The following is a 48,474-nucleotide window of genomic DNA, read 5'->3' on the forward strand; positions in this document are numbered from 1 at the left end:
ATCCTCCTTTTTCTCGTTACAATAATATATATTGTAACGATGTTTTATGCAAGGAAAATCGTATTATTTAACACATTATTATAGGGTTACTGTATTTTCATCGTTACACAATTCCGGGAACTCAGGTTTCAAGGTACGCTGTAAATTTTTACGATTACGATCCATGCTTTTTCCTGACCTTTCGATGGCTGTTGTCTGTTGTCACTGGCCAGACAATAGGTTGTCGTCCCCTCCACCACATCCTGACTGCAAAAATCACTTGACGAAACGATTGTTTAGGTGCAAATCTTTTGATAGGTTTTGAGAGTATAAAAAGATGCTGCATAAGGCCTAGCTGAGCTGAAGTTTCTGCGATGATGGAGTGAAATACTTCTGGAAACTTTTCCGGTACAGCTGGTCATTGTCTGTTTACCTCTGTCTTGATGTTTTGCGAGTTGGTCGTGTTCAACGCTTGTGCTGTCGTGTTGAGCAATTTCGGATTGAAGTGAGGCAATCGTTCGTTGGTTCGTGAGCACCGGACGTCATTAAAAACCGATCGGTGCAACAAAAAAACAAGGAGGGATCGGAGATGGCAAAAGCAGATACAAACATTGTTGTAGACCATGGCAAAAGTCAGTGGTCAGATCTTTGGACCAAGGAGGATTACCTGGCTATCTGGCTTGGATTCCTTGTTATTGCTGTTTGTCTCGTGGCCTATTTAGGATTTGCACCAAAGGCGGATTTTGCCCAGAAAATTAATGCGGCAAAACAGATTCAGGCGTCGGAGACGGAAAGAGCACCTTTCAAGACAATTGCCTGGTATAAGGCTGATCAGGCGAAGGAATTGAAGGCTTCGGGTGTTACCGCCTTTGGTAAATTCATGTCCCACTGGACCAAGCACCCCGGTAATTGGAGTACCAATCCGGTCGATGCTTTTGTCCAGTCAGAATCCCGGGCAAAGGCCATGAACGATAAGGCAATGCCTGCCTATGAGGAGGCCAAGGCCAAGGCATCGGCAGCCCTTGTTGTTGCCACCCAGGCCGAAGATGCAGCAGCGGGCAGCTCCTTTCAGGACCAGGCTCTTAATGATGAGGCGATAGCAAAAATATCTGATTGGCGGGCGGCTGAAAAAAAAGTTGCCTCGGCAAAGAAAAAGGTAGGCAATAAAGCGTACAATTATATTCCAACTCTGATTGTGCTGTGCTTTTTTATGATCGTCTTTTTCGGTTGCGGCGTTTTTATGATGGGGGAGAGTTTTACAGGGTTTGCCAAGGGGTTTGTGGTCGTTTTTCTGGTTTCAGTCCTCGCCTACCTGCTTGGTGGACAGGCGATATCCAAACAGTATGGTTTTGGTGCCGAGGCCTGGGGTGTTCTGCTGGGTATGATTATTGCCAATTCAATCGGTACTCCGAAGTTTGCCCTTCCCGCCTGTAAGGTTGAATTCTTCATTAAAACAGGTCTTGTCCTGCTTGGAGCGGAAGTACTGTTCAGCAAAATTATGTCGATTGGTATTCCCGGTATCTTTGTTGCCTGGGTTGTTACTCCGGTCGTTCTCATTACGACCTATATCCTGGGGCAGAAGGTTATAAAGATGCCTTCCAAGACACTCAACATAGTAATCTCTGCTGATATGTCTGTTTGTGGTACATCCGCTGCAATTGCAACTGCTGCAGCGTGCCGGGCAAAAAAGGAAGAGCTGACCCTCTCTATTGGTTTATCACTGGTTTTCACCGCAATCATGATGATTGCCATGCCAGCCTTTATTAAAGCCGTTGGTATGCCCGAAATTCTTGGCGGCGCCTGGATGGGCGGCACCATTGACGCCACAGGGGCCGTTGCTGCAGCGGGTGCTTTTCTTGGGGATAAAGCTCTTTATGTCGCGGCAACCATAAAAATGATTCAGAACGTCATGATTGGTGTAACCGCCTTCTGTGTAGCCTTGTACTGGTGTATGAAAGTGGAACAGGACGGCACAGAGAAAAGAACCGTGGGCGTTGGTGAAATCTGGCACCGTTTTCCAAAATTCGTTATTGGCTTTCTTGCGGCATCTATTCTGTTTTCATTTCTTGACAGTAGTATGGGGCAGGACATGAGCAGTGCCCTGATTGATCAGGGTGCGGTTCGTGGTGGTACACGGCTGTTGCGCGGCTGGTTTTTTGCCTTGTCGTTTGCTGCAATCGGTCTTTCCACCAACTTCCGGGAGCTCGCTCAATACTTCAAAGGCGGTAAGCCGCTGATCCTCTATGTCTGTGGTCAGTCCCTCAATCTGGCACTCACCCTGACTATGGCCTATATCATGTTTTACCTGGTGTTCCCTGAGATCACCGCGAAAATATAATTCTACAAGGAGCCGACCCGGGGATGGTTTTTCTCCCCGGGAGGTGAGTGAAATTATGGAAGCGCTCGTCGAAAAAAGTCTATTGTACCGATTAAGTGGTTTTACTGTTCTCCTTGGTGGTGCCTTGCTGTTTGTCTACGCTTTTCTACCTTTTCTCACCAACTCATTTCCCATCCTGAGTCAGATGTCTTCATATCTTGATGACAACGGAATTGATCCCAGTCGTTACTATTATACAGATGTGGAACAGGTAAAAGAGGCTGAGCTGTATCTTGAGACAGTTCTTAATGCCAAAGATACAAGGTCATATCGTCCGTCACCCTGAGTGGAAATGAAAGTGGGACTTTGCCTGCGATATAATCAGGCGGAATTACAACTTTGACAAGTGGTAGAGTGACTATGAGCAACCTCTCCATGGATGAGAAAAAAAGACAGATTGTCGACAACGAAGAAATAATGGCCAGGCAGCTTGCCCGAACGGTAATTGAAAAACCAGTTCCCTCTGTCTGGATGATACTGATCCCTGTGTTTTTTGTGTATTACGCGTATAAGATCAAACAATACTCCAATGGACTGCAAGAATTCACAGACAATTATCTCGTCTCCAGGCGTCGTGCTCTGGATACAGCTTTTGACGCTCTACAAAACAGAAAATCGCCGGATCTCGATCAGCTGGTGGCGTTGGCCGATACTCTCCCAGCAACGGCAATACCCTTATACCGTGATTGGATGTCTCTTTTGGTTGACCACTACTGTTCATTGTTACAGGCCTCTGGAAAAAGCCATGCAGAACGTTTACGAGCCTATTACCAGAATAAATCGAGTTATTTATTGTTTTGCAATCAGTTGAATAAAAAAGAAAAAGCCTTCAATGTTGCCTTAATGCCGACAATAGAGGGAGATATGCAGGACATTACCTATATTCTGGAAAAGATGGAGCAGGGTGTCGTAAATCTTCGCCGCAGGGAAGTGGATGAGGTTTTTTCTTGAATAACGGCCTGGCCTGCATTTTCTGGTGGGGTGTCCCTGGCAGATAACGACGCTTCATCTGCAATAGATGATGTTGTGAATGCCTGGGCGAATATCGCAGTATCAAGAAAAGCATAGCAGTGTGCAACGGATGCAGCCGGAGTGAATTATATATATCAGTTTTTCTCTTTCTTGACGACGATTTCATCGACGGTAATGTCCAGATCCTCAATGATGATACCCGTATAACGCTGGATTGTGTCACAGATATACCTGCTCAGTTTGTCGAGTCCGCCGGTCAGGGTTTTACCATAGCTCACAATAATACGCAGAGAGATAGAGTATCCAGATCGTAAAACCTTAATCCTGATCTTTTTCACCTGAATTTCATCGTCGTATTCATCAATACAGTGCAGGATCATCTGGGTAAGGGCTGCCTCGGTGATGGTAACCCTGCCACCGGATGTGACCTCCTGATGAAAATCCGGCTGGACGATGGATTTTTCAAAAAACTTGGATTTTTTTTCGCCGTCTTTGCGTTTATCACCGCTAAAAAAAATACGGATCGAATCAGAGAGGATCTGCGCGTAGTCCCTTTTTACTTCAATGGCGGGAACAGGGATAACATGTTTGCCTTCTTCAAAACGGGATTTAATGGCAGCCTCGATATCCTCCTTGCTGGCGATTTCTTCAATTTGGATAATCTGGCTGATAGGTGGCAAATCCAATTGGCTGGCCAGTTTTTCAACCATTTTACTGGATGTCCCCAGCAGAAGGATCTTTTTTACTTTTCGCTCACGCAAAACTTTGGTGACTTTTTCCAGCTGTTTCGGGTCAAGAAAGAGCGCAGTTTTAATAGCGCTTACATAGAGTTTTTCCTGTTTTGCGGACCTTCCCGCTAGAATGGTATCGCCGAAAATAAGCAGGCCGTCGTCAATAATGTATGGGATACCGAGCTTTTCCGCGAGAAGTTTGGCTCGGAAACTTTTTCCTGTACCGCTTTTCCCGACAAGGGCGTAGACGGTAATACCCTTTAGCCTCCCTTTGACTCTACCCAGAAAATTGTAAATTTCTTTTCCTGTCAGGTAAACCCATTGATTCTCGTTACTGTTTTTTGTCGCCGTCATTATTGCTCGTACTAAAAAATTATAACCAACTGTAAATAATCAGAGAAATATTTACTCGAAGAGGAGCTTTTCTTGTCAGAAAACCATATTTTTATACTATTTTTCAAGATGAAAGTAATCTCAGCCACTTCTTAACCTACCTGTAATTTCGACTATGTTCCAGTGAAATTATGAGTCTTGCCAAAAGGTCTGGCTATGAACCTGTATATTGCTCAATTAAAAGGTTTCAGGTGGGCGGCTGAACATAGTTTGGTCTCATTGCTTGTACGTTTGAAGCGATGACTCGGCTGCGAGAAAATTATGGGAACAGACCGATCCATATAAAAATGTGTACAAAAAACATTTGAAATTGCATCTGTAGTATACAGATTTGCTGTTTGTCGCATTACCACCCGAGAATTGCCCTGGCGGATTACAATAATGCTGGATAAACCCGATACACCTGTTTATGCTGTGAGTGCAAAGAGATGGTGTGATTGGGCATGAGGCCCTGCGAATGCGCGATTATCCGTTGTGCAGGGTCTACGTATGACCTTTATCAATGGATGTAACTCACTCACAGGAATACCTAAAGAGACAGGATTTGTCTTTCCAGGCATAATTTACAAGAGAAAAGGAGTTGGAGTAATGACGGGTGGTATCTTCGCTGTTCTTGATGATATAGCAGTGTTGCTCGATGATGTAGCAGTAATGAGCAAAGTGGCCGCAAAAAAAACAGCAGGTATATTAGGCGATGACCTGGCGGTCAATGCAGAAAAGGCGACAGGTTTTCAGGCATCGAGGGAATTACCTGTGCTCTGGGCTATCACCAAAGGTTCTTTTGTCAATAAACTCATAATCTTGCCCCTGGCCTTTTTATTGAGTGCTTATGCCTCGTGGCTGGTTATCCCTATCCTGCTTCTTGGTGGGGCATATCTGAGCTATGAGGGGGTGGAAAAGATCTACCACATGGCATCACATAAATCTCATGGTAAACCTGCGGTAAAAAAGGTGCATAGTCAGGCAGAACTGCTGAAAATAGAGGCGACAAAAATAAAATCTGCAATACGAACGGATTTTATTCTCTCCATTGAAATTGTGATGATCGCCTTGGGTACGGTAATGACTCAGAAGTTTATGGTGCAGGTTGTTGTTGTGAGTTTTATTGCGGTTTTGGCCACGATTGGAGTCTACGGCGTCGTGGCATTGCTTGTTCGTATGGATGATATGGGATTGTATATGACCAGGCGTGCGGGGCAAGGTGTAGGGGTCTGGGCGAAGATGCTCGACGGGGCAGGGCGACTGCTGATTGCATCACTTCCCTGGGTTATTCGTATCTTAGGGGTTATTGGTACCATTGCCATGTTGATGGTTGGAGGCGGTATGTTTACCCATAATATTGAGGTCGTCCACCACGCACTTTCGTTTCTGCCATCTTTGCTTGCCACTCTGCTCTGTGGTTTGGTCGTAGGCAGTGTGCTTGTTGGGTCACAGCTCATTTTTCAGCGATTCCGTCATAAGGAGTAAAGTGTATGATCTCTCTTGAAGAGGCGCACCGCCTTATTGGTTCCTTACCGGCCCTGACGCCTGTTGCTACACCACTGGCAATGGCGCTTGGGCATGTCTGTTCCGAGGATGTTTACGCCGTATCGAACTGCCCCAGTGTGGCTTCCTCGCTCAAGGATGGTTTTGCGGTGTTTGCCAGTGACATTGATCATGCTTCACCATCAGCGCCGGTTGTCCTGTCTGTTATTGGTTCACTGGTTGCAGGCGATGAGAGCGGGCCCGTTGAAGTGACTTCCGGAAAGGCGGTACGAATCATGACCGGTGCTCCGATTCCGCCTGGCGCGACTTCAGTTGTCGCGGCTGAGTTTACAAGAGAAGGTCAGAATGATGTGGCAGTTACAGCAGATGCAGGCGTTGGTAGAAACATCCTTTCCAAGGGAAGTGACATAACAAAAGGACAACGTATCCTTAAAAAAGGAACCATCATAAGTCCTGGCCATCTCGGTTTGCTGGCCTCTGCTGGTGTTGGGGAGCTTCTGTGCCACCCCTTTCCAAGAGTGGCTATCGCAGCGACAGGGAGTGAACTGGTCTGGCCGGGTGATGTTATCGGTCCCGGCAAAGTTGCTGCAAGCAATATGGTGACAGCTGGCGCTGAGCTTCTACGGCTTGGAATAGACGCCTCATCCTGTATTCTTCGTGATAACCTTGATCGGTTAGAAGAGCGGTTTGGAGAGCTGGTTAAAGAGGCTGATCTTCTTATCACCTGTGGAGGAGTTCTTGATGGCGATAAGGACCTTACCATGAAGGCAATGGAGAGGCTTGGTATGGAAAAGATTTTTCACAGGGTCCGGATAGGTCCAGGTAAAGGTGCCTGTCTGGGACGCCTTGGTAATACCATCGTCTTTAATCTTCCAGGCGGTCCGCCATCCAATCACGTTGCTCTGGTACTTCTGGCCCTTCCGGGCTGTCGCCGTCTTATGGGTATCGAGAACTGTTTTCCGCAAAAGCGGAAGGTTGCTGTGGGGAAAAGTTTGAAAGGCCAGAAAAATTGGACACAGTTGACGTATTGCAGGGTGCGCTATGAGGGCGACCAGCTGATCGCCTCCCTGTTGCCTGAGTCCGGTCGTCTTGAACGTATTGGTGAAGCCAACGCTCTTGCGGAACTACCTGAGGGTTGCGAGATGATTGAAGCCGGAAGCTACGCCAGTACCTGGATTCTTGCCCCGGAGCAGGTGCTGTAAAAATTGAGATAGGTCTTTTGACTATACGGAAGCATAGGAGTTGTAATCCATCGAATCATTATTATTTTATGTGTATATGCCTAAAACAAAAGGTGGAACCCACAGTGCACCATGTAGGTGTGCTGAAATTAAAGATATGAGGATAGCGATGGTACAAAAAGATGGAACGGGGTGTAATAGACCTGATTGTGGGAATACCCAGGTGGAACAGCAGAAAAATGGAGCGAATACTTCTCCAACTCGTCCAGGCCGAGGGTTAGGTCAGGGTGGAGGTGTCGGTCGACGTGATGGTAGTGGCGGCGGCAAGGGACGAGGTGGTGGAGGTTGTGGCGGTCGGCGTAATTCAAAATAACATATACTTGAATAAGTCACCCCTTTGGAGCAGGATGTCAGCTTCCTCAGGGGTGAGTGAAAATTGCGATAGCCTTACGTTACACTATCTCCAGATCCATTCCGTTTTCAGATCCAGTTTTTTCTCTTCTTCGTAAAAAGCAACTTCGTTTCCATCAAATTCGCCAAACGGTACGTACCACAGAACAACAGAGACGGTAAGCTCGTCGGCGGTTAACTCTCTTCTTGTTTCCTTGCCACTTTTAGCGTCTTCAAAGGGGTACGTAATTTCAAAAGTTTCATGAACACGACCCAGTGGAGGAATACTCGTTTCTCTTAACAGGCCACTCTTTTCGTAGGGGCCTCGACCCATTTCTTTGCCCCGCCCAAAACGTCCAGGGTATGGCATGTAGATTTTTTGTTCTTTGTAGATCTCTTTGTCGTCGTTTGTTTTCGCGGTCACTTCCAGGACCAGCCGGTTTGGGGTAGGTCAGCCGTCCGGGATGCCGTGTCCCGTTTTGTTGTAGATTTCGACGTCAATAATGCCAATTGGTAAAACGCCATCTGCCTTGTCTTTTCTCCAGAATATTGATCTGCCGTGCACCGTAACATCGACGGCCATTTCAGCCATGGTTTCATCCCGGTAGGATTGCATATTATGGCCAAGTTCAGACTTGTGCATATGGCATTCCTGACAAGATTCGTTGCCACCGTGGGCCACGTAGGCAAAAAGATAACTGCCGTAGGCGGTTGCGCACTGCGAGGGGTGGTCGAGTTCAAAGCTTGGCCCCTGGCCATGGCATTGACCACAAAAAATGGATTCACCAAGTGCGGGTGCAACGGCCATTTTATTTATTTCTTCATCTTCATGGTCGCCAACCTGTGAACCATAGACTGTGTCAGGCTGGGGATAACCGTCTGCGTATTTATGGATAATGGCCATTTTGTTGTGACAGACCATACAGCCAATATTCAGGCTGGCAATGGTTGCCTGTAGTTTGTCAACCTTGTCGTGATCGCCATCTTTGTAGGCTTTCTGCCAGCCGCGTATTGTGGCAACAATTTCCCGGGCAACATCATCGGTTGCTTCGTCGAGTTGTGGAAGATGGCACTTCATGCACATCATAAGACTCTCGACCGTAATGTCGGAATCTTTTTTGACACCCGAATAGGGAAACAGTTTTAAGCCTTTTTCTATGGCTGTAATGATAGTCGGGGCGGTTCGTGGAGTGCCAAGGATGGATTTGGCATGAAGCGATTCAGACCATTCATCGTGGGCGTCTTCGTGACATTCCATGCAGCGGCTGGAGTCATAACGGGCTGCCAGTTCTGCAATGGTTTTCGCCTTTGGCAACGGTTCAGGCTTGGGGCCTCCCTCACCTGAGGCGTTGTAGGAGAGTAGCGTGCCGACGGCAATACACGCTAAAGCAATTGTTAAAGTTTTTTTCATGTTTCCTCCTGCTTGTTGGGGTTAAATAAATACGGTGTAAATTCCTCTGCGAGCATTACACCAAATGTGAATTTTCCAACTTCCGCTTAAAGAAAAAGAAATATAATTTAAAAACAAGAGCTTGTATTGTGGCTGATGCAAATTCCCCTTTATAAAAGGTTGTTCATGTCTGGATAAAAAGGTGTACCTTTATTGATATTGTATTGGTCAGGCAAAGTCAAATATTATCCCGATGGGAGGTACCCATAATTGATAAGATTTTGTTGTGTCTGAACTTTTTATCCAATGCGTTAACGTCACCCTATCCGCCAGGATAGTTTCTCACCAGAGGTATAAGAAAAGGGTTTTCATGGAAAAAAGTGTAAACAGCTTATAGCCGCGATACCGGCTTTCTTCCGATGTGTTGTGTCAGGCAAAACTGCTGAAAGAGTGTAAAAGGTGATGGGGTTTTTGGTAAGATCGTCAATAAAAAAGGCAGCACTCAGAGTTGAGTGCTGCCTGAAAGATCGAAAGAGCTATCTTTAATGTTGTTTGTTTCTGATAATTCCAGCAAGTCCGGCCAGACCTGCACCAAATAATAGTAGGGTTGCAGGTTCAGGGGCTTGTGGCGATTTTGAGTTCGTGACCTTCGAACCCTGAGTTAGCAGAAGCGGTGAACCATTGCTATTGTTCTTGGTACTATCTGTTTGATATATGAGTGCAAGCTCTGCGCCAAGAGAACCGCTATTGTTATTTGCAATAGAGTTAACCTGTACAGATGCTGTAAGAGCTAAGCTGATCACCAGTGTGGCTAATGCCGTGGTTGCGTATTTGTTCATAACTCCTCTCCCCAGAAGCATTATTGTTTGTGTCAGTATTAATCAAGCAAGATGCGTACCAGTGAGAGATGATATCAGAAATAGCTGTAATTGTAGTACGTAAGGCATTGTCGTTCTCCTCTTGTCGATAATTATTCATGAGAAGAGGAAAGATTTTCCGTCTATGCGGAAAGATAATTGGTTGGCTGGGGCGAGGTGGATGAGGTTGGAGGCCACGTTTTTAAAAGTGTTTGATGTTGTATAATGACCAAATTACAGTGTGATAGGTGCATTTTCTTTTTTTTGTGGCGCAAAGCTGGGTCTTGAGTCTTTCATGAATCCGGATAGTTGTAAGGTGTTTACGATAACTGTATGGGGAAAGGTGTACTGGGCTTGGTTGGGTTCGGGTGACAGTCAGGGCGGGATAAATAAATATGATATCAGCACAGTTACTGTCTTGAATACGAATAGTTTTGGCAGTAGAACAGCATGGGAGAGCTTTATTCATTTGGGTGGAGCTGATTAATCGATGGGGTTGATGCTCGCCTCCTAAGGGCTGTTATTCCTTCCTGATGAAGGGACCTTGCGGTGGAGTATGAGTAACTTGAGAGAGATTGATGTGATCTGGAAAGTAAAAAGGGCATGCCATGGCAGATGATTTTGATTTTTGGAACGATCACTCCACAGAATATTTAGGGATGGCCTATCTGTGGGAGAGAAGGCAAAGGCCTGATAATCATGACGGTGTTGGGACGAAAACAGGAGATTGCGGGGATACCATTACCATGTATCTTCAAGTAAAAGATGATCGGGTGGAGCGGCTCTGTTTTGAACTTGATGGTTGTATAAATACCAACGCCTGTTGTAATGTCGTCGCTGAAATGGTTGAAAATAAGCCTGTTGCAGCAGGCTGGGAGATTACCCCGGAACAGGTAATAGAATATCTGGGGACCCTGCCAAAAGATCACTACCACTGCGCTGAGCTCGCAGTCGGAACGTACTACCTTACCCTTGCCGATTACATGAAAAAGGTATCCTGATCGGCAACTGTTTTACAAACGTTTACTACTAATGAACCGGGCCATCTGGTGGTGCAGGTGTCATTTCCAGGATCCTGCCATTACCCTGTGACATGGATATCACATGGAGTGTAAAATGATAGTCCATGTCTTCTGGTGGCCCGGTGTAACTCACCAGAAATAGGTCCGCCATGGTGAGGATGATATCTTTGAATGGACCTTGGACGATCATGTTTTCCACAGTGTGCTCACCGAGCTGATGTATTGTAAATCTGATCATGATAAACCTCTAAAAAAGTTCGTGAATCGCGGTTTGCAATGATTTACGGCATGATGTCAATTCCACGGGATGCCGCTATTTCGGCAAGCTCTTTGAGGTGAGCCCTCTGGGTTGCCGCAACGATCGACTCCATTACGGAGGTTATCGTTTTAGAGGTGAGTTTAAATTCAACACCACAGCTGTATTCAATGCCGCTTCTTTTGCGGACCCTGGAAAGGTGCCTGACTGTGCCGACGAGACGGGCTCGGAGCTCGTCTTCTATGTAGAGTTTTAAAAAAAGCTCATCGTCGACCTTGAGTTGTTTCTGAATATTTTTTTCGATGGCAAGTGCCATTCCCTTGCGACTGATATCAATAGGCGTAGTGGTGAGGCCGTCAGGGTGTTTTTCTCCCTCAATTTCAACAATAAATTCCTGTCTTTCAGAAACTTTCGCCCGAAATTCTCTGGCATTGGGTTGTATCCGGAGGATTGATGGGTAGGCCAGCTGCAGGATGGGAAGATCGTTGACCTTCACAACATCTTGAAATCGGGTACCCAGTTCCACGCCAAAGTCTTTAGTGAACATTCGCAGTACAATAGTTGCCGACTGACGCAGGCGCAGGCTGCCGAGCCCAGGCTCAAGAGGCAGTGCCAGTATATGGTCAAAGTCAAGAAGATAGTCTCCAGGCATGTATTCTTGTGGCGCCTGTTTTTTTGGGTCTTCGGTTATTGGAGGGGAAGCAGTTGTTTGGTTCTGCGGGATATTGTCCTGAAGTCTTGAAAAATAGAGGTCAGGGGATTGATCAAGCTCAACCTCAAGGATTTTTTCATCGAGAAGAGCTGTTAATAAAAACGGGAGGATATCTTCTTCTTGAGTGAGGATTTTAGCCTTTTCAATGTTTTCGGCGAGATCGTTTTTGGAATACGTGCTGGCTGGGAAGTAGTGGTGCAACAGTTTCTCGATATCGTCGTTCATCGTCGGTTTTCCGTATTATGATCAAATATACTGCAAAAAAAAGCACGCTTTAAACACCGTTACACTGGGAAGACTATCTCAACAGGGTCAAAAATGAAAGCACGCTTTTTTTTAATGATGTTTTTGCCAGACTGTATTGTGTATGATAATAAGCAGGGTTCCTTGAATCATTACTATTTCGCCTGGGTTCCAGGTTGCGCAGGAAAATTATCCGCAGAGTAAACCAAGACTCCAATGTCTTGTCTTTGCCTGCAGCAATTTTTCCTCCAGCGTATGGATCGTAAGAGAAATATTAAGAAAGTCAATGCACCTGTTAGAAGAAAAAATGAGATAAATCATAAAAATATCGGATAATGAAACAACTGACGACTCCCAGAATGGACCAGTGTATCGGCTGCCAGTCCTGCTCGATTGCCTGCGCCCGTCTGGTACATAAAAAGCTCTCCTGGAACACTGCTGGTATTCGGATTCATTCCTCGGGAGGTCTTTCCACAGGTTTTGTCGCAAACAGATGCCTTGCGTGTGACCCGCCTCCATGTGCTGAGGTCTGTCCGACCGGGGCTTTTAGCCACCGGCCTGGCGGTGGGGTTATTGTGAAAAAGAAGTTATGTATCCAGTGTTCTGCCTGTGTTGCCGCCTGTCCGGTAGACGCAATTTATCAGGACCGTCATGGTGAAGTCTATGTCTGCATACACTGTGGTCAGTGTGTTGCCTTTTGCCCGCAAAACTGCCTGGAAATGGTGGAGAGCGATACTGTCGATGAGGTGTCGGCATGATAGGTGACACATTTAGAATTCTGCTGATCGACGCTTCCAGGGCTAAAGGTAAAATTATTGAGCTGGAGGGACGTAATGAAGTCGCGGGAGGCAGTGGCCTTGCGGCCCTGCTGTATCAAAAATATGGTCAGGCGAGTCTTGCCTGGAACGATGCACTCCAGCCGGTCATCTTTGCTATTGGCCCATTGACTGGCTACTTTCCTCTCATGAGTAAGATGGTATGTTCTTTTAAATCCAATTACCACGGAGAGTATACGGAGAGTCATGCAGGTGGGCGGGCCGCACTTTCTCTGCGATTTTCCAGGCTTGATGCCCTTGTTATTGTGGGCAAGTGCAAGTCCTTAAGTTGTCTTAGCATCGGCGCAAACCATATAGAATTTAAAGAATCTACCTTTTTAAAGGGAGTGGACGCTGAAAGTTCAGGAAAACTGATTCGGCGGATGTTTAAATCCGGAAGCGGACATCGCTCCATTATGCGTATTGGACCCTCGGGTGAGGTAGGTTCCGCCATGGCCTGTATCAATGTGGATACCTACAGGCACTTTGGCCGGATGGGTGGTGGAGCTGCCCTTGGTGCCAAGAATATTAAAGGTATTGTCATTCATGGAGACGCCGCTTTTGCGTTGCCTGCTGGCAAGGATTACAACTTACTGTACAAGGATGTCTATCAGTTGGTGACCTCCACTGATATGATGAAAAAATATCATAGTCTCGGTACTCCTGCAAATTTACAGACGCTCAACGATATCTCATCCCTGCCCTGGAATAACCTGCAGAAAACCAGTGATCCGGGTATCAGCGCGGTAACGGGCAAGCGTTTTGCCGATGACACCCTTTTGCGTAACAGTGCATGTTCCGGTTGTCCGGTTGGCTGCATTCATATCGGTTTTATTCGGGAACAGATGGGCCAGGAGAACAGGTACCACTGTCATCAGGTTGCCTATGACTATGAACCTATATTCGCTGCAGGTACCATGCTTGGAGTGCAAAATCCTTTTGCTATTCTTCGCATTCTCGATGTTATGGAGCGGGTTGGACTCGATGCCATGTCGGGCGGCGTGGCGCTTGCCTGGGCGACTGAGGCGATGGCGCAAGGGCTGCTGACGGAAAAGGAGACCATGGTTCCCTTACAGTTTGGCGATGCGGATGGATATCAGCAGGCGACAAGGTTCCTTGGCCGAGGGGCAAATGACTTTTATCGCCTCCTTGGGCTGGGAACGTTGAAAGCGGCCGAGGTTTACGGAGGCAGTGAGTTTGCCTGTGTACTTGGTCAGGAAATGGCTGGCTATGCAACCGGTGAACTGTATTTTGCTGCGCAGACCCTTGGATTCCGCCATTCACATCTGGATACCGGGGCGTACGGGTATGACCAGAAAAATAGTGAAAAAGACGTTGAAAAGGCGGTTAAATTCTTAATTGATGATGAGCCTGGCCGGGCTTTTCTGACCTCTATGGTTGCCTGCCTTTTCGCCCGTTCTGTCTATACAGATGCTATGCTTGCAGAGTGTCTCGGCGCTGTTGGCTACTCAACTCTTGCCGGGGATATCCCGGAAGCCTCCGAGCGTATCAGACGGTTGCGCTGGAAGGTTCGGGTTGAAACCGGATTTGAGCCCGCTCATTTTTCCATTCCAAAGCGTTTTTATCAGGTTAAAACATGGAAGGGGCCTGTGGATAAGGAGTATCTCGATGCCCTGAAGAGCTCCTACGGCCAGAGGATCATGGAGCTTGTGCAGGAGCCTTGATAGCGTTCGACGGCTTGGATGGTTGGGATTGACAAAAAAATACGCTGACAGCTTACTCGCTGTCAGCGTATTTCTTTCAAAAATGGAACTCTGCCTTTTTAGTGCCTTAGAAATTCATTCGAAGTCTTCGCTGAGCTCTTGTTTTTTATGAATGAATTGCGTGAAGGTAATTATCCCTTTTTTCGGGGTTAGAGCAGGTCAGCGATGGCGGCCTTTTCGCTGAGGAGCTCGTCTTCAGTGACTTTCATCATTTTACGCTGAAATTCACTGATTTCAAGACCGGTGATCTCTTTCCATGCACCGTTTTCACAAATGATAGGTCGTGAATAAATAAGCTCTTCATCGATGCCATAGCTGTTACCCATGGTTGGAACCCCCATGCTCACCCAGCCACCATTTGAGCCTAGCGCCCAGCTTCTCATGTGGTCAATGGCAGCAGATGCGGCAGATGCCGCACTGGACGCCCCACGTGCCTTGATGATTGCGGCACCGCGTTGCTGGACCGTCGGGATAAAATTGTTGACATACCAGTCGTTGTCCACTTTTTCCTTAACAGGAGCTCCGTCAACGGTTGCGTAGCTGATGTCAGGGAACTGGGTGGCGGAGTGATTACCCCAGACAACCATTTTCTCCACTTTGGTTGAGTGACTTCCCGTCTTCTCGGCAATTTGTGAAAGAGAGCGGTTATGGTCAAGACGCATCATGGCGGTGAAACATTTAGGATCGAGATCGGGAGCATTTTTCATGGCAATCAGGCAGTTGGTGTTTGCGGGATTGCCGACCACCAGAATTTTGACGTTACGGCTGGCGTGGTCGTTTAAGGCCTTGCCCTGTACCGTAAAGATTGCACCATTTGCCTTGAGGAGGTCAGAACGTTCCATGCCGGGACCACGTGGTCTTGAACCGACTAAAAGGCCAAAATCAGCATCTTTGAAGGCAACATTTGGGTCATCCGTTGCAATAACACCTGCGACCAGCGGAAAGGCACAGTCATTGAGTTCCATGACCACACCTTGAAGGGCGTTCATGGCAGGAGGGATTTCTAAGAGTTGAAGGATGACAGGCTGGTCTTTTCCTAGCATGTCCCCTGCTGCGACCCGGAAAATAAGGGAATAACTGATTTGACCGGCAGCACCGGTAATTGCGACACGTACTGGGGTTTTCATTTTTTTCTCCTTGAAGAGTTCCTCGGATATGTACACAAAAACGTTTCGTTAACCAGCAAACAGCGTCAAGATAACATAATGTTATCGAGTTATCTAGTCTAAGGACACTCTTCTGGTATTTTTTCTTAAAAAAAATAGTGTTCGGAGAAAAATATCTTATAAATGCTTGTTATTTAATGTTTTCCGTATCCTCCGCCTCCTGGGGTTTTGATAGTTACCATGTCATTGGTTGATAAAAAAACCTCGTCGTTTCCGCGAAGAATTTGTCTTGTGCCGTCTGTTCGAGTAACGATGTTCTTTCCTCTTTTTCCAGGTAATCCTCCCTGTAGGCCGTACGGTTCTGTTTCTCTGTGGGATGATAGTATGGTTGCGGTCATGGGTTCGAGAAAGCGGATTTCGCGGACGACTCCATCGCCACCGCAATATTTTCCCTGTCCTCCCGAGCCATGACGAATGGCAAAGGATTCCACCCGTACAGGGAAACGGTGCTCAACTACTTCAGGGTCGGTCATCCGTGTGTTGGTCATATGGCTATGGACAGCACTTGTTCCGGGATGGTCAGGTCCTGCCCCGGTGCCGCCGCAGATGGTCTCGTAGTTCTGGTGAGCGGCATTTCCGTAGACGAAGTTGTTCATGGTTCCCTGGGATGAGGCAAGTACACCGAGGGCTGCAAAAAGTGCATCGGTGATTCCCTGGGAGACCTCAGTGTTTCCGGAGATCACCGCTGCGGGGTAACGGGGATTAATCATGGATTGCTCTGGAATAATGAGTTTCAGTGGTTTCATGCAACCTTCGTTGAGAGGGATATTGTCTGCAATCAGTGTTCTAAAAACATAGAGCACGGCGGCCTTGCATACCCCTGCCGGTGCGTTGTAGTTGCCTGGACTTTGTCCGGAGGTCCCGGTGAAGTCGATGGTGGCTTCTCTTTTTACTTTGTCGACTGCTATCCGTACGGCGATTTGCCTGCCTTCATCCATGGGGTAGATAAAGCTGCAATCCTGAAGCACGTCGACCACTCTTCTCACTGATTCTTCTGCGTTGTCCTGGACATGTTTCATGTAGGCATGAACAACGTCGATACCAAAATTTGCCACCATTTTTCTCAGTTCGCCAAGACCGGTTGTATTGGCTGCAATCTGTGCGGTGAGGTCAGCTATGTTTTGATCGATGTTTCTGCAGGGATAACGGCCGGACCCGAGTAGTTCACGGGTCTCTTTCTCGCGAAAATAACCTCTATCCACCAGGAGAAAGTTATCGATAAGAACCCCTTCTTCTTCAATATGTCTGCTGTCAGGAGGCGATGATCCCGGTGTGCGGCCACCGATATCGGCGTGGTGGCCGCGGGATCCGAGGTAGAAAAGTATCTCTTTGTTATCTTCAGCGAAAACTGGCGTTATAACGGTGACATCAGGCAGGTGTGTTCCCCCGTTGTAGGGTGCGTTTAGCATATAGACGTTGCCCGGCTGCATGGTCCTGTGGTTTTCCCTGATAACTGTTTTTATGGATTCTCCCATGGAGCCGAGGTGGACAGGGACGTGGGGAGCATTCGCCACCAGATTACCATCCTGATCAAAGAGTGCGCAGGAAAAATCCAGGCGCTCTTTGATGTTAACGGAGTACGAGGTGTTGGCAAGGGTTGCTCCCATCTGTTCGGCAATAGACATGAACAGGTTGTTGAAAACCTCAAGCATCACCGGATCGGCGGACGTCCCGACCGCATATTGCTTTGGCCGGTTAATGTAGCGTCTTAAGATAAGGTTGGCTGCGCTGTCGGTTTCTGCTTTCCAGCCAGGTTCGACGATGACGGTACCGGTCTTTTCTGCGATAATTGCAGGCCCAGTGATCTGTTGCCCGGGCTTGAGTTTTCCTCTGAGATAGAGCGGGGCCGACTGGTGTTGGTCTTCTGTAAACACCTTGGCGGTGTCATCGGCCTGGAGTGGAGGAGCCTGCTCATAAGCTGTAGAAGTCAGTTCTTCGACCACAGATTCACTGCTGCCGACACCCTCAACAGAAAGGGCTTCGACAATTAAACGTCTTTCTTTGGCGATAAAGCCAAAGCGCTGTTGGTGAGCCTTTTCAAAATCCTCCTGCATGATAGCAATGGGGCCGATGTTTACGAGTAGGCTGCTGTCTGTTCCCTCATAGCGTATGTGCCCTTTCTGGATGATTTGGATTTGTGATTTGTCTACCTGTTGCGCGGAAATTTCCTCTTTTACGGCGGTGATAAAGGGTTGACTGCATTTTTTAATATGCTCAAGAGTCGCATTGGTGAGTTCCATCTCAAGCTGCATCTCACGCATGGCCCGAATGTCGGCAAGGCCCATTCCATAGGCGGACAGGATGCCTGCGAAGGGGTGGAGGAATACTTTTTTCATGCCCAGCGCGTCAGCTACAAGACAGGCGTGCTGGCCCCCTGCACCACCAAAACAGTTCAGGGTGTATTCCGTTACATCGTATCCCCGTTGGACCGAGATCTTTTTTATGGCGTTGGCCATGTTTTCAACGGCAATACGCAGGAACCCGGCAGCGATTTGTTCAGGAGCTTGTGGAGGCTGGCTGGTACTTTCTGCTATGAGATGGCTGAGCTCTGTGAATTTTGTCTGGACTATTTCTCTGTTGAGGGGTTCGTCCGCCCCAGGGCCAAAAACTTCCGGGAAATATTTTGGTTGAATCTTGCCAAGCATGACGTTGCAGTCTGTGACAGTAAGCTCGCCTCCTCGTCTGTAACAGGCAGGGCCTGGATTTGCTCCGGCGGATTCGGGGCCTACGCGAAAACGTGACCCGTCAAAATTGAGAATGGATCCTCCACCTGCAGCCACAGTATGGATATGCATCATAGGGGCGCGCATGCGGATACCGGCGACCATGGTTTCAAAACTTCTTTCGTATTCGCCATTGTAATGGGCGACATCGGTTGAGGTGCCGCCCATATCAAAGCCGATGAGTTTTGTATCCCCGGCCATCGTTGCCGTTTTCACCATACCCACAACACCGCCTGCAGGTCCAGAGAGAATGGCGTCTTTGCCCTGAAAGAGATTTGCGTCGGTCAGGCCTCCGTTAGATTGCATGAACATCAGTTTGGGGCCGGATTCACTGGTGCAGCTGAGCTGATTGGCAACGAGGTCGACATAGCGCCTGAGGATGGGAGAGAGGTAGGCATCGACCACCGTTGTATCTCCGCGGGAAACAAGCTTCATGAGTGGGCTTACCCCGTGGCTGGTTGAGATCTGGGTGTAGCCTATTTCTTTTGCGATTTCTGATATCTGTCGTTCATGGAGGGTGAATTTGTAGCCGTGCATCAGGACGATGGCAATGGCCCGGATGCCATGGTTAAAACTCTGCTGCAGTTTTTCTCTGGCATCTTTGAGGTCGATTTCTGTGATAACCTCACCGTCTGTACTGACCCGTTCGGTTATTTCAACCACCTCCTCATAGAGCATTTCGGGCAGCACTATATGCCTTGCAAAAAGATCCGGCCGACTTTGGTAACCAATACGCAGGGCATCTGCAAAGCCGCGGGTGATGGCGAGCAGGGTTCTGTCACCTTTACGTTCTAGGAGGGCGTTCGTGGCTACAGTGGTTCCCATCTTCACAGAATCGATGCAGTTTTCAGGGATAGGTTCATCGGAGGAGAGTCCGAGCAGGTTCCTGATTCCCTGGACCGCAGCATCATCGTATTTCTCTGGATTCTCAGAAAGGAGTTTGTGGCTGACGAGCTTCCCCTCTGGTGTTTTGGCGACCAGATCGGTGAAGGTGCCGCCCCGATCAATCCAAATTTGCCACTGTGTCATTAACGTGTCCCCCGATATGTATTTTTTAATATGTCGATATTTCGTTGAGTTGAGACAGATTGTTTAACAAAAATGTATTGCATTTTGAAAAAATGTCGATAAAATGATGTTAAATTGAAATAATGGCAAGGATGTACAAAAAAGTCAACATCTTGTTTACATTCCTGTTTTTCTGTAGAAATAATATAATGGTAAAAACATAAGGTGTTGGCAGAAGAAGCGGGTCATAACTCAACCATAACAAAAGGGGTGTACGCATGAAGATAGGAAGAGTCTTGTTATCAACGCTGGCTGGTGTAACTGTGGGCCTGGGGATAAACTGTATTGCTATGGCTGCAACCTGGGATATGCCAACGCCGTATCCGGATAAAACCTTTCATACCGAAAATATTGCTGCCTTTGCAAACGAAGTTGCTGAGGCCACAGGCGGAGAATTAAAGATAAACATCCATTCCGCCGGTTCTCTTTTTAAACATCCTGAAATTAAAAACGCAGTCCGTGGCGGACAGGTGCCCATTGGGGAATTTTTTCTGTCATTGCTCTCCAATGAAAACCCGGTGTTTGGGGCAGACTCCCAGCCGTTTCTGGCAACAAATTATGATGAAGCCAAAAGTCTCTGGGAAGCCCAGCGTCCCATCGTGACCACGCTTCTCGATAAAGAGGGGCTCATGCCGCTATTTTCTGTTCCGTGGCCTCCCCAGGGCTTGTATACCAAAAAAGAAATCAAAACGGTGGCTGATCTCAAAGGCATAAAGTTTAGAGCCTACAATGCCACACTTGAGTTGTTTGCAAATAAAATCGGTGCCGCACCAACCCAGGTAGAAGTACCTGATATTCCGCAGGCATTTACTACAGGTCGGGTTGAGGCCATGGTCACCTCTCCGTCGACGGGGGCCAATTCAAAGGCCTGGGATTTTGTGACCCATTACACCGATATACAGGCCTGGTTGCCAAAAAATATCGTCGTGGTCAGTAAAAAGGCTTTTAGAAAACTGGATAAGAAGACCCAGGATGTCGTGTTAGAAGCAGCAAAGGCGGCTGAGGTCAGAGGCTGGGAGATGAGCAAGAAAGAAACCGCTGAAAAGACGGCTATTCTGAAAGAAAATGGCATCGTTGTTGTGACGCCGAGTGCTGAATTGATGGCAGGACTCAAGGAGATTGGCGCGGAAATGACTGTCGACTGGAAAGCGTCGGCCGGTGCTGAGGGTGCGGAGTTGTTAAAGGTTTATCAGGGCAAATAATTATTTGGCTTGGTTCTTCGGGTATAGATGAAGAAGGTGGTACGTACTGCTGCCTTCTTTTTTCTTTAAGATATTCTCGTTGGGTTTACAGGGAGACGGAATGCGATACTGGCTGGATGCCTTGTATAAGTCGAGCTGCTGGATGGCTGCTGCCTCAATTGGTGCCATATGTCTGCTGGTAGTTTCTCAGGTTGTGCTGAATATAATCGATCGCCTCAGCACGCTTCTGCATGGAAGTGCAATAGGGTTGACAATCCCGTCCTATTCTGATTTTACAGGATTTTTGCTTGCAGCCGCCTCTTTTATGTCCCTTGCCTATACCCTGCGGCAAGGGGCGCACATCCGTGTTGTTCTTGTCCTGAGCCAGTTGCCGAAAAAATTGCGCCACTTCACTGAAATCTGCTGTGTAGCATTTGCTTTTAGTGTTTCACTCTATTTCAGCTGGTATACGGCAAAGCTTACCCTTGAATCCTATAGCTATAATGATCTGTCGCCTGGAATGATTGCTGTACCCATCTGGATTCCCCAGTCGTTCATGCTGCTTGGTCTGATTATTCTCTCCATCGCTCTTTTAGATGAACTGGTTACGGTTCTCCGTGGTGGGGTGCCAAGCTATGAAGATAGGGGAGAAAGGCTGCTCGACAAAGATGAGACGACTGTGGGTCTTGACGTTACGGGGGAGTTATAGGTTATGTCTGAGATATTTCTTACGCTGATACTTCTTCTGTTGCTCTTTTTTCTCCTTGCAGGCGGGGTCTGGGTTGCATTTTCCCTCATGGCGGTTGGCATGGCCGCTTTGGCCTTATTTTCAGATGCGCCCCTTGGCGAGGTTATGGCCACCACGGTATGGGGGGCAAGTAACGGCTGGGCTCTTGCTGCGCTGCCGCTTTTTATCTGGATGGGTGAGATACTTTTTCGCTCCAGGCTCTCTGAGGATATGTTTACAGGTTTATCCCCATGGCTTACCCATCTGCCAGGTAGACTCCTTCATGTAAATATTCTTGGTTGTGGAATCTTTGCGGCAGTTTCAGGTTCATCCGCCGCAACGGCTGCAACCATCGGGAAGATGTCTATACCTGAACTTGCAAGACGGGGCTATCCGCAATCGATGATGCTTGGGACCCTCGCGGGCTCAGCCACCCTCGGCCTGCTCATCCCTCCCTCGATTATTCTCATCGTCTATGGTGTTGCGACAGAACAGTCCATTGCCAGGTTGTTTATTGCAGGCGTACTGCCTGGATGTATGCTGGTTACCCTGTTTATTGGCTATGTGGTCGTCTGGTCGCTGTTTCACAAAGATGCCATTCCTGCAGGGGAAGAACATTTCACCCTGGCAGAAAAACTCAACCGATCAAAAAGCCTTATTCCCGTATTACTGCTCATCTTAGGAGTGATCGGGTCTATTTATTCAGGTATTGCCTCGCCGACTGATGCTGCTGCCGTAGGTGTAGTGCTTGCCCTGGTTCTTTCCTGGTATACAGGTTCTCTAAGCAAAGAGAATTTTCTCGATAGTCTGATGGGGGCAACCAAAACCTCATCAATGATCGCCTTTATTCTTGCTGGAGCGGCCTTTTTGACGGTGGCCATGGGCTTTACAGGTATTCCGAAAATGCTTGCAAGCTGGATCGGAGCGATGCATTTATCACCTTATGCCCTGCTTGGAGCGTTGACCCTGTTTTTTATTGTGATGGGTTGTTTTCTCGATGGAATCTCGGTTGTGGTCCTGACAACCTCTGTCATTATGCCTATGATCGAACAGGCGGGAATTGACCCTCTCTGGTTTGGTATCTTTGTGGTGATCGTGGTGGAAATGGCGCAGATTACGCCACCTGTGGGATTTAATCTTTTTGTTATTCAAGGGTTAACTGGGGTGGATATACTCAAAGTTGCCCTGGCCGCACTGCCATTTTTTCTCCTGTTACTGCTGGGGCTTGGCCTGATTGTCTTTATCCCTCAGATTGTAACCCTGTTGCCAAATATGATGGGGAGTTAATAATTGACTGAATGTCAATAAATCTACGCAACGTTCTTTACTTTTGTTGAGATGTTCTACGGGGCCGACTTGCCTGGAGTCTTTCTGCTATGGTTGCTTTTTCCTTTAGAAACAGATTGTTAAAGGGACGTTGCGGCGCGTGACGCCTGATCGTAGAGCCCAGACATTAAGCGCAGGAGAGCTGCAGCATGACTCATTTCCGAACCTTCCTGAATGAGTTTTCTGTACGCTGAAGTGAGGCATTTCTCTCGTATCTCTCTATACTTGCCGCACGCATCCTGGCCTTTTTGAGTGGCGGTATAATAGATTTCTTTGCCACGTTTTTCTCTTGCTACAAGCCCCCCCTTTACCAGCTTTTTCAGGGCATAATTGACCGTGTGCTGGTCTTCTACGTGGAGGACAAAGCAGATGTCGACGAGACGTTTCTGTCTTTTGCGATGGTTGACATTATGCAGTACCAGAACGTCAAGGGCGCTGAAGTCCGGGTATCCTGCAGCGTGCATACAGCGGACCATCCAGCGGGTAAACCCGTGGTGGGCGACGATCATCCCGTATTCGAATTCACTGAGGGGCCATGAGTCAGGTGAAGTCAGATGTTCCGAGGAAACTATGGGGGCAAAGGAGAGATCTCTTGGTGTATCCTGTTCGTCACTCATAATATCTATCCTCTGTCCATACTGTATTCTGGTTTTAGGCGCGCTATGATGTCAACAGATTCGGAGACACCCACAACAATCAGCCCCTTTGGCGGTCACTTTTATTATCTTCTTTCATGAGTTTGTAGGAGATGGAGTCGATGAGTGCCTGCCAACTCGCTTCAATAATGTTCACCGAGACACCTACGGTACCCCAGTTGCATACATCGTCTTTACTTTCAATAAGGACCCGGACCCTTGCGTGGGTGCCATGTTCTCCAGTTAAGACCCGTACTTTATAATCGGTAAGCTCCATCTCTTCCAGGCAGGGATAATAGCCGACTAAGGCTTTGCGGATGGCGGCGTCAAGGGCATTAACAGGTCCGTCGCCCATGGCAGCAGTGTGAACTTCATTGCCGCCGATGAAAAGGCGGATGGTTGCCTCGGTCAGAGGCGGCTTATCCATTCTGTATTTATGGTTCATCACTCGAAAGCTTTCAAACCTGAAATAGTTCCGCTGTAGGCCCATGGCCCTGCGCATCAGCAGTTCAAAGCTTGCCTCTGCACCTTCGTATTGATAGCCCTGGTTCTCCAGTTCTTTTAATTCAGCAATAATGGTCGAAAGAACAGGGTCATTTGCTTCAAGTTTGAGATTCCACTTTTTTGCTTTATGAAGGATGTTGGATCGTCCGCTCTGGTCTGAGATCAGTATCCTTCTGAAATTCCCTACCTTGTCTGGAGTGATATGTTCATAGGTGAGGGGATTTTTTTTAACCGCACTCACATGGATTCCACCTTTGTGGGCAAAGGCGGATTCCCCCACGTAGGGCTGATACCGATTATGCGGCAGGTTGGCGAGTTCGTTGATCAGGCGCGATGTGGAGTGGAGGCGGTCTATATGTTTGCGGACCTCACAGTCTACCCCGAGTTTAAAAACGAGAGCTGGAATAATGGAAGTGAGGTTGGCATTACCACAGCGCTCGCCAAAGCCGTTCACCGTGCCCTGAACCTGACTTACTTTTGAGTTGGATACGGCGATCAGTGAGTTTGCTACCGCTGTCTCAGAGTCATTATGGGCGTGTATCCCAATCTTAGTATCTTTTCCCTGGGCATTGAGATAGGAGTGGACCTTATCTATGATGGGCGGAAGTTCATGGGGTAAGGTACCGCCATTGGTATCGCAGAGTATAAGAGTTTCGGCGCCACCATCTACCGCGGCAGCCAGTGTTTGCAGGGCGAAATCTTCATTGGCCTTAAAACCGTCAAAAAAGTGCTCAGCATCGTAGAACAGGTGGTCGACTTTTGGACGGAGGAAGGCAAGAGTGTCCTGGATAATCTGTAAATTATCCTCAAGTTTAATGTCAAGTGCGTCTTCTACGTGGATATCCCAGCTCTTGCCAAAAATGGTTATTACAGGGGTATCTGCTGCAATCAGGGCGAGAAGGTTTGGGTCTTTTTCCGGCTTGTTGCGAAAATGTCTTGTTGAACCAAAGGCGGCAAGTTGAGCATGTCTGAGGGTGAGGCTGCGCACCTTGGTAAAATATTCTGCTGAAATGGGGTTTGAGCCGGGCCAGCCACCTTCAATGTAGTCAATTCCAAGTTTGTCGAGAGCCACTGTAATGCGGATCTTGTCGTCAACCGAGAGATTGAAGTTCTCAGCCTGAGTACCGTCGCGGAGTGTTGTATCGTATAGTTCAACAGTATGGGTCATCTTCTTCCTTTAAAGCTGGAATAAAATATCAGTGTAAAAATGAAAGCGGGGAATTTCTCTTCATCTCCTGTTGTCATTTTCTTGTATGCATCTCTACCGGATCAATAACATTTTTTAGATGTAATTATCAGGGTATCAGGCCTTTTTCCGTAGATAAAGTGAACTCTTCGGCAAACAGAAGAATAAGCTGCGGAAGGTAAAATACCCTTACTACATTATGAACAGAAATTTCTGATAATAAAAGAGTTGAAAAGAAAAAGCAAAACCTTAAATGAGCGCAAGAGAGGGCATCTCTAATACAATTGTTCCCCCTGAACTGAATTTTTTGAGCAGCAATTTTCTCGATTCACTGAAAAATTATTGGCAGTCGGTCTTGTGTTCTTTGTGTATAAAGAAGTCTCAGCGGAGGTTACGCTCTTCACCCTTTTGGGCTCGGCTTTTCGGGAGGGGCCTGCACTGTTCAAGCCTGTCAGGGTTTGCTGTACTTGAGGCAGCTTCTGGAGGGTCGCAGGGAGTGTGAAAGTGACTGAGAAAAGTTTCCTCTGTAATGCCTCTTTTGATCCTGATTATGAGTATGGCATTTATGGGTGCCAATATTTGTCTTATGCCTCATAATGATAATAACCTGTTGATAGGTAAGTTGGTAATACCAAAATTTAGATCGGCCGAAGTCTGTCCCAAGAATAAACTTGCTCCCGTTTTGAATCTTTGATAATTAATGGGCTTCATGGGTTTTTCTTCGGGGAAATGTAAGTTTTATTAAAAATGTAAATTGCACGCCAAATGGTAATACCAATACGGAGGATGGTGTTTGTCTCATTATTCATTTTGTAAAATGGATATTACGTTTTGCCATTTTTCCTACCTGCACAACCCATTGCGCTGAATGAGTGGGAAAGATAAAAACCAACAAAAATAGCTGTATTGTCGTAGAGTAAAAGTTGTTTTGTGGTATAATTGCAGGGGTGGAATCAATTGTTTGATCGAATTGAGTTGCATTTACGTGGTCTTTTGCTAACCTATGCAAAGTGACCTTTTTTATAAGGGAGAAGATGTGTGCAATTAACGGGGAATTGCACAATGTACGATGGTCGGACCTTTTTTATTTGAGGCTAAGATCGGAACCATTGTCAACTTTAGCGTGTTAGGTAATGATGAATTTTAAACCAATTAGGCCAAAACGTATTTCGGATCAAGTATTTGAACAGATTCGCGAGTTGATTTATAAGGGGGAGTTTAAACCTGGCCAGCAAATTTTGCCGGAACGTGAACTTGCCCTTTCAATGGCTGTGAGCCGAACTTCTGTAAGAAACGCCATCAATAAACTCGTCATCATGGGGTTGCTTGAGCACCGCCAAGGGCAGGGAACTTTTGTGAGCTCTCCTGAACGCCGAGAAGGCAATCCCCTGGCAGCGGTTATGGCGACCGATGAGGCTACGCTGGATGACCTCCTTGAAGTTCGCATGGGGCTTGAATGTAACGCAGCAATGCTTGCCGCACAGAGGGCTACGGAAACCGACATTATTGCCATCAGAAAGAGTCTTCGTGAGATGGAAGAGGACTTGGAAAACACTGATAAAATTGGAACAGAACCAGATGCTGCATTCCATATGGCGGTCACATTTTCCACCAAGAATCCTGTTCTGATTCATCTCATGCGAAACTTCTATGATTTTCTCTTTGTGGGAATTAAAAAGAACCTGACCCATATGTATTTGGACCGAGATGCACTCGAAGATGTTATCGTGCATCACAAAGAGATCTTTGCCGCAATAGAAAGCAGAGCCCCGCAGGAAGCCTTTGCCGCCATGCGGAATCATATCCGTTATGTGCAGGAATACTTCAAAAATAGAAATAGCTGAATTTGGATGTACGTCATCCTGAAAGACCTGTTTTTCTCTAGTACAGCTGAGTTTTATGGCAGCCACTGTCTCTTCTTTTTTGTAAAAAAGTAAGCTGTCTCAAGGCCCTTCTCTTTGCCGGTTGCTGTTTTTTTACCTGGAATACAAAAGCCCCGTTTGTGTCTCGTCACAAATGGGGCTTTTTTTTATGGTATGGGAAGTTGTTGGTTTCTTTGCTGAGCCCAAATTTCTCATGAGCCTTTTGATTACAAACCCAAGGACATGTAGAAATTGTCTATCACAGAAAACAATGTGTTTTTCGTTTCAAATCAACAGCTCACCCTTTAGGTTACTAGATTTTTCCGCAGGTGCAGCGCTACAAGCCGTTTGCGGTAATGCACGACAGCGAAATGGCTTGTGTATCGGTCAGCGAAAAACTGTATTGATGAGGGATCCGGGTGACCCGGAAAATTTAATTTTTCCTGATCAATCATTGGCTAAAACCATAGAATGTGGGGAAGAAAATAATGGAGGCCAGGACCAGTATCTGGATTGCGATAAAGGGTATGACCCCACGATAAAGATCCACAGTGCTCACCTCAGGTGGACAGACCCCCTTGAGATAAAAGAGAGAGAAACCAAAAGGTGGGGTGAGAAAAGACGTTTGCAGGTTCATGGCAATCAGGATGGCGAACCAGAGCGGGTTGAGGCCGATTGCCTCTGCTATCGGAAGCAGAATTGGCACAACAATGTACGAGATCTCGATAAAGTCGATGAAAAAACCGAGCACCAGAATAGCCAGCATCGAGAGGAAGAGGAATGTCCATTTCTGGCCTGGAAGATTGGTGAGGGTTTCTTCAACAATATAATCTGCACCACTGTAGACAAAGACCATTGAAAAGGCGGTGGCTCCAATGAGGATTGCAAAAACCATGGCGGTTATTTTCACTGTCTCCAACGCCGCTTCATCAACAATTCTCCAGCTCAGTTTTCTGTACATACCGGCAAGTACGACAGCCCCGACACTTCCTACAGAGGCAGACTCTGTCGGGGTTGCGATTCCGGCAAAGATTGAACCAAGAACTAAAACGATCAGGGTCAGAGGTGGGATGATGGCAAAAACGGCACGTTTAATGTTCCCGGCACGGGTTCCTTCGTGGGGAGGGAGAGGAGGAGCAACCTCTTTGTTGAGGAAGGCCCAGATGAGTATATAGATGATATATAAGGCAACGAGAATAAGGCCGGGAGCAAATGCGGCCTGAAAAAGATCCCCTACTGGTTGCTGGAAAACATCCCCAAGAATGATAAGGACGATGGAGGGGGGAATGATCTGGCCCAGGGTACCTGCTGCACAGATTGTACCTGTAGCAAGTTTCTTGGAATAGCCGTATTTGAGCATAACAGGGAGGGAAATAACGCCCATGGCGACAACTGAGGCTCCAACAACGCCGGTGGATGCGGCAAGTAGGGCTCCTACCAGGACGGTACTTACCGCAACACCACCACGGACCTTACCGAAAAGAGTTCCCATGGCCTCAAGCAATCGTTCTGCGAGTTCTGATTTTTGCAGGATGATTCCCATGAAGATAAAAAGTGGAATCGCCATCAGGATGGTGTTGTTCATGATCGAATAGATGCGAAAAGGCATCATGGAAAACATCTGAAAAAACTCTTCCGCTACGGGCACAAAGGCAAGGTTGGGTGCAAGTTCGATAATTGCAGCGAAAATCCCAAAAAATATTGAAACAGATCCGAAGGTAAAAGCGACAGGATAGCCAATGGTCAGCATAGCCAGCGCTGCAAAAAACATGACAATACCAATCATTTGCCCACCTCATTGTCTATTGTGAGCTGGGATCTGTTCTCACGTCTTAATATATTGATGTTTTTAACGGTGTAACCAACTGAGCTGAAAATGAGTACCAGAAAGGCAACGGGGATCATGGCCTTGATCAACCACCTGAAGGGAAGACCACCCGGATCTTCGGATATTTCCCCGATCTGGTATGCGTCTGTAACGAAACCAAATGATCCAAATAAGATGAGAAGAGCAAGGGGAAGGAGAAAGAGCAGGGTGCCGATGATATTAATAATTGCTTTTCGTTTTTCGGAGTATCTGTCGTAGAGAAAATCGACCCGAACATGACCCTCGTCTAAAAGAGCAACAGAGACACCAAAGAGAATGAGGATAGAAAAAAGATGCCACTCCATCTCCTGCATCCCTACAGAACTGTTATGAAAAGTGTAGCGCATGATTACGTCAAAAAAAACATTGAGCGTCATCAAAAGAAGCACCACAGTGAGAATTTTGCCTAAAATGCGGTTTACCCGCATGAAAAACTGTTCAACTTTGATTAACATACCTCTGCTCCTGCCGCATTTCCCAGTGTTTGTGCTTGCCAAGTGGTAAACCTCAGTGAAAAACATCCGGACAAATAATGAATAAAAAGACACCGCCCCACCACAGTATGAGTGGAAGGGCGGTGATTGTTACATGCATATTAATGGGTCTCTTTACTCGGACACCATTTCTGAGGTCTGTAAATAATATTGGGTGGACATTTTGGTCCATTCACGAGCTTTGGCCATGTAGGCTTTTTGAGACTCGTATACTTCTTTGAAGTCGGCATTTTCAGCAGCGTAGCCTTCCATTACTTCGTCGGTGGCCTTCTTCATCGCCTGCAGTACTTCTTTAGGGAAGATTTTTACTTTAATATTAGGAAATTCTTCTTTGATCTGCGCCCATGCCTCTGCACTCATATTGAAGTTATCAAAGTACATGTCAGCAGAAACGGCTTGCATGGCGGTTTTGAGAACTGTCTGATATTCAACGGGAAGTTTGTCGAACTCTTTCTTATTGATTAAAAACTGCATATCTGAAGCTGGCTCATGCCACCCCGCATAATAGTACGGTGCAACCTTATGAAAGCCCATTTTGATGTCCATACCTGGGCCTACCCACTCAAGGGCATCGATGGTACCGCGGTCAAGGGCGGTATAGAGTTCGCCAGGTGCAATATTGGTCACGTTGACTCCAAGCTTTGCGAAAACCTCACCCGCAAGCCCTGGGATTCGCATTTTAAGACCTTTCAAATCTTCCAGGGAATTGATTTCTTTGCGAAACCAGCCACCCATCTGAACACCGGTGTTACCACCGGGAAAGGAGTAGATGTTGAATTTGTCAAAGGTCTTCTGTTGCAGAGCCATGCCGTCGCCATAATAAAGCCATGATCCCTGCTCGGCGGCGGTCATGCCAAATGGTATGGTTGTAAAAAATACGGAGGTGATATCCTTGCCTTTCCAGTAGTAGGCTGCGGAGTGGCCCATTTCGTACTGGCCTCCGTTTACCATATCAAGGATACCAAGAGCTGCCTTGTGTTTTTCTGCACCTTCAACCCGGATAGTGAAATTACCGCCGGTCATTTCTTCAACCATTTTGGCAAGCTTAGGCGCTGGCGAGGCCAGTGGGGTAAGAGTACTTGACCAGGTCATTGCAAGTTTCCAGCGGACTTTTTTTTGGGCGGCCATTGCGGGTGTGGCTATCATAGTCATAGCTGCAAACACCAAGGCTATTTTCCCGACACGTTTCATATTCTCCTCCAAGACTAAGATAAATGTGTTCCCTGTAGTGGGGTGGGTTACCTTCTGTTGTGATAATTTAACCACACAGCAGGTAAAATGGGTACTGAGACAGAATATATGTAATACGTTGATAAAATTTAGGCAATACTATAAAGGTACGGCTTTCTGCAGGGTTGGAAAATATGTAAGACCCGTCTCTTTGCTTAACTTTATATAATTTTTTTCCCAAAAAGCGAGGCGAGAAGATTTACGGCCATCTGGGCTGTCCGGTTCTGGATATCAAGAATTGGATTAATTTCCATGATATCAACGGAGTGAAGCTTGCCCGTGTCTGCAAGAATTTCCATAACCAATTGTCCTTCCCGGTAGGTAAGACCACCTTGAGATGGTGTTCCTACGCCTGGAGCATCCAGGGGATCCATGACGTCGACGTCAAAACTGATATGAATTTTTTTCAGATGATGGAGGATCTTGAGTGCTTCTGTCAGGACAGCCCTGATTCCAAGCTCGTCGACATCACGCATGGTAAAGACGATGCAGCCTGATTTTTTGATGAGAACCTTTTCTTCCGCATCAAGATCTCGAAGACCTATCATGACAGTGTGGGCGGCCTTCACCTTTGGTCCGGGCCTCCCCACGTTGACAAGCTCTGCAGGACCGTGTCCGAGCAGGGTCGCAAGTGCCATGCCGTGGACGTTCTGACTGTGTGATGTCTCGGGGGTATTGAAATCTCCGTGGGCATCAATCCAGATCAGACCCACATCACAATCATGGGTGACTCCCCCAACGGTACCAATGGATGCGGAATGATCACCACCGAGGAAAATGGGAATTTCACCCGCTTCAATGGCATGGCGTCCGAGTTCGTAGGCACTTTCACAGGCTTTTTGTATAAGGGGCAGTCGTTTTTCAATGGAGGCGTCCGGCAGGGCATAGTGGCCTGGAATGGTGATATCTCCACTGTCGAGGCATTTGTATCCCAGGGCCTCGAGATTTTTGGAAAGGTTCGCGTAACGGACGGCACTGGGGCCCATATCGACGCCCCGGTGGTTCTGCCCAAGATCCATGGGCACACCGATAATGCGGATTTGTTTTTTCATCAGCGACCTAATTTTTGAGGTGGTTCCAGAGGTTGACGATAAAGTCCTGGACGTTGGTCAGAATAGCCTGGGCCTGGGCCGAGCCCCTGTTTGCCAGTTTGTCTGCGCTAAACTCGGACATGTCTACAACATAAAAGTAGACCGGACGAACCGTGCCGTCTTCCAGCACTTTGTAGCCGGGAGTCATGTTGCCAAAGGCAATGGAGTGCAGCTGGGTGGCCATAGTGATCACCGTGGTTGCCTTCCTCGCATGGCTGCGCATAAGGTCTTGGGAAGTATAGACATTTCCAACGGTTTCAGGAAGAGGTCCATCGTCCCGGATCGAGCCGGCGAGGACATAAGGCACGTTGTTTTTCTCGCAGGCGTACATGATCCCGTTATCGATTCCGAGGGTCTTGATGGCTTTTTTTATCGATCCGGCCTTTCTGACCTGATTGAGGATGTCCAGATGGTTGTAATGGCCCATGGGCTGGAGGGTCTGGGTGTAAATATTCTGTCCAAGCCCTGTGTTGTAAATGGCGGCTTCAATATCATGGGTGGCCAGAGCATTGCCGGCCATCAGGCCATGGCAGTAGCCATTTTCGATGAGTCCCTGCATGGCCGCCCTTGAGTCCTTGTCGAAGGCAACCGCAGGACCGAGGACCCAGACTATGTGACCGTGATCGCGATCGTGTTTCAGAATCTCATAAAGGGCGTCGTAGGAGTAGGAAAAAGGGGTTTCCCGGGTGCCTCTGGAGCGAAAGGAAAATTTATCTTCATTGGCCCTTGTCTGCATAAAACCGGTGTTGTGAACAAGTATACCCTCTTCGCCATTTTCCGTTCTGCCGGTCACGACCAGGTCGCCAGCCCTGAGATTTCTTGCCTCAACCACATCCACAGTGCAGTCTTTGACGACAAAGACGGCATCCATACGGCTCTCCGGGGCAAGGGCCCAGAGGTTGTCTTTTACTTTGATGTATTCTGGGTGGTTGGATGTGGCGTGATAGTTATCCGGGGCAATTCCGTCTGCCGGGGCTGGTTCCAGGGTCGCAAGGGGACTCTTTTTTAAGTGATCCTGTTCAAAATCTGGCGGGGTGAAGACGGCAATCAGGCTCATGAGTGACCTCGAGGTTTAAATTTGGTGGACTGTATACAATTGACAACAATTATATGGAGTACTGAAGAAATTGCAACGGTTGTTCGCCGTCGATCAATTCAAGGGGTGACACACTTGTACAATACAATGGTTATCCAGCTCCGGAGTACCAAATTTCCCTGAAATACCAGAGGGTACAGGTGGGGGCTTGACCGCTCCTCTGAATGAAGATAAAATGTAAATTATCGATATTTATAGTGGTTTCCTTATCTGGTGTTTGGAGGGGTATGAACAAATCTGCGTATTTGACGACAGGGCTTGCAATTAAGGCATTATCCCGTCTATCAAAGGCTGACATTCTTGTCCATGGTAAAGAAAACATCCCGCCTGGCCCCATCATTTTTGTGATGAATCACTTCACCCGCATCGAAACCATTTTACTGCCCAATTATATTTCTGATCTGACCGGAAAACCGGGATATTCCCTTGCAGCTGCCTCTCTTTTCAAAGGTGGGTTAGGGAAGTTTTTTGATCTTGTCGGTGTCATATCAACTGCAGACCCAAAACGTGATGCACTGATTGTCCAGAGTCTTCTTGGCCAGCAGGCCAACTGGATCATATTTCCCGAAGGAAGTATGGTCAAAACCAAGAAAATAGTTGAGGGTGGCAAATATATGATTGCCCATCCCGATGGAGCACACGAACCCCATACCGGTGCAGCAGTCCTTGCCTTGAAGGCGGAACTGTTTCGCAGGCAACTGATGAAAGCGCGGGCCGAGTCGCCGGAAAAGGTTGGCGGGATGCTGGATATCCTTGGGGTGAAAACCTTTCATGAAGTAGCCGGTGAGCCCACCACAATCGTACCGGTAAACCTCACCTATTATCCTATCCGTGCGGCTGAAAATATTGCACTGTCCATCGCTTCAAAACTCGTGAAAGATATGCCCGAACGGGTAATTGAAGAGATTATGACGGAAGGGACCATGTTACTTTCCGGAGTAGATCTGGATATACGCTTCGGCCCCCCCATTCATATCTCTGAATATCTTCATGACTCCTGGATAAACACTGAATTCAACGGGTTGACCGTCTCACCTGAATTGAAAAAGGATATGAAAGCGACCGCATATAGTGTGATGCAGCGCTACATGGATGCTATCTACAGTCTGACCACCGTAAACCACGAGCACCTTTTTGCCTCATTTTTGCGGTTCTATCCATTTAAACGGATTCTGGAGAGAGAATTTAAGCGCAGGGTCTTTTACGCTGCATCGCTGATAAGCGATGGTGAAAAGGGTCTTGAAACAATAGCTTTGCATAAATCACTGAAGAAGAATCAAGCCCATCTGCTCACCGATGATCGATACAAGAAGTATAAGAACTTTTTAAAGCTGGCGATCGAAAAGGGTGTGGTGAAAAGGGATGGTGATTATCTGATCAGAGATCGTGCGAAGATTTCGGCACCTTTAAGTCTGCATCGAGGGCGGATAAATAATCCTGTTGAAGTTATAGCCAATGAGGCGGAGCCGTTGAAGGCCCTGCAGTCTTTTATGAAATCAATCGCCTGGCAGCCAAATACACTGATGAGCCATCTGGTTGCAAGGTACATGTTGAGAAGAGATAAGGCGAGGTACGAGTCTGATTGTAAGAAATATGGCAGTCTCGAGGCTGAAGGGAAAAAGAAATTGGGGCGACCGTTTCTTTTGAGGGGATACCGGAACACCGGGGTCGTACTGGTGCACAGCTATCTCTCCCAACCCAGAGAGGTCATGGCCTTAGCCAGGGCTCTGCGCAACAAAGGATTCTGGGTTTATGGACAGCGGTTGCCCGGGCACGGGACTTCGGCGGAAGATCTGGCCGGCAGGAAATATAAGGAATGGATAGAAGCTGTTGAGAACGGATATGTGCTTATGAGTTCATACTGCCGTGAGGTGGTTGTCGGGGGGGTTGGTCTCGGGGGCAGTCTCTGTCTTGATCTTGCGGCCAGGGTGAAGGGGATAAAAGGGGTTTTTGCCGTATCTCCGGCTTTTTCCCTGAAAAATTATTCGACTGAGTTTATGCCCGGCCGGGATGTGTTAAACAGAATTTTAAACAAGCTCAAAAGAGGGGAAGCACAGGAAAAATATCTGGCATTCGCCCAGGTAAATGGGCATATCAATTATGTTGCAAATCCGGTTGAGGGTATTCGGGAACTCGGAGAATTTCTGGAATCGATTGAAAAAAGTTATACAAATATCAGTCAACCTGTTCTTATTATCCAGGCGGATGGCAATCCGGTGGTATCGCCCAAAGGCTCCGGCAAGGTTTTTGGCCGGATCGGTTCTTCGCAAAAGGAGTTTTCCCTGCTGAGCTCCGACCAGCATATACTTGTAAATGGCAAAGGCTCGACAAGGGTTTTGGAGAAAATAATTTTGTTTGTCCAGGGGCTGTGATAGTACAATGTCACGCCTGTTTGGCTGTCCGGATAGAAGAATATACAACGAATCATGGAGAGGGCAGGTGGCAATTGATACAGGGGAGATGATTTGGCAGGAATACTACGATGCGTTTTCCTATTTTAAAAAAGAGGAAGTTCGTCCGCCCTGCCATCCGAAAAAGTTGCTGCACAGGCAGAGCAGTGACAAGGCTATTGTTCTGGTTCATGGTTTAACCGATTCCCCCTATGCAATGCTTGCCATTGCCAGGTATTTTTATGAAAAGCTTGGCTATGATGTGTATCTTCCCCTGCTCCAGTGTCATGGTTTAAAAGATCCTAATGGAATGCGGGGTGTCAGTCTTGCCGCCTGGAAAGAGAATGTACGTTTTGCAATAGATATCGCATCCAGTGCTGGTGCACGTACTTCCATTGGCGGGCTTTCAACGGGTGGGACGCTGTCGTTTTATTTTGCAAATCTTGATACCAGGGTGAACGGGGATCTCTATCTCTTTTCTGCGGCCTTTGGGCTCTATGGCTGGAAAGGTAATATCTTGACTCCATTCATTGAAGGTTTTTTGAAACTGCCCTTGATTCCCTATTGTACAAACAGCTTTTCTCTGATTTCGGATAATCCATATAGATACAGTCGTGTTCCCCTTATTGCTGCCCGGGAACTGGTGTTTTTAATAGATGAAAATAAAATGTTACTTCGGAAGATGAGGCAAAAGCCTGTGGATATGAAAATATTTTCTGCCTGGTCTGAGGCCGACAGGGTGGTGCGGGTGGATCTTCTGGCAGGCTTTGGCACTATTGTTTCTGCAGGTTATTTTGTATCTTATGTGCTACCCTTAGCGGCACAAGTCCCCCACGCCGGAGTTGTTCTGGAGAATGCGGTGTATGGTCTTGACTATATGCCGGGAGATCCTCCGGTTGAAACGGCTAATCCGCATTTTCATCTCATGATGGAATCCCTGGCCCGCTTTGAGGGGCAGAAAAGCTCCGGTTGGTCCTAATGAGTCAAACAGTATCCAAGATAGTTTAGATTGTTATGGTAATATTTTTTAGATTTTTCATTTTCTTTTTGGTTGGTTGCTGGCCCTATGCTTGTTTTTCCCTGGAACCCATGGAGGTTCTGGTTGTTGCCAATACAGAGACTCGTGGCAGTGTCGATCTGGCCCGATATTATATGAAAAAGCGGAGTATCCCGGCCTCGCATCTGCTCGTGGTATCCCTCACAACAGATGAAACGATGAGCCGACGGGAATATGACGAGGTGCTGGTAAAATCTGTTAATGCTTCCCTCAATGAGCTTAAATCTTCTGCGCGTATTTCCACAATAGTTCTCATGTACGGTGTGCCGTTAAAGGTGGCGCCACCCTTACCTGATCTGCAGGCCCGGGAACAGGTCGAGCAGTATAGAACAGCTCAGGCGGTCCTGGAAGAAAACGACAGCACTGCTGAAGTACAAGCTGACCAGAAGAAAAATGAGATCCTGGAAAAAATCATAACCCTGCTCAACACCAATCAACGGGCAGCGGTTGATTCAGAACTCTCCCTTGTTAAAGTGGCTGATTATGATTTGGATGGCTGGATAAAAAACCCCTACTATGTTGGTTTTCAGGGCAAAGAGGCGATTGTGACAAAAGATCAGGTCCTCCTTGTCTCTCGGTTGGATGGTCCGGATGTAAAGACGGTCCGCCGTTTGATTGATGATACACTGTGGGCAGAAAAAAAAGGGCTGCAGGGTCGGGCCTATTTTGATGCCCGCTGGCAGACCCCAAAGGAAACGGAACTGCTCGGGGGATACAGTCTGTATGATTACTCCCTGCATAAGGCCGCTAAAGATGTGGAAAAGCGGATGAAGGTGGTCCTTGATGAGCAGGAGACACTTTTTGCCGAGAACTCCTGTCCCGATGCTGCAATCTATTGCGGTTGGTATTCCCTTGCTAAATATATTGATAGTTTTGACTGGCAGCGGGGTGCCGTAGGATTCCATATCGCAAGCAGTGAATGCAGTACCCTGCGGGGGACAGAAAGTTCCGGCTGGTGCCTGAAAATGCTTGAAAAAGGTGTTGCCGCAACCATTGGCCCCGTTTATGAACCCTATGTCCAGGGCTTTCCTGTTCCCCATGTCTTTTTTGGGGAACTTTTGGAAGGCTATATGAGTCTTGGAGAATCCTATCTCGTCTCCCTGCCCTATATCTCCTGGCAGATGGTGTTGGTGGGTGATCCACTCTATCAACCTTTCAGGCCCCTGTAAGGTCTTTCCAGAAGGTTCCACGCAGCGATTATTTCCAGACGCCTCAGCCCCCTGAGCTGGAGTTACCTGTTGTACATCCTGTCAATTTCTTTTGCCATATGCCGCTCTATGACCTTTCTTTTTATTTTTAAGGTAGGTGTAAGAAGGCCATCTTCAACCGACCAGGGAGAGAGGTTCATGGCCACGTCTTTGATGAACACAAAACCGGGAAAGCCGCTCAGCTGTATATCAACTCTGTCGCGGATGGCTTTTTTTACCTCAGGCAGGTGGAGAGACTCCTCTATGGGGGGAACACCAAGTTTTTCGGCAAGTACCTCCCAGTTATACTGATTCAGCACACAAACCAAGGTCAAGTAAGGCCGGCCCTCGCCAATGACCATGTTGTGCTCAAACAGAGGGTCAAGACTGATGGCCATTTCCAGGTCGGTGGGCGCTACTTTTTCCCCGTTGCTGAGAACGATGATCTCTTTGAGGCGTCCGGTAATCCGGATGTGGCCGTCTTCGATCACCGCCTTGTCTCCTGTATGGAGCCATCCTTCGGGGTCAAGAATGGCACGGGTTGCCTTTTCATTATTCCAGTAGCCCTGCATGACGCAGGGGCCTTTCACCAGCAGTTCATGGGTTTCGTCTATTTTAACTTCAATGTCAACCAGTGGCCTGCCAACACCTTCGGGCCGGTTATCCTCCAGCCGGTTGACGCAGACCACGGGGCTTGTTTCCGTGAGCCCGTAGCCTTGATAAATCGGCAGGCCCAGGCCGATAAAAAATTTTGAGATATCAGAAGAAAGTGCAGCTCCCCCCGATATAACAATGCGAAGATTTCCTCCAAGTCTGGCCCGCACTTTTTTGCCGACCAGCCGGTCCAGTACAGGCTGAGCAAGCAATGACAGCTTCCAGGGACCTCGTTTCTGTTTATACAGAAAATGATCCCAGCCAATTTCAACAGCAGCATCAAAAAGTTGTGCGCTGAGTCTTGAGCCTGATTTCACCTTATTGGCGATGGCGGAGTACATCTTTTCAAAAATCCGGGGAACAGCCACCATAACTGAGGGTTGGATCTGGACAAGATCTTCTGCCAGATCGGGAATGGACCGGGCAAAGGTGACACTGGCTCCGGCCATCATTGGCAGATAATAGCCCGCCATTCTCTCGAGCATATGGGAGAGCGGTAAAAAAGAGAGAAAGGAATCCTCAGGGTAAATATCCATGGCTTGAAGCCCGGCATAGCTATTGGACAGGATGTTGGAGTGGCTCAGCATGACACCCTTTGCAGGCCCTGTTGTGCCAGAGGTGTAAACGATGGTCGCTGTTTCACATGTGGCAGGGGTGAAATCCTCCAGGCAGCTCTTGATTGTAGCCTCACTTTCTGCCTCACCTGTTGTGCCAAGCCAGTTGTTTAAGCAGACAGCGAGGGAGCCAGGTTCGGAGAGCTTGCAGTCATCGATTGTTATTATTTTGGTCAGACTTCGTACGTCTTTGAGTTTGGAAATAAGCTGCTCAAAATAAGCAATGCCGGGACAGATAAGTAATTTTGCCTTGGTATCTTCTAAAATGTAGGCAATGTTTTCTGGACGATCATTGGAGTAAAGAGGAACCACGATGAGTCCAAGGGACAGGGCCGCCTGTTCATAAAGAACCCAGTTTGGTGAGTTAGGAAGCATGACAGCAACTCTGTCGCCAGTCTGCAGGTTTTCTTGCAAAAAGGCCTCCCTCCAGCAGCGCATGCGTGTAAACATTTCGAGCCAGGTGATTTTTTTCCAACGCTTATTATCTTTATCAAAATACTGATAGGCAAGCTGCTGGGGGCTTTTGCGAACCCTCTGCAGAAAAAGCTCTGAAAGTGAGGCACAGGAGTCTTGCGGAATATAATCAACAGAACAATTTTTCATCAATGTATCTCCTTGTGGTCGAAATCCAAAAGCAAGATGGCTAAAAACAAAAAACTGAATACCGGTCGTAGAGATATAATTTACAGAAAAAGACCTTAAATTATTATACTTTTCATGAAGTAAATAGGCAAATAATATGTCATGCCGGGGAGTTTATCCCATGCTGGAATTGAGCTTTGGGTTCTGGTGCGGTATCGTGTAAAAAGAGAGATGGAAAAACTTCTGCAGCCCCGGGGCTCGGATTGGCTTGTTTGGGGTGATCCGATCCTTTGAGTAGCCGAGATTTTCCGGTGTTGCGGGAAGCAGAAATAATAGTGTGGCTTAGAAACCAACAGAAGAGGTCAAAATGAAGGTACAAAACGTCTTTGGCTGTTACCTTGTTGTAATGGCTGCTGTTTTTGCAATACCGACAGCCTGGGCTGAGGAACTTCCCTGGGAGAGAAAACTCTCTTTTGAAAACGCAACTATCCAATACTCCATCAGTGGTGTCGAGCATGGGACAGAGACGCTGTATATCCGTAATTATGGCAGGGAGCGGGCTACCTACACAGAATCGTCAACTAAAATTATGGGAATGGAAGCCATTGAAAAATCTGTGGAATTTGTAGATGCGGATTATGTCTATTCTTATAATCTGCAGGCGATGGAGGGAACCAAGACCGTCAATCCTCAAAAAAGTATGGCCCAGGCGTACGCTGCGTTGACCGCCGAAGAAAAAATTGAAGTGGAGAAGAACGCAGAAAAGATGGGGCATGCCCTGAGCCAGGGAATGGGCGGCAATATCCAGGAAAACGCAACGAAGATACTCGGATATGATTGTGATAAGGTCAATATAATGGGTGGCGGCGCAACGTACCTGCTTCACGGGACTGACATTGCCTTGAAAACTGAAGTGAATATGATGGGACTGAAGATGGTTACCCAGGCTACATCAATTGATACAGGACAGGTCGATGCCAAATATTTTGTCCATCCCAAGGGAATCGTGGCAGAAGTTGATCCTGAAGCGGAGGCCATGGCTCGGGCTATGGGGCAACGGGTTATGGATGCATTGAAAGACCCTGAGGCGGCCAAAAAAGGACTGGGCGCAGAAGTACATGGGGTTGTACCGCAGGAAAATATGACAGAGGAAGACAAACAGATATTAGAGCAGGCAGGGGAGCTGCTGAAAGGGATGCAGAATCTGTTTGGCAAATAAGATCGTTAGATAAAGACAAGAGATGAGCATGAAATATTTCATACTGAGCTGCATAGTACTGTTGATGATATCGGGTTGTGGTGGAGTGGCTGTTGAGACTGAAACTGCAAATGATGCAGACTTTACAGGATTTTTATCCTACGACTGGCTTGATGTGGCAAATGCAGATATAGGGGGAGTGCGGGCCAACAGTCCTGAGGTTGCAGCCTGGGTCAAGGACTCGGTTGACAGGCAACTTCTTAACAAAGGATATGTCAAAAGCACCAATGGTCAGCCAGACTTTTTGCTGAGCTGGTTGGGAGGCGTTGAAAAGAAGGTAAAGGTCGAATCCATCGATCATTTGTACAGTTCCTATGGCTACGGTCCGGTTGCTGCGAGTATGCCTCGGGAGAATATGAAAGGCGGGATGGAGAGAGAATATGAAGAGGGAACGTTACTCCTGGATGTCCTTGACCCTAAAACCCATAAGATGCTCTGGAGAGGCAGTGGCACGGCAAAGCTGTTGCAGGGTATGAAAAAGGAAGACGCCGCTCTCTATGTGGACCGGTTGGTGAAAAACATCTGTAAAACCATTCCGGATGCGAAGGCATTGTAGAAAAATTTAAGATAAAATAATGAATAAACAGTAGATTAACATTAGTTTGTGTTTTTTTAAAAAAAAGATGCAAACAAGATATAAAAATCTATTGACAGCGTAGGCCCATCAGTTTATATTGCCCGCCTACGTTGATTCGGCGATGAAAAACAACTTTTGTTGCAAAGCAGTTCGCCAAAGAATAAACGTATAATCCTCGGTAGCTCAGTTGGTAGAGCAGGTGGCTGTTAACCACCTTGTCGGCGGTTCGAGTCCGTCCCGGGGAGCCAGAGTTTCTCAGGTTTCGATTTTTAATTGAGCCTTTTTTATATAGTCGGGGCGTAGCGCAGCCTGGTTAGCGCGCCTGCCTTGGGAGCAGGAGGCCGTAGGTTCGAATCCTACCGCCCCGACCACATAATCGTATAAAAGCCAATCACTTACCTAGTGATTGGCTTTTTGCGTCTCTAGACCCCCTACCTTCCATTTGACGATCCTTTGACGTTTTAGTTTTGTTGTCAAAAAATACCTCTTTGGTAAAAGCACATCATTCTTTTGTATTCTTTTGATCATTGATTTGATAGGCACTGACAAATTCTCCACACTAAACTGCTACTTTGTGGTTAAGTGACTAGCTTTACCGTTTGTCTGGGCAAACAGGAAGGTGACTATATTGTGTATTAATACTTGCAGGAGGCAAACAACTTAAAGCACCATGCCAATTAATGGACGATCAAATGGTTGCTGTTCCGCAAGAGAAAAAGCAAACAGGTCTTAGATGATCCCTTCACAACAATCCGTCAGGTGGAGTGAAAAAAGAAGACTTCAAAAACGAAACCATATCAGCGTATATGAGCCATAACCCGGTCATAGTTGCCAAGTAGTCATTATTGACAACAAGGTTAAAATTTACACACTTATTTCGTTCAGAGTGTAATTTTACGATCATGCTGGTTCTCCACAACTTTTCTGTAATCAACTTTTCTTTACTCTCTTGTTGAACCCGCCTTTTTCTCAAGGCATGCAACAGATGCGTCTTCCCCCTCTTTTCTCTTTTCATTTTCAGGTATAATAATTGCTAGCATAGTGGAGTCACTGGCATTACTTTACATCAAATATCATTGAAATCATCTATGCATCGCGAGTCCATATGAAACAACTCATGGTGTAGTAAAGGAGGAACGCTGTGGTGAGGTTTGAACTTTTCAACCATCGTCAAATATGTAGTCTGGCATTATCGACCATGCTGGTCTTTACTCTGTGTTCCAGCGCCGGGGCAAAAAAGGATAATGATAGAAATCCCCATGCCCCTTACGTGAGTTCCACAGTTATCGAAGTACCTGTTGTCATAGCACCGGGTAAAGCCGATAAAAAAAACAAAACATACAAATCGCATAAGAAGGGATACATTCCTTCAAGGGGACGTGTTGATAAAATGTCTCCACAGCGACCACAAAAAAAACGAAACGACTATAAAAATAAGTCCTGGAAACGATGGGATCGTGTATATGGGCGTTCCCCCTGGAAATCTAACCATCGGCCCCGATACGGATCAATCCATCGGTCCCTGCCTAGGGATCACTTCAGTCTCTTTCTCGGCGGCGTGCCGTTCTTCTATTCTGCAGGTGTTTATTTTCAATCAAGTAAACAAGGATATGTTGTAGTACAACCTCCTATTGGAGGCAGGGTTCAGATACTGCCGGAAGGATGTTCTTACTTCTATTATGGTGGCCGCCGCCATTATTCCTGTGATGATGTGTTTTACGAGGAGAGGGGTGCCGAATATGTGGTTATCAACCGGCCATCAAGTTATCGCATTATTGCAGATCCCGGCGACGAGGTGGAGATTGATGCCAATAGCCTCAATCTTCGATCCGGTCCTGGGCTCAGATACGAAACCCTGACTGTCCTTCACCAAGGTGAAATTGCAGAAGTTGATGCGGTTGATGGCGAATGGTATTACGTGAGCCTCGAGGATGGTAGCTATGGTTGGATCAAGCGTCAGTATACAAGGATTATCAGCTTTAAAGAAGATCCAAAAGGATAATAAACTACCCGATCACCACTGACTAATTAGGGCATGCTGTTTGAATTGAGTTACCGTTTCGTCCCTTCTATCTGCTGTTTTTTTACGACAGGAGAAGATCATCGAACCAATCGCGCTCACGATCTTCTCCTTAGTCGTTATAACCACTTTCCTTACACTTAAGAGACATTAATACTGTCCCCCTCTAATTCGTTGCTCTACTTCTCGTAGTATTAATGCACCACCGTCAGAAGTGATCGTTCCACCACTAAAATCTGCAACGCTTTTTTTTCTACCTAAAGTTTGAAATGAGCTCTATTCTTTTGTACCGTCTGTTTTTATAAGGCCACCTTTGTTGATGTGATTAACGTCTTGATATAACTTTAAATATAAAACACTTGTTACTTTTTTTGTTTAACTTAATGAGACATTCGGGCTAATCTTAATATTCTGGAGGTCATTACCGAAAACAACAAATGCTTCACTACTCTCAGACCCCTTTTAGAAAGTATCACATTTCTCACAAGAGTTCTGGCTGTTCGTTCCATCTCGACATTTATTCAATTGTTATTCGAATTTCCCCCTTGCGCAGCTGAACTGCATAGTACAAATGGCTTCGTGCAGGCAAGGGGGTATGGATTGCAAATCAGCAGTTCCATTACTTGCGAGATTGATGAGTCACCGTAACAATACGAGTAAACTGGAGACAGCGAAGACGTTGTTGAGGGTCATCAATCCATTGCCTGCCGGAACATTGCTCTGTAATTTAGAAAAATTGAAAAAACAGTCTGAAATAGGTAAAAAATGCATACACAATAGCAAAACCCGCTCCCAGCATACTCATGGAAAGGGTTTTCTGAATGAGCAGGTACATAAGTATCATTGTACAACTCATGGGAATATGCCATGTTATATCGGGTGATAACGACCCAAAACTGAAAAAGAGTATCAAGAGGACAGTGAGGGCTTGAGAAATGAACAAACCACGTGCGTCTGCGCTGTGTCGCGTTGCAGATGTCCCCCATACCAATGTTGGAAACAGTCGTTTACTGCCCGCGGATAATGCGAGCAGAAATAGCAGGGGAGTAAAGACAAAAGCTATGTAGCTTGCCTCAAGCTTGTTCCATACCGTTAGAACTTTGGGCCACTTTTCTTTCATGGTCAGCTTGAATAATGAGTCAGCCTCTTCGACACGAAAACTCTCCAGGACTCTTTTCGTTCTGAGCTCGAGCTGTTCTTGTAGTGTATATCTCTCAGCAAAGCTTTTGATAGTACCAGTGATTCCATGTTCGGGACTAAAGTGCTGAGATGCTAGAAAATGTTGCCTAAATAGTTTGTTTGTATCGGGATAATACATCGACTTAACAATAGTCCAGGGCGCATTCATCACTAAAAAAGACGTCATCAAGAGGATAAATGCGAGAATTGGCGGAGTAAAATTACACTCTCGTGCCTTAAACATTCTAAACAAAAACCAGAGTGTTACTACGGGGTAGGTTAATGCCAGACTTGGGTGAAAATTTGTCGCCAGTCCCCATATAATTCCGGTCAGCAGCCACTGCATAGTACTCTTCTTTTCAATCAAGAGCAGGACAATACCGGATATGACAAGCCCAGCACCTGCTAACTTGAACCAGGTTATGTAATAATTGGTAACCACAAAAGCACTCGCGGAGAGAAGAAACACAGTCAAAAGTGGTCGTTCCTTTCCTGCAAAAAAATATTTATGCAATGCGAGAATCGGCAAGATCACTAAGACATTCAACATTGCGCCAAAGAGTGTGTAGTAACCGTAGCTGTTGGCAATGACTTGATGAATAGGATTCCCTATTCCTCGCATCATAGCATACAGTACACCGACGATCATTCCACGGTCCTGGACGCCATACATCAATTTGTAGTTCTCGTAATACTTGGAGAAAGGTTCATCGTAATAAATCGCAATGCCATTCACAAACTGGAACACCGGATCATGTGCGCCAAAAGCTCCATAGGTTAAGTTTCGTAACTCATTGTACGTGAAAGTAAGCAGTGGCAGGCTCAGGTTCTCAGTTACCACCGCAGTAACAGCGAGCATGACCAAGAATACCGCTAAGATTTCAAATCGTACAAGATGAAGATTCGTACGCAGGCTCCCAAGTTTTTGGTTCTTGAAAAGCAGATACATCAGCGACACATTGCAGATAACATAACAGGTCAGCATGAGCCATTCGTTTGGCAGGGATGGGCCCAGTTGGTTGACCAGAAAAAGAGCATAAAGAAACAGAAAAAATGCGATAGAGATTGGTGTAAGGAGAGCCAGTATATGAGTTTTTTGTCCATCACGCCAAAACAGTGTATAGATGAGAAACCCGGGGAGAATGAAAACAAAGAGCAGTAGTTCCGCCAAAATATATGCAAAGTCCCTGTCATCAAGGAACGTCTTAGGGATAATTTCAATTTTATCGATTTGCACCTGCCCTGTTATCCCGGGCTGAGCCTCTCGACATTTAAAGTACAGTGAGAGACTATCGTAGTGTCTGTTGTAGAGAGAAAATTCAGGAGCGTTTTTTTGATAGACAAGATAGTTGTGTTCAAAAGTTGAGCGTATCGGATCTCTGTTATTGGTAACCTCGAGTTTTCCCATATATGGGATATGGTCGGCCTTAGATATGGTTACTCTTACTTTCTGGCCATCTGCGTCGTACTCAATAGGGATATGGACGATTCTCCGGGTATTTTCGCTGCAGTCAAACGAAAGGAGGAGGTTGGAATCAACAGTCTCAGCTGACATCATGTCAGGTGCTGAAAGGATGATATCTTTACCTGTAAAATCATCAACAACATAAGTATTTCCAGCAAATGCCACCGCTGCCGATATCCAAACTATAAGAAAAAAAAGGATAAAAAAGACTTTGCCACTGGTATATATTTGCATAATATCTTTTATTGGTTAGGTTTGCAGGTAGTAGGTTCGTAAGAAAAAACACCATATAACATATTTCAGCGAACAAAGGGTAGTTTTATGCTTCTTATATGTGTTAGTCGTTCCAAAAGAGCATCTTGTAAATACCGAGCGATAAATACAATAAACGAAGTTTTCATCTGAGACATCTGGATGTTTAACTATTTTTGTAAGAGATCTTCTCGAGTAGGAAAAAGCAGTCTCTATAGATTTAACCTGTTGATATATCTTGTTTCATTCACAGCCTAATAAATTGCCCATAGACTATGCGAACATTAACACCACTCGTAGTTGATTTAGATGGAACATTGATTTCTACGGACTCATTGATTGAGTCAGCTATTCTTCTGATAAAGAAGAATCCAGTCTATATCTTTTACATGGTCTATTGGTTGAGTAAAGGGAAGGCCTATCTGAAAACTGAAATAAGCCGAAGAACTTTGCTTGATGTCGAAACTCTACCGTACGTCATACCTTTTGTACATTGGCTAAAAAAGGAAAAAGAAAAAGACAGGCTAATCTATCTGGTAACTGCGGCTCATAAAACTATTGCCGAAAGAGTGGCTAATCATCTTGGTCTATTTGACGGGTATTTTGCGACTGATGCGAACTCCAATCTTAAAGGTGTCGCAAAGTGCAAACTTATCAAAAAAGAAATTGGAGATAAATTTGTATATGCAGGAGACAGCAGAGCCGATATTCCGGTCTGGGAAAACGCAGAGGCTGCTGTTCTTGTGCATGCGTCGCGCCAGGTAACTAGCAAGATTAGAGATAGCCGTCCAATAGAAGCAGAGTTTCCAAAAGAGAAAACCAGTTTGAAAATCTGGTTCAAGGCTCTTCGAGTGCACCAGTGGGTAAAGAACAGCTTGCTTTTTGTACCGCTTTTAACAGCATTCGAATTTCTGGATATCTATAAAGTGTGCAGTGTATTATTGGCATTCCTGGCGTACTCATTTCTATCGTCAGGTACATATATTCTCAATGACATCTGGGACCTGACAGCGGATCGCCTCCATACCAGAAAACGCTTTCGACCTTTTGCCTGTGGACAAATTTCAATCCCACACGGGTTCTTGATGGCAGCAATCTTATTTGTTCTCTCCCTTTTAATTGGATGCTTGATCTCTACAGCTTTTGTCGCAATTCTGATCATGTATTTCTTCACAACCAGTGCCTACAGTTTGGTTTTTAAACAACATGCTCTAGTTGACACTATTTTGCTTTCATTACTCTACACTTTGCGTATTTTTGCGGGTGTTATCGTCATTGAAGTGAGTATCAGTTCCTGGATGATTGCATTTTCGATGTTTATGTTCTTGAGTCTAGCTCTCATAAAGCGTTGCGGTGAGCTGGTATCCCTTGAAAATGAAGAACAAAAAGAGGCTATTGCCGGAAGGGATTATGGAGTTGCAGACCTAAGAGTTCTGTGGCCACTGGGGGTAGGGGCATCACTTGCTGCTATTGTGGTTCTGGGATTATTCATCAGTGCCCCGGAAACACAGCAGCGGTATGCTTCTCCAGAGCTTCTCTGGTGTATTGCCTTAGGGCTCTTGTATTGGTTAGGTAGGCTGTGGCTTAAGACGTCACGTGGTAAAATGCATGACGATCCTATTGTCTTTGTAATGACAGATAGTGTTAGCTATATATTGCTGCTTTCCATAATCATTGTCACTGTGATAGCACATTTTTATACATTGCAGTTCAGTGTCCCTTGATGTGATGTGTCTGTATGGTTTTCAGGAGCAACTGGAATATTGATTCTATGCAACACTATACATAATATGAGGTCCAAAAATTATTTCCAATTTGCAGAAGATCCTTCCCGATTCTTTTGGCTGATCATTGCTTTCCTTGTTCATTAAATTAAGGGGTTAAGTCCGCTTTTAACTTTAATGATGTCTCGTACTATAATCTGAAACATGTCTAGACCATTGCGATTAGAATATCCCGGTGCCTGGTACCATGTGATGAACCGTGGCAGATGGGGTGAAAAAATATTTTTTACGGCAACAGACCGTGAAACCTTTCTCAAAGTTCTGCAAGAAGCGTCTGAACTATGGAATATGAGGATATCGGCGTATTGCCTGATGCCAAACCATTATCATTTATTCGTTCAAACTCCAGATGGAAATCTGTCCCGTTGTATGCGTCACGTCAACGGAGTGTATACCCAACGATTTAATCGTGAGCATAAAAAAGAAGGTCAACTGTTTCGGGGGCGGTATAAGGCTGTACTTGTGGATGAGGAGAGTTATCTGTTGGAGGTTCTGCGCTACATACATAGAAATCCGCTGAAGGCAGGCATTGTCAAAAGTCTTGATGACTTCCCCTGGAGTAGTCATAAGGGGTACCTGTCAAAGGCAAAGAAGTGGTCGTGGTTGGAAAAAGAAACGTTGCTCACCCAACTCACTCAAGTAAAATAGAAATGACAACCTAAAATTGACCACCCGTGATCACCGAATTTTGACCACCCGATATATATAAAAGAACTGAGACAGGGTGTTATCTCAGCGGTGGTGTTCAGGCCAACCTTTCAGCAACTCCGGT

37 protein-coding genes and 2 tRNA genes are annotated in these 48,474 nt (G+C 46.5%); 23 read left to right on the forward strand and 16 right to left on the reverse strand.

Features of this window, described 5'->3' with window-relative positions:
- Positions 1-568: 568 nt before the first annotated feature.
- The 3 genes from FCL48_RS21805 to FCL48_RS21815 all read left to right on the forward strand — a co-directional run bounded on the left by FCL48_RS21805 (position 569) and on the right by FCL48_RS21815 (position 3,307).
- Positions 569-2,317, forward strand: a complete 1,749-nt coding sequence (locus FCL48_RS21805; RefSeq protein ID WP_136875666.1) for a YeiH family protein — start codon at positions 569-571, stop codon at positions 2,315-2,317.
- Positions 2,318-2,372: 55 nt separating this feature from the next.
- A complete protein-coding gene (locus tag FCL48_RS21810) occupies positions 2,373-2,642 on the forward strand; it encodes a hypothetical protein (protein ID WP_136875668.1) in 270 nt (89 codons plus the stop codon).
- 74 nt (positions 2,643-2,716) lie between these two features.
- Positions 2,717-3,307, forward strand: coding sequence for an NF038143 family protein (locus FCL48_RS21815; protein ID WP_136875670.1), 591 nt, complete (start codon positions 2,717-2,719; stop codon positions 3,305-3,307).
- 155 nt (positions 3,308-3,462) lie between these two features.
- On the opposite strand, the gene FCL48_RS21820 is transcribed toward FCL48_RS21815, so the two are convergent.
- Positions 3,463-4,413, reverse strand: a complete 951-nt coding sequence (locus tag FCL48_RS21820; RefSeq protein WP_240744919.1) for a hypothetical protein — start codon at positions 4,411-4,413, stop codon at positions 3,463-3,465.
- Between the two features lie 528 nt (positions 4,414-4,941).
- Here FCL48_RS21820 and FCL48_RS21825 point away from each other — a divergent pair.
- The 3 genes from FCL48_RS21825 to FCL48_RS25070 all read left to right on the forward strand — a co-directional run bounded on the left by FCL48_RS21825 (position 4,942) and on the right by FCL48_RS25070 (position 7,491).
- Entirely contained in the window at positions 4,942-5,919 is a 978-nt protein-coding gene (locus FCL48_RS21825) for a DUF808 domain-containing protein (RefSeq protein WP_240744920.1), read from the forward strand.
- A gap of 5 nt (positions 5,920-5,924) precedes the next feature.
- Positions 5,925-7,139, forward strand: a complete 1,215-nt coding sequence (gene glp / locus FCL48_RS21830) for a gephyrin-like molybdotransferase Glp (RefSeq protein ID WP_136875674.1) — start codon at positions 5,925-5,927, stop codon at positions 7,137-7,139.
- Between the two features lie 148 nt (positions 7,140-7,287).
- Positions 7,288-7,491 (forward strand): hypothetical protein, encoded by a 204-nt coding sequence (locus tag FCL48_RS25070; protein ID WP_169309323.1) that lies wholly within the window; start codon positions 7,288-7,290, stop codon positions 7,489-7,491.
- Positions 7,492-7,575: 84 nt separating this feature from the next.
- On the opposite strand, the gene extKL is transcribed toward FCL48_RS25070, so the two are convergent.
- Together extKL and FCL48_RS21845 are read right to left on the reverse strand one after the other, a co-directional pair.
- A complete protein-coding gene (extKL, locus tag FCL48_RS21840) occupies positions 7,576-8,919 on the reverse strand; it encodes a multiheme c-type cytochrome (seleno)protein ExtKL (protein WP_256374307.1) in 1,344 nt (447 codons plus the stop codon).
- 521 nt (positions 8,920-9,440) lie between these two features.
- Positions 9,441-9,737 carry a PEP-CTERM sorting domain-containing protein gene (locus FCL48_RS21845; RefSeq protein WP_169309324.1) on the reverse strand — a complete coding sequence of 99 codons (297 nt, stop codon included), beginning with the start codon at positions 9,735-9,737 and terminating at the stop codon, positions 9,441-9,443.
- Positions 9,738-10,363: 626 nt separating this feature from the next.
- Between FCL48_RS21845 and FCL48_RS21850 the strand changes: the two genes are divergently transcribed.
- On the forward strand, positions 10,364-10,756 hold the full coding sequence (locus FCL48_RS21850; RefSeq protein WP_136875682.1) for an iron-sulfur cluster assembly scaffold protein: 393 nt from the start codon (positions 10,364-10,366) through the stop codon (positions 10,754-10,756).
- 28 nt (positions 10,757-10,784) lie between these two features.
- Here the strand turns inward: FCL48_RS21850 and FCL48_RS21855 are convergent, their stop codons facing one another.
- Together FCL48_RS21855 and FCL48_RS21860 are read right to left on the reverse strand one after the other, a co-directional pair.
- A complete protein-coding gene (locus tag FCL48_RS21855) occupies positions 10,785-11,015 on the reverse strand; it encodes a hypothetical protein (protein ID WP_136875684.1) in 231 nt (76 codons plus the stop codon).
- 43 nt (positions 11,016-11,058) lie between these two features.
- A complete protein-coding gene (locus tag FCL48_RS21860; protein ID WP_136875686.1) occupies positions 11,059-11,970 on the reverse strand; it encodes a PilZ domain-containing protein in 912 nt (303 codons plus the stop codon).
- A gap of 353 nt (positions 11,971-12,323) precedes the next feature.
- Between FCL48_RS21860 and FCL48_RS21865 the strand changes: the two genes are divergently transcribed.
- Both FCL48_RS21865 and FCL48_RS21870 read left to right on the forward strand, forming a co-directional pair.
- The gene (locus tag FCL48_RS21865; protein ID WP_136875688.1) at positions 12,324-12,746 is read left to right on the forward strand and encodes a 4Fe-4S binding protein; all 423 of its coding nucleotides are present in this window, start codon (positions 12,324-12,326) and stop codon (positions 12,744-12,746) included.
- Positions 12,743-14,488, forward strand: coding sequence for an aldehyde ferredoxin oxidoreductase C-terminal domain-containing protein (locus tag FCL48_RS21870; protein WP_136875690.1), 1,746 nt, complete (start codon positions 12,743-12,745; stop codon positions 14,486-14,488). The genes FCL48_RS21865 and FCL48_RS21870 overlap by 4 nt, the downstream gene beginning before the upstream one ends.
- Positions 14,489-14,676: 188 nt before the next feature.
- Here the strand turns inward: FCL48_RS21870 and FCL48_RS21875 are convergent, their stop codons facing one another.
- The gene (locus FCL48_RS21875; protein WP_136875692.1) at positions 14,677-15,654 is read right to left on the reverse strand and encodes a malate dehydrogenase; all 978 of its coding nucleotides are present in this window, start codon (positions 15,652-15,654) and stop codon (positions 14,677-14,679) included.
- Between the two features lie 173 nt (positions 15,655-15,827).
- A complete protein-coding gene (locus FCL48_RS21880) occupies positions 15,828-19,445 on the reverse strand; it encodes a hydantoinase B/oxoprolinase family protein (RefSeq protein ID WP_136875694.1) in 3,618 nt (1,205 codons plus the stop codon).
- Positions 19,446-19,702: 257 nt separating this feature from the next.
- On the opposite strand from FCL48_RS21880, the gene FCL48_RS21885 reads away from it, so the two are divergent.
- The 3 genes from FCL48_RS21885 (at position 19,703) to FCL48_RS21895 (ending at position 22,679) form a co-directional block, all read left to right on the forward strand.
- Complete coding sequence (locus FCL48_RS21885) at positions 19,703-20,686, forward strand: TRAP transporter substrate-binding protein (RefSeq protein WP_136875696.1); 984 nt, start codon at positions 19,703-19,705, stop codon at positions 20,684-20,686.
- Between the two features lie 100 nt (positions 20,687-20,786).
- A complete protein-coding gene (locus tag FCL48_RS21890) occupies positions 20,787-21,374 on the forward strand; it encodes a TRAP transporter small permease (protein WP_136875698.1) in 588 nt (195 codons plus the stop codon).
- 3 nt (positions 21,375-21,377) lie between these two features.
- Positions 21,378-22,679: a TRAP transporter large permease gene (locus tag FCL48_RS21895; RefSeq protein WP_136875700.1), complete on the forward strand. Its 1,302-nt coding sequence runs from the start codon at positions 21,378-21,380 to the stop codon at positions 22,677-22,679.
- 119 nt (positions 22,680-22,798) lie between these two features.
- Here the strand turns inward: FCL48_RS21895 and FCL48_RS21900 are convergent, their stop codons facing one another.
- Positions 22,799-23,335 carry a winged helix DNA-binding protein gene (locus tag FCL48_RS21900; RefSeq protein ID WP_136875702.1) on the reverse strand — a complete coding sequence of 179 codons (537 nt, stop codon included), beginning with the start codon at positions 23,333-23,335 and terminating at the stop codon, positions 22,799-22,801.
- 79 nt (positions 23,336-23,414) lie between these two features.
- Entirely contained in the window at positions 23,415-25,025 is a 1,611-nt protein-coding gene (cimA, locus tag FCL48_RS21905; RefSeq protein WP_136875704.1) for a citramalate synthase, read from the reverse strand.
- A 1,151-nt stretch (positions 25,026-26,176) separates the two neighbouring features.
- Here cimA and FCL48_RS21910 point away from each other — a divergent pair.
- Entirely contained in the window at positions 26,177-26,887 is a 711-nt protein-coding gene (locus FCL48_RS21910) for a FadR/GntR family transcriptional regulator (RefSeq protein ID WP_136875706.1), read from the forward strand.
- A gap of 469 nt (positions 26,888-27,356) precedes the next feature.
- Here FCL48_RS21910 and FCL48_RS21915 read toward each other — a convergent pair whose 3' ends face one another.
- The 5 genes from FCL48_RS21915 to FCL48_RS21935 form a co-directional block, all read right to left on the reverse strand.
- Positions 27,357-28,691 carry a TRAP transporter large permease subunit gene (locus FCL48_RS21915; protein ID WP_136875708.1) on the reverse strand — a complete coding sequence of 445 codons (1,335 nt, stop codon included), beginning with the start codon at positions 28,689-28,691 and terminating at the stop codon, positions 27,357-27,359.
- Complete coding sequence (locus FCL48_RS21920) at positions 28,688-29,227, reverse strand: TRAP transporter small permease subunit (RefSeq protein ID WP_136875710.1); 540 nt, start codon at positions 29,225-29,227, stop codon at positions 28,688-28,690. Before FCL48_RS21920 ends, FCL48_RS21915 begins: the two co-directional genes overlap by 4 nt.
- Before the next feature lie 153 nt (positions 29,228-29,380).
- Positions 29,381-30,457, reverse strand: a complete 1,077-nt coding sequence (locus FCL48_RS21925; RefSeq protein WP_136875711.1) for a TRAP transporter substrate-binding protein — start codon at positions 30,455-30,457, stop codon at positions 29,381-29,383.
- 200 nt (positions 30,458-30,657) lie between these two features.
- A complete protein-coding gene (gene rocF, locus FCL48_RS21930; protein WP_136875713.1) occupies positions 30,658-31,548 on the reverse strand; it encodes an arginase in 891 nt (296 codons plus the stop codon).
- A gap of 7 nt (positions 31,549-31,555) precedes the next feature.
- Positions 31,556-32,644 carry a hypothetical protein gene (locus tag FCL48_RS21935; RefSeq protein WP_136875715.1) on the reverse strand — a complete coding sequence of 363 codons (1,089 nt, stop codon included), beginning with the start codon at positions 32,642-32,644 and terminating at the stop codon, positions 31,556-31,558.
- 266 nt (positions 32,645-32,910) lie between these two features.
- Between FCL48_RS21935 and FCL48_RS21940 the strand changes: the two genes are divergently transcribed.
- The 3 genes from FCL48_RS21940 (at position 32,911) to FCL48_RS21950 (ending at position 37,299) form a co-directional block, all read left to right on the forward strand.
- Positions 32,911-35,055, forward strand: a complete 2,145-nt coding sequence (locus FCL48_RS21940) for a serine aminopeptidase domain-containing protein (RefSeq protein ID WP_169309325.1) — start codon at positions 32,911-32,913, stop codon at positions 35,053-35,055.
- 67 nt (positions 35,056-35,122) lie between these two features.
- Entirely contained in the window at positions 35,123-36,052 is a 930-nt protein-coding gene (locus FCL48_RS21945; protein WP_136875719.1) for a carboxylesterase, read from the forward strand.
- A gap of 110 nt (positions 36,053-36,162) precedes the next feature.
- On the forward strand, positions 36,163-37,299 hold the full coding sequence (locus tag FCL48_RS21950) for a TIGR03790 family protein (protein ID WP_169309326.1): 1,137 nt from the start codon (positions 36,163-36,165) through the stop codon (positions 37,297-37,299).
- A gap of 62 nt (positions 37,300-37,361) precedes the next feature.
- Here FCL48_RS21950 and FCL48_RS21955 read toward each other — a convergent pair whose 3' ends face one another.
- Positions 37,362-39,188 carry a long-chain fatty acid--CoA ligase gene (locus FCL48_RS21955; RefSeq protein ID WP_136875723.1) on the reverse strand — a complete coding sequence of 609 codons (1,827 nt, stop codon included), beginning with the start codon at positions 39,186-39,188 and terminating at the stop codon, positions 37,362-37,364.
- Between the two features lie 346 nt (positions 39,189-39,534).
- Between FCL48_RS21955 and FCL48_RS21960 the strand changes: the two genes are divergently transcribed.
- The 5 genes from FCL48_RS21960 to FCL48_RS21980 all read left to right on the forward strand — a co-directional run bounded on the left by FCL48_RS21960 (position 39,535) and on the right by FCL48_RS21980 (position 43,004).
- Positions 39,535-40,386: a hypothetical protein gene (locus FCL48_RS21960; protein ID WP_136875725.1), complete on the forward strand. Its 852-nt coding sequence runs from the start codon at positions 39,535-39,537 to the stop codon at positions 40,384-40,386.
- 28 nt (positions 40,387-40,414) lie between these two features.
- A complete protein-coding gene (locus tag FCL48_RS21965; protein ID WP_169309327.1) occupies positions 40,415-40,981 on the forward strand; it encodes a DUF4136 domain-containing protein in 567 nt (188 codons plus the stop codon).
- A gap of 193 nt (positions 40,982-41,174) precedes the next feature.
- Positions 41,175-41,250: transfer RNA gene (locus tag FCL48_RS21970), tRNA-Asn, on the forward strand.
- Positions 41,251-41,295: 45 nt separating this feature from the next.
- Positions 41,296-41,373, forward strand: a tRNA-Pro gene (locus FCL48_RS21975).
- A 770-nt stretch (positions 41,374-42,143) separates the two neighbouring features.
- Positions 42,144-43,004: a DUF6515 family protein gene (locus tag FCL48_RS21980; RefSeq protein WP_136875729.1), complete on the forward strand. Its 861-nt coding sequence runs from the start codon at positions 42,144-42,146 to the stop codon at positions 43,002-43,004.
- 745 nt (positions 43,005-43,749) lie between these two features.
- Here FCL48_RS21980 and FCL48_RS21985 read toward each other — a convergent pair.
- Complete coding sequence (locus FCL48_RS21985) at positions 43,750-45,900, reverse strand: hypothetical protein (RefSeq protein ID WP_136875731.1); 2,151 nt, start codon at positions 45,898-45,900, stop codon at positions 43,750-43,752.
- A 293-nt stretch (positions 45,901-46,193) separates the two neighbouring features.
- Here FCL48_RS21985 and FCL48_RS21990 point away from each other — a divergent pair, with 293 nt between their 5' ends.
- A complete protein-coding gene (locus FCL48_RS21990) occupies positions 46,194-47,642 on the forward strand; it encodes a UbiA family prenyltransferase (protein WP_136875733.1) in 1,449 nt (482 codons plus the stop codon).
- 204 nt (positions 47,643-47,846) lie between these two features.
- Positions 47,847-48,350 carry a transposase gene (locus FCL48_RS21995; protein ID WP_240744921.1) on the forward strand — a complete coding sequence of 168 codons (504 nt, stop codon included), beginning with the start codon at positions 47,847-47,849 and terminating at the stop codon, positions 48,348-48,350.
- Positions 48,351-48,474 lie beyond the last annotated feature (124 nt).

Origin of the sequence: Desulforhopalus sp. IMCC35007 (genome assembly GCF_005116575.1) — a bacterium.
In the GTDB taxonomy this organism is placed as follows: Bacteria; Desulfobacterota; Desulfobulbia; order Desulfobulbales; family Desulfocapsaceae; genus Desulforhopalus_A.

Excerpts from the sequence above, each read along its gene's own strand:
- FCL48_RS21950 (WP_169309326.1), top strand. The coding sequence starts at position 36,163 with ATGGAGGTTCTGGTTGTTGCCAATACAGAGACTCGTGGCAGTGTCGAT.
- FCL48_RS21915 (WP_136875708.1), bottom strand. The coding sequence starts at position 28,691 with ATGATTGGTATTGTCATGTTTTTTGCAGCGCTGGCTATGCTGACCATT.
- FCL48_RS21955 (WP_136875723.1), bottom strand. The coding sequence starts at position 39,188 with ATGAAAAATTGTTCTGTTGATTATATTCCGCAAGACTCCTGTGCCTCA.
- FCL48_RS21990 (WP_136875733.1), top strand. The coding sequence starts at position 46,194 with ATGCGAACATTAACACCACTCGTAGTTGATTTAGATGGAACATTGATT.
- FCL48_RS21920 (WP_136875710.1), bottom strand. The coding sequence starts at position 29,227 with ATGTTAATCAAAGTTGAACAGTTTTTCATGCGGGTAAACCGCATTTTA.
- FCL48_RS21815 (WP_136875670.1), top strand. The coding sequence starts at position 2,717 with ATGAGCAACCTCTCCATGGATGAGAAAAAAAGACAGATTGTCGACAAC.
- FCL48_RS21895 (WP_136875700.1), top strand. The coding sequence starts at position 21,378 with ATGTCTGAGATATTTCTTACGCTGATACTTCTTCTGTTGCTCTTTTTT.
- FCL48_RS21985 (WP_136875731.1), bottom strand. The coding sequence starts at position 45,900 with ATGCAAATATATACCAGTGGCAAAGTCTTTTTTATCCTTTTTTTTCTT.
- FCL48_RS21995 (WP_240744921.1), top strand. The coding sequence starts at position 47,847 with ATGTCTAGACCATTGCGATTAGAATATCCCGGTGCCTGGTACCATGTG.
- FCL48_RS21870 (WP_136875690.1), top strand. The coding sequence starts at position 12,743 with ATGATAGGTGACACATTTAGAATTCTGCTGATCGACGCTTCCAGGGCT.
- FCL48_RS21910 (WP_136875706.1), top strand. The coding sequence starts at position 26,177 with ATGATGAATTTTAAACCAATTAGGCCAAAACGTATTTCGGATCAAGTA.
- rocF (WP_136875713.1), bottom strand. The coding sequence starts at position 31,548 with ATGAAAAAACAAATCCGCATTATCGGTGTGCCCATGGATCTTGGGCAG.
- FCL48_RS21805 (WP_136875666.1), top strand. The coding sequence starts at position 569 with ATGGCAAAAGCAGATACAAACATTGTTGTAGACCATGGCAAAAGTCAG.
- glp (WP_136875674.1), top strand. The coding sequence starts at position 5,925 with ATGATCTCTCTTGAAGAGGCGCACCGCCTTATTGGTTCCTTACCGGCC.
- FCL48_RS21900 (WP_136875702.1), bottom strand. The coding sequence starts at position 23,335 with ATGAGTGACGAACAGGATACACCAAGAGATCTCTCCTTTGCCCCCATA.
- FCL48_RS21850 (WP_136875682.1), top strand. The coding sequence starts at position 10,364 with ATGGCAGATGATTTTGATTTTTGGAACGATCACTCCACAGAATATTTA.
- FCL48_RS21940 (WP_169309325.1), top strand. The coding sequence starts at position 32,911 with ATGAACAAATCTGCGTATTTGACGACAGGGCTTGCAATTAAGGCATTA.
- FCL48_RS21855 (WP_136875684.1), bottom strand. The coding sequence starts at position 11,015 with ATGATCAGATTTACAATACATCAGCTCGGTGAGCACACTGTGGAAAAC.
- FCL48_RS21820 (WP_240744919.1), bottom strand. The coding sequence starts at position 4,413 with ATGACGGCGACAAAAAACAGTAACGAGAATCAATGGGTTTACCTGACA.
- FCL48_RS21825 (WP_240744920.1), top strand. The coding sequence starts at position 4,942 with ATGACCTTTATCAATGGATGTAACTCACTCACAGGAATACCTAAAGAG.
- FCL48_RS21810 (WP_136875668.1), top strand. The coding sequence starts at position 2,373 with ATGGAAGCGCTCGTCGAAAAAAGTCTATTGTACCGATTAAGTGGTTTT.
- FCL48_RS21925 (WP_136875711.1), bottom strand. The coding sequence starts at position 30,457 with ATGAAACGTGTCGGGAAAATAGCCTTGGTGTTTGCAGCTATGACTATG.
- FCL48_RS21865 (WP_136875688.1), top strand. The coding sequence starts at position 12,324 with ATGAAACAACTGACGACTCCCAGAATGGACCAGTGTATCGGCTGCCAG.
- FCL48_RS21880 (WP_136875694.1), bottom strand. The coding sequence starts at position 19,445 with ATGACACAGTGGCAAATTTGGATTGATCGGGGCGGCACCTTCACCGAT.
- FCL48_RS21885 (WP_136875696.1), top strand. The coding sequence starts at position 19,703 with ATGAAGATAGGAAGAGTCTTGTTATCAACGCTGGCTGGTGTAACTGTG.
- FCL48_RS21935 (WP_136875715.1), bottom strand. The coding sequence starts at position 32,644 with ATGAGCCTGATTGCCGTCTTCACCCCGCCAGATTTTGAACAGGATCAC.
- FCL48_RS21845 (WP_169309324.1), bottom strand. The coding sequence starts at position 9,737 with ATGAACAAATACGCAACCACGGCATTAGCCACACTGGTGATCAGCTTA.
- FCL48_RS21965 (WP_169309327.1), top strand. The coding sequence starts at position 40,415 with ATGAAATATTTCATACTGAGCTGCATAGTACTGTTGATGATATCGGGT.
- cimA (WP_136875704.1), bottom strand. The coding sequence starts at position 25,025 with ATGACCCATACTGTTGAACTATACGATACAACACTCCGCGACGGTACT.
- FCL48_RS21890 (WP_136875698.1), top strand. The coding sequence starts at position 20,787 with ATGCGATACTGGCTGGATGCCTTGTATAAGTCGAGCTGCTGGATGGCT.
- FCL48_RS21860 (WP_136875686.1), bottom strand. The coding sequence starts at position 11,970 with ATGAACGACGATATCGAGAAACTGTTGCACCACTACTTCCCAGCCAGC.
- FCL48_RS21960 (WP_136875725.1), top strand. The coding sequence starts at position 39,535 with ATGAAGGTACAAAACGTCTTTGGCTGTTACCTTGTTGTAATGGCTGCT.
- FCL48_RS21875 (WP_136875692.1), bottom strand. The coding sequence starts at position 15,654 with ATGAAAACCCCAGTACGTGTCGCAATTACCGGTGCTGCCGGTCAAATC.
- FCL48_RS25070 (WP_169309323.1), top strand. The coding sequence starts at position 7,288 with ATGGTACAAAAAGATGGAACGGGGTGTAATAGACCTGATTGTGGGAAT.